Origin of the sequence: Mesonia phycicola (assembly GCF_900141885.1) — a bacterium.
Classification (GTDB): domain Bacteria; phylum Bacteroidota; class Bacteroidia; order Flavobacteriales; family Flavobacteriaceae; genus Mesonia; species Mesonia phycicola.
In genome coordinates, this window is the sequence record NZ_FQYY01000005.1 from 1 (window position 1) to 57,671 (window position 57,671).

General features: G+C 32.7%; 52 protein-coding genes and 1 riboswitch. Of the genes, 30 read left to right on the forward strand and 22 right to left on the reverse strand.

Features of this window, described 5'->3' with window-relative positions:
* A partial coding sequence (locus BUC03_RS15105; protein ID WP_143159162.1) for a hypothetical protein occupies positions 1-206 on the reverse strand: 206 nt, incomplete at its 3' end.
* Positions 207-694: 488 nt separating this feature from the next.
* On the opposite strand from BUC03_RS15105, the gene BUC03_RS07955 reads away from it, so the two are divergent.
* Positions 695-1,033, forward strand: coding sequence for a DUF6686 family protein (locus BUC03_RS07955; RefSeq protein WP_073150104.1), 339 nt, complete (start codon positions 695-697; stop codon positions 1,031-1,033).
* Between the two features lie 95 nt (positions 1,034-1,128).
* On the opposite strand, the gene BUC03_RS07960 is transcribed toward BUC03_RS07955, so the two are convergent.
* Entirely contained in the window at positions 1,129-1,893 is a 765-nt protein-coding gene (locus tag BUC03_RS07960; RefSeq protein WP_073150107.1) for a UDP-2,3-diacylglucosamine diphosphatase, read from the reverse strand.
* A gap of 138 nt (positions 1,894-2,031) precedes the next feature.
* Entirely contained in the window at positions 2,032-2,481 is a 450-nt protein-coding gene (locus BUC03_RS07965) for a 6-pyruvoyl trahydropterin synthase family protein (protein WP_073150109.1), read from the reverse strand.
* A gap of 202 nt (positions 2,482-2,683) precedes the next feature.
* A riboswitch (TPP riboswitch) is annotated at positions 2,684-2,778 on the forward strand.
* A 97-nt stretch (positions 2,779-2,875) separates the two neighbouring features.
* Here BUC03_RS07965 and thiS point away from each other — a divergent pair.
* Genes thiS through BUC03_RS08005 form a run of 8 tightly spaced genes read left to right on the forward strand, consistent with a single transcriptional unit; the run spans position 2,876 to position 9,874 of the window.
* Complete coding sequence (gene thiS / locus BUC03_RS07970; protein WP_200799131.1) at positions 2,876-3,079, forward strand: sulfur carrier protein ThiS; 204 nt, start codon at positions 2,876-2,878, stop codon at positions 3,077-3,079.
* Positions 3,080-3,103: 24 nt separating this feature from the next.
* Positions 3,104-4,960 (forward strand): phosphomethylpyrimidine synthase ThiC, encoded by a 1,857-nt coding sequence (thiC, locus tag BUC03_RS07975; protein ID WP_073150112.1) that lies wholly within the window; start codon positions 3,104-3,106, stop codon positions 4,958-4,960.
* 18 nt (positions 4,961-4,978) lie between these two features.
* Positions 4,979-5,575, forward strand: coding sequence for a thiamine phosphate synthase (locus tag BUC03_RS07980; protein WP_073150115.1), 597 nt, complete (start codon positions 4,979-4,981; stop codon positions 5,573-5,575).
* 10 nt (positions 5,576-5,585) lie between these two features.
* Positions 5,586-6,203 carry a thiamine phosphate synthase gene (locus tag BUC03_RS07985; protein WP_234971614.1) on the forward strand — a complete coding sequence of 206 codons (618 nt, stop codon included), beginning with the start codon at positions 5,586-5,588 and terminating at the stop codon, positions 6,201-6,203.
* A 10-nt stretch (positions 6,204-6,213) separates the two neighbouring features.
* Positions 6,214-6,993 carry a thiazole synthase gene (locus tag BUC03_RS07990; RefSeq protein ID WP_073150117.1) on the forward strand — a complete coding sequence of 260 codons (780 nt, stop codon included), beginning with the start codon at positions 6,214-6,216 and terminating at the stop codon, positions 6,991-6,993.
* Between the two features lie 24 nt (positions 6,994-7,017).
* Entirely contained in the window at positions 7,018-8,130 is a 1,113-nt protein-coding gene (gene thiH / locus BUC03_RS07995) for a 2-iminoacetate synthase ThiH (RefSeq protein ID WP_084112862.1), read from the forward strand.
* Between the two features lie 6 nt (positions 8,131-8,136).
* A complete protein-coding gene (locus tag BUC03_RS08000) occupies positions 8,137-9,171 on the forward strand; it encodes a HesA/MoeB/ThiF family protein (protein WP_073150123.1) in 1,035 nt (344 codons plus the stop codon).
* Between the two features lie 58 nt (positions 9,172-9,229).
* The gene (locus tag BUC03_RS08005; RefSeq protein ID WP_073150126.1) at positions 9,230-9,874 is read left to right on the forward strand and encodes a 2OG-Fe(II) oxygenase; all 645 of its coding nucleotides are present in this window, start codon (positions 9,230-9,232) and stop codon (positions 9,872-9,874) included.
* A gap of 37 nt (positions 9,875-9,911) precedes the next feature.
* Here the strand turns inward: BUC03_RS08005 and BUC03_RS08010 are convergent, their stop codons facing one another.
* From BUC03_RS08010 to BUC03_RS08030, 5 genes are all read right to left on the reverse strand, one after another.
* Positions 9,912-11,375, reverse strand: coding sequence for a sigma 54-interacting transcriptional regulator (locus tag BUC03_RS08010; protein WP_073150998.1), 1,464 nt, complete (start codon positions 11,373-11,375; stop codon positions 9,912-9,914).
* 70 nt (positions 11,376-11,445) lie between these two features.
* Positions 11,446-12,567, reverse strand: coding sequence for a vWA domain-containing protein (locus BUC03_RS08015; protein ID WP_073150129.1), 1,122 nt, complete (start codon positions 12,565-12,567; stop codon positions 11,446-11,448).
* 77 nt (positions 12,568-12,644) lie between these two features.
* A complete protein-coding gene (locus BUC03_RS08020) occupies positions 12,645-13,979 on the reverse strand; it encodes an MATE family efflux transporter (protein WP_073150131.1) in 1,335 nt (444 codons plus the stop codon).
* 14 nt (positions 13,980-13,993) lie between these two features.
* The gene (locus BUC03_RS08025) at positions 13,994-14,506 is read right to left on the reverse strand and encodes an acyl-CoA thioesterase (RefSeq protein ID WP_073150134.1); all 513 of its coding nucleotides are present in this window, start codon (positions 14,504-14,506) and stop codon (positions 13,994-13,996) included.
* 93 nt (positions 14,507-14,599) lie between these two features.
* Positions 14,600-15,592: an HU domain-containing protein gene (locus tag BUC03_RS08030; protein WP_073150136.1), complete on the reverse strand. Its 993-nt coding sequence runs from the start codon at positions 15,590-15,592 to the stop codon at positions 14,600-14,602.
* A 99-nt stretch (positions 15,593-15,691) separates the two neighbouring features.
* Here BUC03_RS08030 and dprA point away from each other — a divergent pair, with 99 nt between their 5' ends.
* Together dprA and BUC03_RS08040 are read left to right on the forward strand one after the other, a co-directional pair.
* On the forward strand, positions 15,692-16,789 hold the full coding sequence (gene dprA / locus BUC03_RS08035; protein ID WP_073150139.1) for a DNA-processing protein DprA: 1,098 nt from the start codon (positions 15,692-15,694) through the stop codon (positions 16,787-16,789).
* A gap of 62 nt (positions 16,790-16,851) precedes the next feature.
* Positions 16,852-17,442 (forward strand): hypothetical protein, encoded by a 591-nt coding sequence (locus tag BUC03_RS08040; RefSeq protein WP_073150141.1) that lies wholly within the window; start codon positions 16,852-16,854, stop codon positions 17,440-17,442.
* A gap of 77 nt (positions 17,443-17,519) precedes the next feature.
* Here BUC03_RS08040 and trpS read toward each other — a convergent pair whose 3' ends face one another.
* Positions 17,520-18,491: a tryptophan--tRNA ligase gene (gene trpS, locus BUC03_RS08045; protein ID WP_073150144.1), complete on the reverse strand. Its 972-nt coding sequence runs from the start codon at positions 18,489-18,491 to the stop codon at positions 17,520-17,522.
* Positions 18,492-18,564: 73 nt separating this feature from the next.
* Between trpS and BUC03_RS08050 the strand changes: the two genes are divergently transcribed.
* Entirely contained in the window at positions 18,565-19,305 is a 741-nt protein-coding gene (locus BUC03_RS08050) for a lysophospholipid acyltransferase family protein (RefSeq protein WP_073150147.1), read from the forward strand.
* Between the two features lie 20 nt (positions 19,306-19,325).
* Here the strand turns inward: BUC03_RS08050 and BUC03_RS08055 are convergent, their stop codons facing one another.
* From BUC03_RS08055 to recA, 4 genes are all read right to left on the reverse strand, one after another.
* Positions 19,326-20,954 (reverse strand): hypothetical protein, encoded by a 1,629-nt coding sequence (locus BUC03_RS08055; protein WP_073150149.1) that lies wholly within the window; start codon positions 20,952-20,954, stop codon positions 19,326-19,328.
* Entirely contained in the window at positions 20,951-21,496 is a 546-nt protein-coding gene (locus BUC03_RS08060) for an RNA polymerase sigma factor (protein WP_073150152.1), read from the reverse strand. Before BUC03_RS08060 ends, BUC03_RS08055 begins: the two co-directional genes overlap by 4 nt.
* A 13-nt stretch (positions 21,497-21,509) precedes the next feature.
* The gene (locus BUC03_RS08065) at positions 21,510-21,932 is read right to left on the reverse strand and encodes a hypothetical protein (protein ID WP_073150155.1); all 423 of its coding nucleotides are present in this window, start codon (positions 21,930-21,932) and stop codon (positions 21,510-21,512) included.
* A gap of 131 nt (positions 21,933-22,063) precedes the next feature.
* On the reverse strand, positions 22,064-23,077 hold the full coding sequence (gene recA, locus BUC03_RS08070; protein WP_073150158.1) for a recombinase RecA: 1,014 nt from the start codon (positions 23,075-23,077) through the stop codon (positions 22,064-22,066).
* A gap of 367 nt (positions 23,078-23,444) precedes the next feature.
* Here recA and trhO point away from each other — a divergent pair, with 367 nt between their 5' ends.
* The 7 genes from trhO to BUC03_RS08105 all read left to right on the forward strand — a co-directional run bounded on the left by trhO (position 23,445) and on the right by BUC03_RS08105 (position 30,556).
* Positions 23,445-24,476 carry an oxygen-dependent tRNA uridine(34) hydroxylase TrhO gene (gene trhO, locus BUC03_RS08075; protein WP_073150161.1) on the forward strand — a complete coding sequence of 344 codons (1,032 nt, stop codon included), beginning with the start codon at positions 23,445-23,447 and terminating at the stop codon, positions 24,474-24,476.
* A 116-nt stretch (positions 24,477-24,592) separates the two neighbouring features.
* On the forward strand, positions 24,593-24,832 hold the full coding sequence (locus BUC03_RS08080) for a hypothetical protein (protein ID WP_159432708.1): 240 nt from the start codon (positions 24,593-24,595) through the stop codon (positions 24,830-24,832).
* A gap of 181 nt (positions 24,833-25,013) precedes the next feature.
* Positions 25,014-26,192 carry a PSP1 domain-containing protein gene (locus tag BUC03_RS08085; RefSeq protein ID WP_073150166.1) on the forward strand — a complete coding sequence of 393 codons (1,179 nt, stop codon included), beginning with the start codon at positions 25,014-25,016 and terminating at the stop codon, positions 26,190-26,192.
* Positions 26,185-26,676, forward strand: a complete 492-nt coding sequence (locus tag BUC03_RS08090; RefSeq protein WP_073150170.1) for a gliding motility lipoprotein GldH — start codon at positions 26,185-26,187, stop codon at positions 26,674-26,676. The genes BUC03_RS08085 and BUC03_RS08090 overlap by 8 nt, the downstream gene beginning before the upstream one ends.
* Positions 26,677-26,688: 12 nt before the next feature.
* Positions 26,689-29,007, forward strand: a complete 2,319-nt coding sequence (locus tag BUC03_RS08095; protein WP_073150173.1) for a penicillin-binding protein 1A — start codon at positions 26,689-26,691, stop codon at positions 29,005-29,007.
* A 120-nt stretch (positions 29,008-29,127) separates the two neighbouring features.
* The gene (locus BUC03_RS08100) at positions 29,128-29,829 is read left to right on the forward strand and encodes a CoA transferase subunit A (protein ID WP_073150176.1); all 702 of its coding nucleotides are present in this window, start codon (positions 29,128-29,130) and stop codon (positions 29,827-29,829) included.
* Between the two features lie 73 nt (positions 29,830-29,902).
* A complete protein-coding gene (locus BUC03_RS08105; RefSeq protein WP_073150179.1) occupies positions 29,903-30,556 on the forward strand; it encodes a CoA transferase subunit B in 654 nt (217 codons plus the stop codon).
* Between the two features lie 204 nt (positions 30,557-30,760).
* Here BUC03_RS08105 and BUC03_RS08110 read toward each other — a convergent pair whose 3' ends face one another.
* From BUC03_RS08110 to BUC03_RS08120, 3 genes are all read right to left on the reverse strand, one after another.
* Entirely contained in the window at positions 30,761-31,663 is a 903-nt protein-coding gene (locus BUC03_RS08110; protein WP_073150182.1) for a sterol desaturase family protein, read from the reverse strand.
* 236 nt (positions 31,664-31,899) lie between these two features.
* Complete coding sequence (locus tag BUC03_RS08115; RefSeq protein ID WP_073150185.1) at positions 31,900-32,421, reverse strand: hypothetical protein; 522 nt, start codon at positions 32,419-32,421, stop codon at positions 31,900-31,902.
* Positions 32,422-32,431: 10 nt separating this feature from the next.
* Positions 32,432-34,117 (reverse strand): ABC transporter ATP-binding protein, encoded by a 1,686-nt coding sequence (locus BUC03_RS08120; protein ID WP_073150188.1) that lies wholly within the window; start codon positions 34,115-34,117, stop codon positions 32,432-32,434.
* A 285-nt stretch (positions 34,118-34,402) separates the two neighbouring features.
* Here BUC03_RS08120 and treA point away from each other — a divergent pair, with 285 nt between their 5' ends.
* Positions 34,403-36,031, forward strand: coding sequence for an alpha,alpha-trehalase TreA (treA, locus tag BUC03_RS08125; RefSeq protein WP_073150191.1), 1,629 nt, complete (start codon positions 34,403-34,405; stop codon positions 36,029-36,031).
* On the opposite strand, the gene BUC03_RS08130 is transcribed toward treA, so the two are convergent.
* Positions 36,018-36,770 (reverse strand): DeoR/GlpR family DNA-binding transcription regulator, encoded by a 753-nt coding sequence (locus BUC03_RS08130; protein WP_073150194.1) that lies wholly within the window; start codon positions 36,768-36,770, stop codon positions 36,018-36,020. The two genes, treA and BUC03_RS08130, sit on opposite strands and share 14 nt — an antisense overlap.
* Before the next feature lie 230 nt (positions 36,771-37,000).
* Between BUC03_RS08130 and BUC03_RS08135 the strand changes: the two genes are divergently transcribed.
* From BUC03_RS08135 to BUC03_RS08150, 4 genes are all read left to right on the forward strand, one after another.
* Complete coding sequence (locus BUC03_RS08135; RefSeq protein WP_073150197.1) at positions 37,001-38,578, forward strand: glycerol-3-phosphate dehydrogenase/oxidase; 1,578 nt, start codon at positions 37,001-37,003, stop codon at positions 38,576-38,578.
* An 89-nt stretch (positions 38,579-38,667) separates the two neighbouring features.
* A complete protein-coding gene (gene glpK, locus BUC03_RS08140) occupies positions 38,668-40,173 on the forward strand; it encodes a glycerol kinase GlpK (RefSeq protein WP_073150199.1) in 1,506 nt (501 codons plus the stop codon).
* Between the two features lie 8 nt (positions 40,174-40,181).
* Positions 40,182-40,922 carry an MIP/aquaporin family protein gene (locus BUC03_RS08145; RefSeq protein ID WP_073150202.1) on the forward strand — a complete coding sequence of 247 codons (741 nt, stop codon included), beginning with the start codon at positions 40,182-40,184 and terminating at the stop codon, positions 40,920-40,922.
* Positions 40,923-40,924: 2 nt separating this feature from the next.
* Entirely contained in the window at positions 40,925-41,716 is a 792-nt protein-coding gene (locus BUC03_RS08150) for a hypothetical protein (RefSeq protein WP_073150205.1), read from the forward strand.
* A 68-nt stretch (positions 41,717-41,784) separates the two neighbouring features.
* Here BUC03_RS08150 and BUC03_RS08155 read toward each other — a convergent pair whose 3' ends face one another.
* Positions 41,785-42,672, reverse strand: coding sequence for an oxidoreductase (locus BUC03_RS08155; RefSeq protein WP_073150208.1), 888 nt, complete (start codon positions 42,670-42,672; stop codon positions 41,785-41,787).
* 127 nt (positions 42,673-42,799) lie between these two features.
* Between BUC03_RS08155 and BUC03_RS08160 the strand changes: the two genes are divergently transcribed.
* From BUC03_RS08160 to hflX, 5 genes are all read left to right on the forward strand, one after another.
* Positions 42,800-44,539 carry a thiamine pyrophosphate-dependent enzyme gene (locus BUC03_RS08160; protein WP_073150211.1) on the forward strand — a complete coding sequence of 580 codons (1,740 nt, stop codon included), beginning with the start codon at positions 42,800-42,802 and terminating at the stop codon, positions 44,537-44,539.
* A 101-nt stretch (positions 44,540-44,640) separates the two neighbouring features.
* Positions 44,641-45,696 (forward strand): NAD(P)-dependent alcohol dehydrogenase, encoded by a 1,056-nt coding sequence (locus BUC03_RS08165; protein ID WP_073150214.1) that lies wholly within the window; start codon positions 44,641-44,643, stop codon positions 45,694-45,696.
* Between the two features lie 225 nt (positions 45,697-45,921).
* Positions 45,922-46,302 carry a PH domain-containing protein gene (locus BUC03_RS08170; protein WP_073150217.1) on the forward strand — a complete coding sequence of 127 codons (381 nt, stop codon included), beginning with the start codon at positions 45,922-45,924 and terminating at the stop codon, positions 46,300-46,302.
* A gap of 4 nt (positions 46,303-46,306) precedes the next feature.
* Positions 46,307-46,762 carry a GNAT family N-acetyltransferase gene (locus BUC03_RS08175; protein WP_073150219.1) on the forward strand — a complete coding sequence of 152 codons (456 nt, stop codon included), beginning with the start codon at positions 46,307-46,309 and terminating at the stop codon, positions 46,760-46,762.
* Positions 46,763-46,850: 88 nt separating this feature from the next.
* Positions 46,851-48,083 carry a GTPase HflX gene (gene hflX, locus BUC03_RS08180; RefSeq protein WP_073150222.1) on the forward strand — a complete coding sequence of 411 codons (1,233 nt, stop codon included), beginning with the start codon at positions 46,851-46,853 and terminating at the stop codon, positions 48,081-48,083.
* Between the two features lie 74 nt (positions 48,084-48,157).
* Here the strand turns inward: hflX and BUC03_RS08185 are convergent, their stop codons facing one another.
* Both BUC03_RS08185 and BUC03_RS08190 read right to left on the reverse strand, forming a co-directional pair.
* Positions 48,158-49,537 (reverse strand): DUF5689 domain-containing protein, encoded by a 1,380-nt coding sequence (locus BUC03_RS08185; protein ID WP_073150225.1) that lies wholly within the window; start codon positions 49,535-49,537, stop codon positions 48,158-48,160.
* A 21-nt stretch (positions 49,538-49,558) separates the two neighbouring features.
* The gene (locus BUC03_RS08190; protein ID WP_073150228.1) at positions 49,559-52,432 is read right to left on the reverse strand and encodes a carboxypeptidase-like regulatory domain-containing protein; all 2,874 of its coding nucleotides are present in this window, start codon (positions 52,430-52,432) and stop codon (positions 49,559-49,561) included.
* A 137-nt stretch (positions 52,433-52,569) separates the two neighbouring features.
* Here BUC03_RS08190 and BUC03_RS08195 point away from each other — a divergent pair, with 137 nt between their 5' ends.
* A complete protein-coding gene (locus tag BUC03_RS08195; RefSeq protein WP_073150231.1) occupies positions 52,570-53,631 on the forward strand; it encodes an endonuclease/exonuclease/phosphatase family protein in 1,062 nt (353 codons plus the stop codon).
* Between the two features lie 54 nt (positions 53,632-53,685).
* Here the strand turns inward: BUC03_RS08195 and BUC03_RS08200 are convergent, their stop codons facing one another.
* Together BUC03_RS08200 and BUC03_RS08205 are read right to left on the reverse strand one after the other, a co-directional pair.
* Positions 53,686-54,162 carry a hypothetical protein gene (locus BUC03_RS08200; protein WP_073150234.1) on the reverse strand — a complete coding sequence of 159 codons (477 nt, stop codon included), beginning with the start codon at positions 54,160-54,162 and terminating at the stop codon, positions 53,686-53,688.
* Positions 54,163-54,219: 57 nt separating this feature from the next.
* Positions 54,220-57,582, reverse strand: coding sequence for a hypothetical protein (locus BUC03_RS08205; protein WP_234971615.1), 3,363 nt, complete (start codon positions 57,580-57,582; stop codon positions 54,220-54,222).
* Between the last annotated feature and the right edge of the window lie 89 nt (positions 57,583-57,671).

A 57,671-nucleotide genomic window follows, 5' to 3' on the forward strand; every position in this document is an offset into this window, starting at 1 on the left:
TCTCTAGGTGCTAACCAACTAACACCTGTAACCGGAACTCCTAAAGCATCGTTAATTTGCATAGCTACATCCACAGTAGGGTCAACAATATAAACATTATTAGTGGGGTCTCCACACAACACGGGAGTTACCGAAACATCACATTGACTATGCATAGAAACATAGCTACCCAAAAACATGACTATTACTAGTAAAATTCTTTTCATAAGTTAGGATTAAGGTTCTTTTATACAATTATAACAACTGACTATTAAAAATCCCCCTAAATATTAAATTTTTATTAAAAAAATGTAGTTAAAGTTAATATTGTAAAAGTTTCTTAGGGAGGGATAGATTATGTTGCTGATTACGATATTTTTTAATTTTAGCCTTAAGTAAAGTGGTTTATACTAAAGAAAAAGAAGTCGAGTTCATTATCTGTGAATACAATAGACAGGAGATTGGTTTTCAGCTTCTATGGCAGTTTTATATATCCAACAAGAAGATTGGTATGAAAGAGTAATAGGTATCGTTACTTCTCGCTTCATAGAAACGTATTACCGTCTTACGTTAATATTTACTAAAAGTGGAGATAAACTAGAAGTATTTGCAAGCTCAGTAAAAGGATTTTCACTGCTATCCTTTTTGCAATAAACCTTAATTTAATTTAGATTAATTCTAAACAATTAATATATTTGTTATAGATTTAAAATTTATGGACGATATTAGAATTATATTTAGAAATGAATTTGGTATTGCTTTTTATTGGAAAAGTAAAAAAGACAAAATCCAAATTGTATTTAGAGACACAGGCTTTATTTTGAATTTAGAAGAAATAAAAAGCTTTCAAAAAAATGTTTTAAACGTACAGGCAGAAAAATGCTGTAGTAAATGTAATTACACCAGAAGCTGTAAAAATTTATTACTAAAAACACCTTCTTCAAAAATAGATTTAGCTGTAAGTTTAGATGAGTTAGGAGAGATTAATGAGTTATTAGGCGCTACAATTTTTAAATTAGAGATGAAAAACTACGTAAATAATAGCTTTAATTAACATCATCACAAATAATATGCATTAAATAGTGTAAGTCTATCACAAAGCTAAATAATGTGCAGTTTTAAATGCAGTCACATGAAAAATGTAAATTTTTAGATTTTATTTTTAAACTCTTTTAGTTCAAAAGTAGTACCGTTAAAAACACCGTAGGTATAAAAATTTATCCAATCACCTAGATTATGGTACATCGAGTTTTCACCAACTTTTATATGCATTGGTAAGTGACGGTGTCCAAAAATAAAATAATCGTAATGCTTGGTTTCTAATTTACGTTTAGCATATTGTGCTAGCCATTCGTTTTCTTCACCTAAAAATTTAGCATCATCATCACCAGAAATAAGCTTATTTTTTACAGATAAATGTTGTGCTAATGGCATACCAACATCTGGATGAAGCCAGCGGTATAACCATTTAGAAAACGGATTGGTAAATACCTTTTTCATTCGTTTGTAACCTTTATCACCAGGGCCTAAACCATCGCCGTGGCCAATTAAAAACGTTTTATTATTAAAGGTAAATTCTTTTGGTTTATGGTAAACAGGGATGCCAAGTTCTTTCTCAAAATAATCATCCATCCATAAATCGTGGTTGCCTACAAAAAAATAAATAGGAATACCGCTATCTTTAATTTCTGCTAGTTTGCCTAAAACTCTTACAAAACCTTTGGGTACAACGTGTTTATATTCAAACCAAAAATCAAATAAATCTCCAAGTAAAAAAATAGCAGCAGCATCTTTTTTTACCTCATCTAACCACTTTACAAATTTAAGTTCTCGTGGTTTACTAAGTTCTTGATTGGGAGCGCCTAAATGATTATCACTAGAGAAATATATTTTTTTTCCTTCAAGAATTTGCATAAAGTCTATAGTATATAGCAAACAACTTGGTTTTTAAAGTCTTTGCGTTAAGGATTGAACGTTGTGTTTGAGCTCTTTTTATAATTGCTAAATTTTAAAAAAGCGAGTAGTGAAAGCCTGACCCGTAGGGAAACGCCCTTAATTATCACTAGCATACCACTCTGCAAAACTAGTTTCTGTTTCTTGTAATTTTAAAGAATGTAGTTGTATATTTTCTGGTAATCGGCTTTTAATTTTTTCGGCAAAATCTATCACCATCATTTCTGATGTTGGCTGGTAATCTACCAAAATTACGCTATGGTCACGCTTTTGTAGCTCTTTAGCAAGTTCTAGATGTGGCGTATTTTTGTTAAAGACGGTTGCGTGATCAAATTTATCTACAATTTCTTCTTTCACAATTTTTTTAAGGTCACCAAAATCTATTACCATACCAAATTTTACGTGGTTAGCATCATTTATTGGCTGGCCAATTACGGTAACATTTAGCTTATAGCTATGCCCATGAACGTTTTTACATTTACCATCGTAGCCGTAAAGAGCGTGGCCGGTCTCAAAATTAAATTGCTTGGTTATACGAATATTGCTCATCTGTTTCTAAATTTATTTATCAAAAACACTACTACCAACACGATGGCAAGTAAGAGAAAAAGTCCGTTACCGCTTAAAAATTGTAAAATATCCACTTTCTTGTAATTTAAGATTGATGCAAAGTTACGTATTTATGCTGTTGCTGAAATAAAAAATAAAGAGCAGTCTCTATATTTATTGCAAAATTATTTTACATTTGAAATGTAAACTTTAGGGGTGCTAATTAATTTTGGCTGAGAAAAACCCTTAGAACCTGATCTGGTTAATACCAGCGAAGGGAAAAGTTAGAACTTGCATATTGATAAAAAACACCTGCCTAGCTAGGTTCGTTTTTTTATCATGATTCTTTTTTCTTAGGGCTTCTCCCTAAAGTTTACAGCTATAAAATTTAATTATGATAACTGTAAACATTAATAACCAACCTCATTCTGTAAAAGAGCATAGCTCGATTAATCAACTGGTTAAACAATTAGAAATTAGTACCCAAGGTGTTGCTATTGCGGTAAACAACCAAGTAATTTCACGTGCTACTTGGGACACTTTTCAAATTTCTGAAGGAGATAACCTTTTAATTATTCAGGCCACACAAGGAGGTTAATGTTTTAATTCTAAAACTTGAAAGATGAAAAAAGAATCTAAACCAAAAGCTCACAATATTAGTAGAGCTCCTTTTCCTAATTCAGAAAAAATTTATGTTCCGGGAGCTATTTATCTAGACATTAAAGTTCCTATGAGAAAAATTAACCTAAGCGATACGGTTGATAAATTTAACGGAACACGAGAACCTAACCAACCTGTTTTGGTGTATGATACTAGTGGTGCTTACACAGACCCGTCGGTAAATATAGATGTAAAAAAGGGGTTAAAACCAATTAGACAAAAATGGATAGCTGCTAGAGAAGACGTACAAATGCTAAATGGTCTATCTTCTGAGTATGGCAATAAGCGAGAGCAAGATAAAAAATTAGAAAGTTTACGTTTTCATAGAATTAGCCAACCTCTTAAGGCAAAACCAGGTAAAAACGTTACCCAAATGCATTATGCAAAAAAGGGAATTATTACTCCAGAGATGGAGTATATTGCAATTCGTGAAAACCAAAAGCTAGAAAGTATACAAGAAATTTCTAAACAACACCCCGGTAATAGTTTTGGTGCCAATATTCCAAAAGTAATTACTCCAGAGTTTGTTAGAGACGAAGTAGCAAGAGGAAGAGCAATTATACCTAATAACATAAATCACCCAGAAAGTGAGCCGATGATTATTGGGCGTAATTTTCTAGTGAAAATCAATGCTAATATTGGTAATTCTGCCGTAAGCTCTTCTATTGAAGAAGAAGTAGAAAAAGCAGTTTGGGCTTGCCGCTGGGGAGCAGATACCATTATGGATCTTTCTACAGGTAAAAATATTCACGAAACGAGAGAGTGGATTTTAAGAAACTCCCCCGTGCCAATTGGTACGGTACCAATTTATCAAGCTTTAGAAAAAGTGAATGGAAAGGCAGAAAATTTAACTTGGGAAATTTTTAGAGATACTCTTATAGAGCAAGCAGAACAAGGGGTAGATTACTTTACAATTCACGCGGGGGTTCGTTTAAAATATATACCACATACAGCAAAACGTCTTACAGGTATTGTATCTCGTGGGGGTTCTATTATGGCAAAATGGTGTTTAGCACACCATAAAGAGAGCTTTTTATATACGCATTTTGAAGAGATATGTGAAATAATGAAGGCTTACGATGTTGCTTTTTCGTTAGGTGATGGTTTGCGTCCAGGAAGCATTGCAGATGCTAATGACTATGCACAATTTGCAGAATTAGAAACCTTGGGAGAGCTAACCAAAATTGCTTGGAAACACGAAGTACAGTGTATTATAGAAGGTCCGGGGCATATCCCAATGCACATGATTAAAGAAAATATGGATAAGCAATTGGAAGAGTGTGGAGAAGCACCTTTTTACACTTTAGGGCCGCTAACTACAGATATTGCTCCTGGTTACGATCATATAACAAGTGGTATTGGTGCCGCGCAAATTGGTTGGTACGGTTGTGCAATGCTTTGTTATGTAACGCCAAAAGAGCATTTAGGTTTACCTAATAGAGATGATGTAAAAGAAGGCGTTATTACGTATAAAATTGCAGCACACGCAGCAGATTTGGCAAAAGGTCACCCTGGCGCTCAACACCGTGATAATGCAATGAGTAAAGCAAGGTTTGAGTTTAGGTGGGAAGATCAATTTAATTTAGCGTTAGATCCAGATACCGCAAGAAGTTATCATGATGAAACTTTGCCATCAGACAACGCAAAAGTTGCTCATTTCTGTTCTATGTGCGGACCCAATTTTTGCTCCATGAAAATTACTCAAGACGTGCGTAATTATGCTAAAGAAAATGGCTTAGAAACTCAAGAAGCTATTGAGCAAGGCATGCAAGACAAATCTAAAGAGTTTAAAGAAAAAGGTAGCGAAGTTTATTTATAACACTTTAAAAATTTACAAATGCTAATTGTAATTACTTCGGAAGAATTTGTTGAAGATGAAATCAATATCATCAAAAGGTTGTTGAAAGAAGGGTTAACCACACTCCACGTGAGAAAACCCTTTTTTTCTTCGGAGGAAATGAAACGATGGTTATTTAATTTTCATGCCGAAGAACATCAACAAATGATGCTTCATCAACATCATTTTTTAGCGGAAGATTTTCAGTTGAAGGGCATTCATTTAAAAGAAGAACATCGTAAATCTATAAAAGGTAAAGAGCAAGATTTTCTAGAAAAAATAAAATCACAAGGTTGGGTGCTAAGTACTTCTTTTCATGAACTTCAAGAGGTAGAAAATCAAACATTGTTTGATTATGCTTTTTTAAGTCCGGTGTTTACTTCCATTTCAAAACACAATTATGAAGGCAAAAAATTTTCTGTACAGCAAAATAAGAGACCTGTTATTGCCTTAGGCGGAATTAAAACTGAAAATATAGAAAAAGCCTATCAATTAGGTTATCAGGGAGTAGCTGTTTTGGGTTGTGTTTGGCATCAAGAAAATGTTATAACTAGCTTTAAAAATATAAAAAAAGAATACAAACGTGTTTACCAATAACAAAATGAAAATGCCAAAGCTTTATTATATATCTCAAGGAGAAACCAAAGAAGAACATTTAAAATATATTAAAAAAATGGTTTTGGCGGGAGTAGATTGGGTACAACTTCGGTTAAAAAATTATTCGGAAGCAGAGGTTGTACAAATTGCTTTACAGGCACAAGAATTTTGTACAAAACACCACACAAAATTTATTATTAACGATTATTTAGAAGTAGCTAAAAAGATAAATGCAGACGGAGTTCATTTAGGAAAAGAAGATATTTCTCCTAAAAAAGCAAGAACTATTCTAGGAGAAAATAAAATAATAGGTGGTACTGCAAATACCTTAGAAGATTGTAAAAATTTGATAGATAGTGGAGTAAATTATATAGGATTAGGTCCTTTTAAATTTACTAAAACCAAAAAGAAATTAAGTCCAGTTTTAGAAGTTGAAGGATATCAATCAATTATTGAAAGCCTAAAGAAAGAAAATATTGACACTCCAATTATTGCTATTGGCGGTATTACTCTAGAAGATCTCCCTAATTTAAAAAATGCTGGAGTTAGCGGAGTTGCTATTTCTGGTTTTTTGCATCGTCAAGAAAACTTAGCACAATGTATAATCACCTTAAAAGAACATTTTTAGTCAAAAAAATATGAATACAAAATCTAATTTAAGCATTGCAGGCAAAACATTTTCTTCTAGATTATTCACAGGCACAGGAAAATTTTCTTCTTCCCAACTTATGGAAGAAGCACTTTTGGCAAGCGAAAGTGAGTTGGTAACTGTAGCTTTAAAAAGAGTAGATGTCGCTAGCAAAGAAGATGATATGTTGCAACATTTAAAGCAACCACACATTAATTTACTGCCTAATACTTCTGGTGTTAGAGATGCTAAAGAAGCAGTTTTTGCTGCAGAAATGGCGAGAGAAGCTTTAGAAACTAATTGGGTAAAGGTAGAAATACATCCAGATCCTAAATATTTACTCCCAGATGCAATAGAAACTTTAAAAGCTTGTGAAACCTTGGTAAAAAAAGGTTTTGTGGTTATGCCATACATACACGCAGATCCTGTTTTATGTAAGCGTTTAGAAGATGTAGGCGCTCAATGTGTAATGCCTTTGGGGGCGCCAATTGGTACTAACAAAGGCTTAAAAACAATCGATTTTCTAAAAATTATTATAGAGCAAAGTACCGTTCCAGTGATAGTAGATGCTGGTTTAGGAGCTCCTTCTCATGCAAGTTATGCTATGGAAATTGGTGCAGATGCTGTTTTAGTAAACACTGCTATTGCTGTTTCTCCAAACCCAATACAAATGGCAACCGCCTTTAAAATGTCAGTAGAAGCTGGAAGAATGGCTTATGAAGCAAAACTAGCAAACAGCAATTTAACAGCTTCGGCTAGTAGTCCGTTAACTCAATTTTTATATGAATAAGCTTTACCTAAACTGTGCACAGATATGAATAATAGCTTTAAAGAAGAATTAGATCAATATAACTGGGACAAAACATTAGAGAGTATTTTTTCTAAAACAGATAAAGATGTTCAGTATGCATTAACAAGTGCTCACGTAAATTTAGAAGATTTTAAAGCACTAATCTCACCTGCGGCAAAACCTTACCTAGAGGTTATGGCACAAAAAAGTCAGTTACTTACCAGAAAGCGTTTTGGTAATACTATGCAAATGTATGCGCCAATGTATTTAAGTAATGAGTGTCATAATATTTGTACTTACTGCGGATTTAGTTTTACCAATAAAATACCTAGAAGAACTTTAACAGATGCCGAAATTTTAAAAGAAGCAGAATTTTTAAGAAGTAAAGGCTACCAACATATTCTATTGGTAACAGGAGAAGCAAATAGAACTGTAGGTGTAAATTATTTATGCAACGCCATAAAGTTGTTACAGCCATATTTTGCTAATATTTCTATAGAAGTACAGCCATTAGAGCGAGAAGAATATGAACTTTTAAAAGAAGCAGGCCTTTATGCTACGCTAGTTTATCAAGAAACTTATCATAGAGAAACGTATAAAATACATCACCCAAAAGGGAAAAAATCTAATTTTGATTACCGTTTAGAAACTCCAGATAGATTAGGAAAAGCAGGAATACATAAAATTGGGATAGGAGCACTCTTTGGCTTAGAAGATTGGCGTGCAGATAGTTTTTTTACCGCACTGCACTTAAAATACCTTCAAAAGCAATATTGGAAAACTAAGTATTCTATCTCTTTTCCTCGTTTACGCCCATTTAGTGGTGGTTTAGAGCCAAAAGTAGAAATGACAGATATAGATTTGGTACAGCTAATTTGTGCCTACCGTTTGTTAGATGAAGACGTAGAATTATCTATTTCTACCAGAGAAAGTGAAATTTTTAGAAACCACATTGTAGATTTAGGTATTACCTCTATGAGTGCAGAATCTAAAACAAACCCTGGTGGTTACGTGGTAGAGCCACAATCTTTAGAGCAGTTTGAAATTTCTGATGAACGTTCTACAGAAGTTATAGCGCAAATGCTTCAAGAAAATAATATTGAACCCCTTTGGAAAGATTGGGATAAAAACTGGTAAAAAGCAATGTTAACTTCAGAAGAAAAAAAACGCTACTCTAGACATCTTATTTTAGAAGAATTTGGAGAAGAAAAGCAGCAGAAATTAAAAAAAGCGAGAGTTTTAGTTATAGGCGCTGGTGGTTTAAGTTGTCCAGCTCTGCAATATTTAGCAGCAGCAGGAGTAGGTACTTTAGCAATTATAGATAATGATAAGGTAGACCAAAGCAATTTACAACGCCAAATACTTTATACCCAAAAAGATATTGGTAGTTACAAAGTAGTGGCAGCAAAAAAAAGATTGCAAGCCATGAATCCGTTAATTGATGTAGTGATCTATAAAGAAAACTTAACGGTAAATAATGCAATAGAAATTTTTGAAAATTATGATTTAATAATTGAAGGAAGCGATAGTTTTGCCGCTAAATACCTAACCAATGATGCTGCGGTTTTAACTAAAAAACCTTTTGTATTAGCTTCTATTTCTAAATTTGAAGGGCAACTTTCTGTTTTTAATTACCAAGACGGGCCAACTTACCGCTGTCTTTTTCCAGAACCTGCTTCGTTGGAAATGCCTACTTGTAGTCAAATTGGAGTTTTGGGAGTTTTACCAGGAGTTTTAGGTACACTTATGGCAAATGAAGCAATTAAAATGCTTACTGGTTTAGAAGAAGTACTCTCTGGTAAATTACTTACACTGAATTTATTAAGCTTAGAGCAGCAAATTTTTCCGTTTCAAAAAGATGTTAGTATACAAATTACTCAGTTAGAAGAATTGGTAGATAGTTGCTCTACACAAATTGCAGAAATTTCATATCAAGAATATGTACAGCAATTAGAAAATTATGCTTTACTAGACGTAAGAACTTTAGAAGAACGTAAAAAACACCACATAGGAGGTAAACATATTCCGTTAGATCAGTTAGAAAAATCTTCAGAAAAAATATCTGCAGAAAAAACTATTGTGTATTGTGCATCTGGAGTTAGAAGCAAAAAAGCAATAGAAATACTTCAAAGAAAATTCTCTAATCAACAATTTTTAAATTTAAAGGGAGGCTTGTAAAATTTTAGTATTTCATATCTAATTAGAATATATATTTGCTCGCATTTTAATTGGATAAATGAATAAACTTTTTGAACAAGTAGTATTTGCTGAAAACCCTTTATACGAGAGTATAATAGAAGATTTATTGCAAAATAAATACAGCATTATTGATGGTTTTTTTACACCAGAAGAAGTAGAAATTTTAAGAAATGTTTTAGTAAGAAAGTATGAAGAAGATCAATTTAAAAAATCTGCTATAGGAAACCGCGTAAATGAAACGGTTGAAAAGGAGATTAGAGGAGATTTTATTTTATGGATTAATGAGGCTGAAACAGGAGCTGCAGAAAAAGTATTTTTTAATAAAATTAACCACTTAATAGAATATTTAAACAGAACTTGTTTTATGGGAATTTTGCATAAAGAATTTCATTATGCAGTTTACCCAGAAGGTACCTTTTATAAAAGGCATTTAGATACATTTCAAAATGATGGCAGAAGAAAACTTTCTGTAGTTTGTTATTTAAATGATGAAACTTGGCTAGAAGAAAATGGAGGTGAGTTAACCATTTATGTAAATAAAAATGGTGTAGAAAAACCTATAGATTTATACCCGTTTCCCGGGCGTGTAGTAATTTTTGAAAGCCAAGAGCTAGAGCACGAGGTGCAACGCGTAAAACATTCTCAACGTTTGAGTATAACTGGCTGGTTAAAAACAAGATAATAAAAAGCCTGAAAATTATTTTTCAGGCTTTTTATTTTTATAGATTTTTGATGTAATTTCCATATAAATCTTGAAATTGAACACCTTTTGAAAAACGATGCTTGCTTAGTTTGTTGTATGCGGTTAATCCCCACAATACAAATTCAGCTACAAAATAGCGGTCTTCTTCGCTAATTTCTGGTTGATATTTTGCAATTAGGTTTTGTAGTGGTTTTATGGTTTTTAATGTTTCTTGATATTCTTTTTCAGTTAAATCATCTGGTAATTCTACTCCGCTAGATTCAAAAAACCATTGAGTTACCTCGTCATACGGATTGGCTTCATTTTGTTTTTCTAGCTTTTCTATCTTCGGAAAAAGTTTTGGGAAAATCGTTTTAATCGAATTTTCAATGAGGTGTTGAGCCACAAATGCAGCACCTTCTTGTTCACCTTCATAAACCAACTCTACTTTACCGGTAATTGCAGGAATAACTCCCATAAAATCTCCTAGTCTCAGTGTAGTTTCTTTATCACTATTTTTAAGAGCGCGACGTTCTGCTGTACTTAATAAATTTTGAAATGCGGTGATACTCATTCTAGCACTAATCCCACTTTTTTCATCTACATATTCACTTTCTCTTGCTTCAAAGCTTATTTGTTCTAAAATTTCACGAGCCAAATCTGGCACTTTTACGTGTTCTTTTTGGTTGCTTTCTAAATTTGCTTCTTGCTCGGTAATGGTTTTGGCAATTTCTACAGTTTTTGGGTAATGTGTTAATATCTGCGAACCAATTCTATCTTTTAACGGCGTCACAATACTACCACGGTTGGTATAATCTTCTGGATTAGCAGTAAATATAAATTGAAGGTCTAAAGGCATCCTTAACTTAAATCCTCTAATTTGAATATCACCTTCCTGCAAAATATTGAATAATGCTACCTGAATTCTAGCTTGTAAATCTGGTAACTCATTAATTACAAAAATACTTCTGTTAGCACGCGGAATCATCCCAAAATGAATCACACGATCATCGGCATAACTCAGTTTTAAATTTGCTGCCTTAATAGGGTCTACATCCCCAATTAAATCGGCTACAGTTACATCTGGTGTCGCCAATTTTTCTGAAAAACGCTCGTCACGATGCAACCAAGTAATAGGTGTAGCTTCTCCTTTTTCTTTTAAAATTTCTTGCGCATATCTAGAAATAGGATGAAAAGGATCGTCATTAATTTCTGAACCTTCTACCACCGGAATATATTCATCTAAAAGCTTTACCATTAATCGGGCAAGACGTGTTTTTGCTTGTCCGCGCAAACCAAGTAAATTGATATTGTGTTTAGAAAGAATTGCACGCTCTAACTCTGGTATAACAGAATCTTCATAACCGTGAACGCCTTCAAAAACAGTTTCGTTATTTTTTATTTTCTCAATTAAATTTTGGCGTAATTCTTCTTTTATACTTTTGCTTTGGTAACCTGCTTTTTTAAGCTCACCAAAGGTTTTTATTTCTGTTAAGTTCATAGCTTTTTTGTTTATTCTATATTCTTCTTTATTTCGCAATGTCAGGTCGAGCGGAGTCGAGATCTATATATCAACGTATTCTCTTTTTTCTATTCAATTCATAATCTTCAAAAATCATTTCACCCAAACCACCAAGGCCAGTGTAATAAGCTTTTCCTTGGTTAGATTCGGTAAACTTATCTACAAATTGCTGTAAATACGGATCTGAGGTTATCATAAACGTCGTGATAGGAATATTTAACTTTCGGGCTTGAGCAGCCATATTATAGCATTTATTAGTAATGTACGGGTCAAGTCCCATAGAGTTTTTATAATATGTACCGTCTGGCATATTTAAACAACTAGGTTTACCATCGGTAATCATAAATATTTGTTTGTTGGCGTTGCGCTTTCTACGTAAAATATCCATAGCCAATTGCATTCCGGCAACAGTGTTGGTATGAAACGGACCAACTTGTAAATACGGTAAATCTTTAATTTGAATAGGCCAGGCATCGTTACCAAAAACAATAATATCAAGTGTATCTTTTGGGTAACGTGTTAATATTAATTCTGAAAGAGCCATGGCTACTTTTTTGGCAGGAGTAATTCGGTCTTCGCCATACAAAATCATACTGTGACTAATATCAATCATTAGTACGGTACTCATTTGCGATTTAAACTGACTGTCTTCTACTACCAAATCATTTTCAGTAAGATTAAAATCTCCTACTCCGTGGTTAATCTGAGCGTTTTTTAAGCTTTCTGTCATAGAGATTCGGTCTAAACCATCTCCGTACTGATAATTTCTAAACTCTCCAGTGTTATCGTCGCTATTACCACTATGTTTGGTCTTGTGATTACCCGAATTGCCTTTACGCATCTTACCAAAAATTTGATTGAGCGCTCGTTGACGTATGGCTTTTTCGGTTTTAGAAGTAATTTCCATACCGCCTTTACCGTCGGGTTTTACACGTTCTTGAATGTAACCTTTGTTTTTAAGATCTTCAATAAAATCGTCTATGGTGTAATCTGGCGTAGTAAGTTCGTACTCTTTATCAAGTTGACGCAACCAATCTATAGCCTCATCAAAATCTCCTGAAGTATAGGTAATAAGCTCTTTAAAAATATCAAAAAGCTTATCAAAAGGAGTTTGGTGGGGTGCTTTGTAGGTTTTAAAAATAAATCCTTTACTAACTTCTTTTCTGTTCATATTCTAAAATTACAACTTTTTAAAAGTAATTGTAACTCTACAGATGTTAAACTGGTGTGAATAGAATATAATTAGAATTAAAGAGATTCTTTTAAATATTTTCTTCGGAATTTAATAACTAAAGCAGAGCTTCTAATGAGCATCCAAACAAAAAAGCTAATCCAAATAGCATAAAGTTTTAGATTAAAATAATCTGCAATAAGAAGTGTGGGCGTAAAACCTAAAAAAGTAGCAATAAGTAAAACATTACGTAGGTATTTAGCTTCACCTAAACCTTTAAAAATCCCATCAAACATAAAAGCGATAGCGTTTATGGGTTGCATAAGAAGTACAATCCAAAAAACAGAAGAAAACAAAGTTAAAACCGTTGCTTCTTTATTAAAAACAAGTCCTATTTCATTATAAAATAATGCGCAAATACCCATTAATATGAATGCGATAAATACGGCATATTTACAAATGTCTTTACTTAAACTCCATAAGCGTACATAATCTTTAGCACCAAGTAAACGTCCACTAATAGCATTACCTGCATTGGCATATCCATCAATAAAAAAAGAGAAAAACAGCCAAATATTCATGAGAATACTTTGTGCTGCGATATAATTTTTACCATAATCTGTAGCGTAGGCATTAGCTAAATAAATAGCAAAATTAAGTGCTGTTGTTCGTACAAATAAATTGGCAGCCATTAATAGCAAAGGTTTCATCTGCGGATTAATATTGAAACTTAGTTTTAAGTGAAAAGGTGTTTTTTTAAAGAAATAATAAAAAGCCATGATTAACATGGTAGCTTGCGCGGCTAGACTAGCATAAGCTGCACCTTTTAAATGAAGCGGTTCTATAAAACCTTCAATACCATAAACAAGCGCGTAATCTAAACCAATATTTACTGCGGCACCGGCTAAACTGCATTTCATAGCCCAAAGGGTGTTTTGCAATCCACGGAAAACTCCAAAAATGGCAAAAGTTACTAGCGTTAATGGGTAACCAATAGCTCGAATGGTATAATACTCTTCTGTGTATTTTAAAATTAAACCTTCTGCATTATAAGCACTAAAAATACTTTCAGCAAAAAAAGCGGTTAACGCAAAAATGAATAGACTCAATATAAAATTGAATAAAATAGCCTGCGGAATTAAGGTTTTTACTGCGTGAATACGATTTGCCCCTAAGTGTTGAGAAACGATTGCAGAAATAGCAGTTTTGGTTTGAGCAACAATCCAAATAATAGCAGATAGAAAAGAACCAACAATACCCGCTGCAGCCAAAGCCTCGATAGAATTATTTTCTACATTACCAATAACTGCAATATCGGTTAAAGAAATTAGTGGTTCGGCAATGCCCGCAATTATAGCTGGGATTGCAATTTTATTAATTTCTTGAAAAGAAACTTTAGAAGTTTGTGCCATAGGTAATGGCTTTATTAATCTTCAAATAAAGCTTTAAGCTCCGTTGCTTCGCTTGGTTTCATTTTACCAGCAAGAACTAAACTTAATTGTTTTCTACGTAGAGCAGCATCAAAACGTTCTTTCTCATCTGCAGATTCTGGTTCTATTGGTGGTACAGGAACCGGGTTACCAGAATCATCTACCGCTACAAAAGTATAAATAGCATCGTTTGCTTTAGAGCGTAGTCCGCTTTCTCTATCTTCTACCCAAACATCTATTACCACTTCCATAGAACTTTTAAAAGCACGAGAAAGATTAGCTTCTACAGTAACAACACTACCTAACGGAATCATTTTTTTAAATGCGACATGGTTTACAGAAGCAGTAACCACAATTCTTCGGCTGTGCCTTCTGGCAGCAATACTAGCGGCACGATCCATACGTGCTAACAATTCGCCTCCAAATAAATTGTTTAGCGGATTAGTTTCACTAGGTAAAACTAAATCGGTTAAAATGGTGCGAGATTCTTTAGGATGTTTTGGCTGCATTTTTTTTTCTGCAAAGGTAATCTTTTGAGTTAAAACAAAAATAGATGCTTAGTAAAAGCATCTATTTTAAATAAATTTTATGAGTAAAAAACCTTATAATTCTTGTACTAATAACCAAGCTTCTTGGTTTTCGGTAGATTTGATAGTTCTTAAAGTTTCTAAAGCTTGTAAACGATCTTCGTGGCTGCTATAAATTACTTGGTGTAAACCATATTTGTTAGTGCCAATTTCGCGAGCATTAAACCCTTTTTGTATTAATTGCTCAACTTTTTTTGCAGCATTTTCTTTCTCTCTAAATGCTCCTGCTACAATATGGTAATTACCGTTTTCTCTAGCCACTTTAAAAGTAACTTCTGGTAACGGATTGCTAATCATAAAAGTAGCTTCTTGTATTTGAGACTCTATTTGCTGTTCTGCTTTTTGTTGCTCTGCAATATTATGCTCTTCAATAGTATTTACATAATAGTTAGAACCTAATAAACCTGCAATACCTAAAGCAATAACACCTACTGCAGCATATCGCCATATTGGAGTTTTGTTTTGCTCTTTCTCTTCTTCTACTGCTGAAATTTCTTCAGAAATAGTAGAGGTGTCATTTTCTTTTTCTGAAGCGATAGTTTCTTCAACTTTAGCTAAAACATGAGCCACTTCTTCTACAATCTCTTCTTCTCTTTCTATAACTGGTGAAGTAAAAGTAGATAGCCCAAACGATTCTGCTAAATAGTTATTATGGTAAAAAGGTTGAAATAAAACCTTACCTTCTTCTAAAGAAAAAGTTCCTATTTCTTTTAAAACAATTTCTTGATAAGCGTTAAGGGTAGATTGTAGTTCTTGTACAAATAAAACTACTTTTTCACTTGCTTCGCTGTAAGAAATATTTTCTGCCTTAGCAATATAGTTAGTAAGCACACCATCATTTTCTGATAGTTGCTTATTAAAAGAAATTACTTTTTTTGGCGGATAAAAAGCGTGGGTAGTTTCATGAATTTCTGCTGATTTACGTTGTGCTAAAAAAGCACCAAAACCAGGCATTACTACGCACTCGTAACGATATAATAATTCTTGTAAGTATTGTTCTACTCTCATAAATTCAAAGTTAATTTTTTTTGAGATTTTATGAAATTCAAACTTCAGATTTTATTAACAAATCTTTTTCTCTATTTTTAAAGATATATATTCTTTATAATGAGTGAGTCAGAGTTAATTTATTTGTTAGCATTACAACGAATACCTAATGTAGGTGATATAACTGCAAAGAAATTATTGCTTCATTTTGGCTCTGCAGAAGAAATTTTTTGTGCAAAAAAGTCTACAATTTTAAACGTAGATGGTATTGGAGAAAGAACTGCCAAGCTATTAGATTTTTCTACCTATGAGCGAGAAGTTTTACAAGAATTAAGTTTTATAAAAGACAATAATATACAGGTTACCTATTTTCAAGAAAACAATTACCCAGAAAATTTGAAGCATTGCATAGATGCTCCCGTTTTACTTTTTCAGAAAGGAAATATAGATTTACAGCAAAAAAAATTACTAAGTATTGTTGGTACTAGAAAAGTAACTAATCACGGTATTGCATTTTGTGAGCAATTAATAGAAGAATTGGCGCCGCTTAACCCTGTTATTATTTCTGGTTTTGCTTACGGTGTAGATATTTGTGCCCATAAAAGTGCATTAGCAAATAATTTGCAAACCATAGGTTGTTTAGCGCACGGTTTAAATCAGATCTATCCTAAAGTGCACAAGAAATATGAAGCTGAGGTAATGAAAAATGGAGGTTTTTTAACCGATTTTTGGAGTGATGCAAAATTTGATAGAAAGAATTTTTTAAAAAGAAATAGAGTAATAGCAGGTCTTAGTCAAGCTACTTTAGTGATAGAAAGTGCAGAGAAAGGAGGCTCTTTAGTAACTGCAGATATTGCAAATTCTTATAACCGAGAAGTTTTTGCAGTGCCAGGAAGATCTACAGATTTATTGAGTAAAGGTTGTAACAATTTAATAAAGCAACAACAAGCACAAATGATTACTTCTGCAGCAGATCTTATTTATTATTTAGGTTGGGAAGTAGAAGAAAAGAAACCACAACAAACACAATTATTTGTCAACCTTTCTATAGAAGAAGAAAAAATATTATCCAAATTGAAAGAGCTTGGTAAGGTAGAGCTAGATATTTTAGCTTTAGCATGCCAAATGCCAACTTTTGAAATAACAAGCCACTTATTAAGTCTTGAATTAAATGGTCTGGTAAGACCGTTACCAGGAAAACAGTTTGAAGCTATATAATTTTATATACAACTGTTGTTTTTAAGTTTTTAAAAACTATTTTTGATTTTAAACAATTCAAGATGAAAAAAATATTCTTTTTACTCAGCTTAATTTTATTTAATTCAAGTTTAATAGCTCAAAACGAAATAGAAACTTTAGAAAGTGTAGAGTCTTCTATTTTTGGTGTTCAAGCGGGTTTTTTAGGAGTTTGGGTAAATAATGAAGCTAAAATATCTAATACTATTGCACTAAAAACAGAGGTTGGTTTAGACGCAGCTCTTTTTGGTGGTAGTATTTATTATGAAGAAGATGAGGTAAATTATGCATTTGCACCCGTAATTACTGCAGAACCTCGATGGTATTATAATATAAGTAAAAGAGCAAATAAAGGTAAGAGAACAGCTAAAAATACTGCAAACTTTGTAGGGCTTGAGGTAAGTTATAATCCTAATTTATTTGTAATTTCTAATGTAGATGTAGATGTGTATAACCAAATAAGAATAATACCTAAATGGGCAATTAGAAGAACCATTGGTAATCATTTTACTTATGAAACAGGATTAGGTTTGGGTTATCGTAGAGCTTTTTTCGATGAGTCTGATTATCTTTTTCCTCCAGATAAAGGCGAAGTGATTTTAGATTTACATATTAGGTTAGGTTATACATTTTAGCAGTAAATTACCGCCTGCAGATAGGTAACAAAAATGGCAGCTTTTTTAAGCTGCCTTTTTTGTTATAGAAATAAAGATTAGTAACCTAATTTTGTTCGAACACGGTCTAAAACATCGTTAGCTACTTTTCTAGCTTTTTCAGCTCCCTTTTCTAAAGCAGCATCTACTTCTTGAAGGTTATTCATATAATAATGGTAAAGCTCTCTTTCTTTCGCATATTTTTCAACTAAAAGCTCGTATAAAGCTTGTTTAGCATGACCATAACCATAATTTCCGCCTAAGTAATTTTTGCGCATTTCTGCGGTTTGTTCTTCCGAAGCAATAATTTTATAAAGATTAAATACATTACAAGCATCTGGATCTTTAGGTTCTTCTAGCGGGGTGCTATCGGTTTGAATACCCATCACTTGTTTTCTTAATTTTTTATCTGGTAAAAATAAATTGATAAAGTTATCACGAGATTTACTCATTTTCTCTCCGTCGGTTCCTGGAATGTATTTTGAGTTTTCTTCAATTTTAGCTTCTGGCAATACAAAAACATCTTCACCCATTTGTGCGTGAAAACGAGAAGCAACATCACGTGTCATCTCAATGTGTTGTAATTGATCTTTGCCTACCGGAACAAATTCTGCATCATAAGCCAAAATATCTGCCGCCATTAACATGGGGTATGTAAAAAGCCCAGAGTTTACATCGGCTAAACGATCTGCTTTATCTTTAAATGAATGCGCAAGCGTTAATCGTTGATACGGGAAAAAGCAACTTAAATACCAAGAAAGTTCGGTTACCTGTGGTACATCACTCTGTCTATAAAAAACTGTTTTTTCGATATCTAAACCAAAGGCCAGCCAGGTTGCCGCCACAGAATAGGTGTTTTCTCTTAAAGTGGGAGCGTCTTTTATTTGCGTAAGCGTATGCAAGTTTGCAATAAATAAAAAAGATTCGTTATTAGAATCGTTTGCCATGTTGATGGCAGGAATAATGGCTCCTAGTAAGTTTCCTAAGTGTGGAGTTCCTGTACTTTGTACTCCTGTTAGTATTCTAGACATTTTAAATAATTTTTTTGTAAAGGTAAATGTTTTATCATTTTCAAAGCATACATTTTATTACTTTTGAATTCTTATGAGCTTTTTTAGAAAAATTTTAATCACATTATGGCGAGTATGGTTTTACATACTTATGGCTGTGCCTATAATTATTATGTTTCCGTTATTGCTATTGTTTACGGCAAAAGAGAAATATTATCCGCAGTTTTTCTATTTAGCTAGATTTTGGGCAAAAATTATTTTATACGGAATGGGCTTTTACCCTAAGGTGAAAAAGCTACAAATACCTGATAGAAATAAAAGCTATATGTTTATAGCAAACCATACTTCTATGACGGATATTATGTTGATGCTACTTATTATTAAAAATCCGTTTGTTTTTGTGGGAAAAAAAGAGCTTTCTAAAATTCCTATTTTCGGATTTTTCTATAAACGTACTTGCATTTTGGTAGATAGAGCAAATGTAAAAAGCAGAAAAGAAGTTTTTGAACAAGCGCAAAGAAGATTAAACCAAGGAGTGAGTATTTGTATTTTTCCGGAAGGAGGAGTGCCAGACGATGAGTCTGTTTTATTAGATAATTTTAAAGATGGAGCTTTTAGATTAGCTATAACTCATCAAATACCTATTGTACCATTGGTTTTTTACGATAATAAACAACGATTTTCTTATACTTTTATGAGTGGTAGCTTAGGAATAATGCGAGCTAAAATTTTACCTTTTGTATCTACCAAAAATTTAGAACAACAAGATAAACGAAAACTAAAAGAAGAAATTAGGCAATCTCTATTAAAAGAGTTATTAGAAAATAAACTTTAAATTTTCACAGCGTTTTTATTCTAAAATTTAAAACTAAACCCAGTATACACACCAAAGAAATAAGGCTTAAAATTGTTAATGTTATTATTATAGGTGTTAAGTTGATATTTAAAAGTAGGCTCTAAATTTAAATCGAAACTTTTACTTAAACTATAATCAAAACCTAGCCCAACGTTAGTGGTAAAACTTACCTTATTAAGGTTGTTAGCTTCACCTAAAGATAAATGACTGTCTTGAGAATTTATATAAACATCGTTATCGTTTAAAAACAGGGTACTTGCTCCTCCAATTATATTCACGCCAAAACGTTTGTCTATTAAAGCGTACTCAATTTCAACAGGTACTTCTAAATATCCTAATTGTTGGTTTAAAGCTCCTTCAGTAAAAGATGAATTTGTACTTCTGTCAAACTCACCACTGCTTATAGTTGTTGGTTTTGGTGAGCTATTATCAAGACTAATTATTTCAATTGTCTCGTTAGAAGGTGTAGTAGTAATACCCTCTAATTGTATAGAGTTAACTCCTGCAGAATAAGCAATATTGTTTACATTATAGCTCATGTTAACTTTACTAACACCAGATCTTACTTTAAATTTTTCTGAAATTGCATAAGCAAAATTCACCCCGTAAGCCATAGTGATATTACTCTCACTAGAGTTGCTAGCAAGGCTTTTATCTATATTGTTACCTCCGTTTAAGCTACTGTAATAGATAGGAGAAACATTTGGTTTTATTAACCATTTAGATAAGTTTGTTTCCTCATTATCATCATCATTTTTATTGAGCTTTTCTTCTTCAATTTTTTTAGCTTCTTCTACCAGAGATTTTTTTTGATTTAATTCTTCTTCTAAAATTTCTTCACTATTGAGCTTTTCTTCTGAATTATTTTTTTCTACAGAAACAATTGCAGAGTTGTCTTTACTTGAAGTTGAATTATTTTTATTTTCTTCTGTTGAAATCTGATTGTTTTTACCAAAAATTTTCTCTTTTTTATTTACAGATTCTGCAACTAACGATTTATTTGTGTTGCTTGTATTTATTTCTTCATTTTGTTTTTTGTTTACAGCAAGCTTCGTTGCAGAAGAAGATTTTTTATTGGTGTGATTTAAACTTTCTGAAGTAGATATGCTTGAGTTTTTAGGCGAAGAAACAAGTTTGCCTGTAGAGGTTGAGTTCGCTTTTAGTGCAGGTTTTTTATCACTACTAACTAAAGATTTTGCATTGTTGTTAGTGATAGAAGGCGTATTTTTTTCTGAATTTAAAGTATTGTTTTTTATAATAGGCGTTGTTGTGTTTTCTTCATTTACATAAGATTTATTAGTATTTATACCATCTATGGGGTTATTTTCTGTATTGGTAAATGGTTTATCTGCTTTTTTTATGTTTTTAGGAGAAATGGTAGTATTCTCTTTTGTATTTACCACCTTGGTATTATTGTTTGTAGGCAAAATAAAATTTGCCGCTAAAAATATAATAGCCAATACAGCTGCAACTCCAGCAGCTTTATACCACCAAAAAGGAATGACTTTTTTGTCTTTCTTTTTTTGTAATTCTTGCTCTATATTTTTCCAGACATGGTTTTTGGGAGCAGCTTCAAAATCTTTGAAACTTTCCTGAAAGAGTCTGTCTATTTTTTTCTTTTCTTTCATTGCGCTGTACTTGCGTTATTTTTATTAGAATGTTCTTCTACTTTTACTTTCAAGATTTGCCTAGCTCTTGCTAAATTAGATTTTGAAGTACCCACAGTAATTTTCATCATCTCTGCAATTTCTTTGTGAGAAAATCCATCTAAAGCATATAAATTAAACACCATTCTGTATCTATCTGGTAAATCTTGAATAATTTGTAGTAAAAAAGGAAGAGGTATTTGTTCTTCATCTATTTCGATGTCAGGCTCTTCTAAAGCTTGTTCGTCTATTATTTGAAATACATTTTGTTTTCTATAGCGTTGTAAAGAAGTATTAATAACAATACGTTTCATCCAACCTTCAAAAGATCCTGTATTTTTGTATTGTTCTATTTTTTTAAAAATAGTTAAAAAAGCATCTTGTAAGTTATCTTCTGCTTCTTGGTAATTTCGAGAATATTTTAGGCTAACCGCAAAGAGTTTATTAGCGTATAGCTTATAAAGTTGCTCTTGCGATTTTAAATCTTGCTTTTTGCACTTTTGTATAAGTTGCTCAATACTCAATTTATACGTCTAATTAGTTTACCCTAACAGGTATTTCTTTAATTAAATAAATATACTCCCCTACATCATCTATTCCTTGCCAAAATTTAAAAATATAATTGTCTTCTCTTAAAACTTCAAAAGGTAAAGTTTCAGACTCTATTTCTTCTTCTAGAGTTGTACAGTCGGTGTTTTCGTCGAAATAAACACTATTTACAACTGCTATTACTCTAGTGTTTCCCTCTTGATTGTAATCAAAACCACTAAAAGTATGGCAAGTGGAAGGTTTTATATAAGAGATTTCAAAATCATATTGTTCTCCGTAATCTAATGTATCAGGGATATTTACATTATTTACAGGAACCAATTCATAAGACAGATATTCTGTATCATTATCATCTAAATTACAACTTACTGCAATAATTGTTATTAAGATATATAATAAATATTTTTTCATTTTTAATAATTAATTTAAAACTAAACTTAGTGGGGATGTGTTAATTAGATACAATTAAATGTAAATGGTTGCGTCTTAAACAAAAAAAAACCTGCGAAAGCAGGTTTTTTTATTAAAAATTTATTTTACGTTTAAGATTTTGCTAATTTAATAGCATCTGTAATCTTAGTTTCTAGTTCTTCCATTAATTCTGGATTGTCTTTTAGTAGAGTTTTTACAGCATCTCTACCTTGCCCTAATTTAGTGTCTTCATAACTAAACCAAGATCCGCTCTTCTTTACAATCTCATAGTCTACACCTATGTCTATAATTTCACCTACTTTAGAAACCCCTTCACCATACATAATATCAAATTCTGCAGTTTTAAAAGGCGGAGCAACTTTGTTTTTTACAACTTTTACACGGGTTTTGTTACCCATAACATCGCTGTTACTATTTTTAATTTGCGTAGATCTTCTAATATCTAATCTAACAGAAGCGTAAAATTTAAGTGCGTTACCACCAGTAGTGGTTTCTGGATTTCCAAACATTACTCCAATTTTTTCTCTTAATTGGTTAATAAAAATCACAGTACAATTAGTCTTGCTAATAGAAGCGGTAAGTTTTCTTAATGCTTGAGACATTAATCTAGCGTGAAGTCCCATTTTAGAGTCTCCCATTTCTCCCTCAATTTCACTTTTAGGAGTTAATGCAGCAACAGAATCTACTACTATAATATCTATTGCCCCAGAACGTATAAGGTTATCTGCAATTTCTAAAGCTTGCTCTCCGTGATCTGGTTGAGAGATTATTAAATTTTCAATATCTACTCCTAGCTTTTCAGCATAAAAACGATCAAAAGCATGCTCTGCATCAATAAATGCAGCAATACCTCCAGCTTTTTGTGCTTCTGCAATAGCATGAAGTGTTAATGTAGTTTTACCAGAAGATTCTGGACCGTAAATTTCTATTACTCTACCTCTTGGGTAACCGCCTACACCTAACGCTAAATCTAAACCAAGTGATCCAGATGATATTGCATCTACATCTTGCACTGCTTGATCACTCATTTTCATCACAGTACCCTTACCGTAAGTCTTGTCTAATTTATCTAGCGTTAATTTTAACGCCTTTAATTTAGCTTCTTTCTCGTTGTCTTTACTCATATCTTTAAAAGGCTTTCTTATTTCATTTGAAGAAATGCTAAAATACTACAAGTTTTTGTGATTTTGATTGGTCACGCAACCTTTTTTGTTTTTTTACATCTTCTTTATAGAAAGGATAATTTCATGAAATATCTTAAGCAAAATATTATTTTAAATTCTATGAGCTCTACAATTACAGTAACTTACACTTGTAATTGTAAGCTTGACGGCGGTTAGCGTTATTGTTTTTTGAAGTAAAATTTAAAAAAATTAATAACGAATTAGCCGTTCGAAAAAATGCCTGAAAAAACTATTTTTCAGGCATTTTTTGTAGATAATGCTTTATATTTGCAGCTTAACTTTTGTTTAACTTATAAATTAGTATAGCATGCAACTGTACAACAAATTAAGTGCAAAAGAAAGAGAAGCACTCTTAGAAGAAGCCGGGGAAGATAGGCTTACCATCTCTTTCTATCAATATGCCAAAATAGGAAATCCAGAACTTTTTAGAAATCATTTATTTGTTGCTTGGGATCAACTAGATGTTTTAGGAAGAATTTATGTTGCCCACGAGGGGATTAATGCACAACTCTCTGTGCCAGCAAAAAAGTTTAATGATTTTAAAGAGTTTTTAGACGGCATATACTTTTTAAAAGATATAAGACTAAATATTGCAATAGAGCAAGATTTAAAATCTTTTTTAAAGCTGAAAGTGAAAGTAAGATCTAAAATTTTAGCAGACGGTTTAAACGATAAGAGTTTTGATGTTACTAAAAAAGGAGAGCACGTTAATGCAGAGAAATTTAATGAGCTTATTAGTGACCCAAATACCATATTGGTAGATATGCGTAACCATTATGAAAGTGAAATAGGTCATTTTCAAGGTGCAATTACTCCAGATGTAGATACTTTTAGAGATTCTTTAGATATTATAGAAGAAGATTTACAAGAACATAAAGAAGATAAAAACCTAGTAATGTACTGTACAGGTGGTATTAGATGTGAAAAAGCTAGTGCTTATTACAAACATAAAGGGTTTAAAAATGTTTTTCAGCTTGAAGGGGGTATTATAGAATATACACGACAAGTAAAAGAAAAAGAGCTAGAGAATAAATTTATTGGTAAAAATTTTGTTTTTGATCATCGTAGAGCAGAGCGTATCTCAGATGATGTAATTGCCCAATGTCACCAATGCGGTAAGTCCTGTGATGTACACGTAAATTGTGCTAATGAAGCTTGTCATTTATTATTTATTCAGTGTAAAGAATGTGCCGCTAAGATGGATAATTGTTGTTCAGATAATTGTAAAGAAATAAATGCTTTACCATACGAAGAACAAAAAGCACTTAGAAAAGGAAAAAAGAATAGCAATAAGATTTTTAAAAAAGGAAGATCTGAAGTTTTAAAATTTAAACAATAACTAGCAAGTTGATAAGCTCAGAAAACATATCAAGTAGACAAAAAAGTCAAATAAGACTACTCGCCTTTATGGTGGGTAGTTTTATTTTGCTACTTGCTTTTTTAAATCTAGCAGTTTTGTTTTATAAGTTTGATAACTTAGGCTCTTTTTATGAAACTAAACAAAGCTATTTAAATCACTTCCCTTTTTTTTTAAGAAACCCTTATATTATAAATGCAATAGCGTTAACAGGTTTAGTATTTGCTATGTTTTTCTTCAGACTTTCTGCAAAGCAAGATGAACTTAGATTTTTAAGTATTATAGGTATTATGGGTAATATTATTTTTATAGGAGCCAGTGTTTGGGTGATGTTATAATTTTTGTAGCTAACTTTTCTAGAAAAAAAAGCATCTAAATTAGATAAATTTAGTTTTCTATCTCCCATACATTTTCCTTTCTCCTCACAATAAATTGGTATATTTACCCTTTAAATAAAGAATATTAATTTTTCAACACAGTAGTTTTTTTAACCTCTTGTGTTTCAATATATATAATTTTATGGCGTGTGGAAGTTGCTCGACCGGTAAAGACGGTCAGCCAAAAGGATGTAAGAGTAATGGTAATTGCGGTACAGATAGCTGCAATAAATTAAGTGTTTTTGATTGGTTATCCAATATGTCACTTCCTGGTGGGGTAGAACCTTTTAATTACGTAGAAATTCGTTTTAAAAACGGAAGAAAACACTTTTTTAAGAATACAGAAAATTTAACGTTAAACATTGGTGATGTAGTGGCTACAGAGGCTTCTCCAGGTCATGATGTTGGAGTAATTACGTTAACAGGAGAACTTGTAAAAGTTCAAATGAAAAAAAAGAAAGTAAAAAAAGATAGTGAAGAGGTAAAGAAAATTTACCGTAAGGCTAGCCAAAAAGATATAGATATTTGGCAAGAATGTAGAGAGAGAGAAGAAACCATGAAGGTTACTGCTCGTGAAATTGCAATTAAGCTAAAATTAAAAATGAAAATTAGCGATATTGAATTTCAAGGAGACGGTTCTAAAGCTACTTTTTACTACACAGCAGAAGATCGAGTAGATTTTAGACAATTAATTAAAGAATTTGCAAGAGAGTTTAAAACAAGAATAGAAATGCGCCAAATAGGCTTTCGTCAAGAAGCCGCTAGATTAGGTGGTATTGGTTCTTGTGGTAGAGAATTATGTTGTTCTACTTGGCTTACAGATTTTAGATCTGTAACTACTTCTGCAGCAAGATACCAACAGTTATCTTTAAACCCGCAAAAGCTTGCAGGGCAATGTGGTAAACTAAAGTGTTGCTTAAATTATGAGTTAGACGCATATTTAGACGCTTTAAAAGCCTTCCCAAGGCAAGATGTAAAACTACAAACTCAAAAAGGAAGAGCTGTTTGCCAAAAAATAGATATTTTTAAAGGTAGTTTATGGTATGCTTACGAAGGTGAGTGGATGAACTGGCACGAGCTTACAACAGATCAAGTACAGCAAATTATAAAAGCATCTAAAGCAAAAAAACCAGTTGCTAGTTTAGAAGAGTTTGCAGTACAGCATCAAGCAGAAGAAAGTGCAGATTTTGGAGATGTAGTTGGGCAAGATAGTTTAACTAGATTTGATAAGCCTAAAAACTCAACTCAGGCCAATAAAAAACGAAGAAGAAAGAAAAGAAATCATAAACCAAGAAGTAAAAAACCTAATAATAATGCATAAGTATTTAGCATTTTTTTTAGTGATAATGGTTTGTATTATCTCGTGTGACTCTAACCGCATCTATGATCAATACCAATCTATTCCTGAAAAAGGGTGGAATAAAGATTCTATTGTCAAGTTTCAAGTTAGTGGTTTAGACACAATACAACCTTATCATTTATATATTAATTTAAGAAATAATAGTCAGTATAATTACAGTAATATATTTTTAATAACAGAAATGAACTTCCCTAACGGTAAAGTAATTTCAGATACCTTAGAGTATGAAATGGCTTACCCTAACGGAGATTGGATGGGCACTGGATTTGGAGAAATAAAAGAAAGTAAACTCTGGTATAAAGCGGGAGTAAAATTTCCAGAAAAAGGCACTTACCAAATTAATATAAGACAAGCGATGCGTAAAAACGGAAAAGTAGATGGTATCGCTAATTTAAAAGGAATAACAGATATAGGTTTCAGAATAGAAAAACCTTTATCTAACTAATTAGCATAACAAGTGGCAACAAAAAAAGCAACAAACAAACCAGCCCAAAAAACTTCATTTAAAAAGTATATTTTTTGGTTTTGGGCATTATTTATAGGCGGAATTTCAATAATAGTTTTACTGTTTTGTATGGCAAGTTGGGGATTTTTTGGAGAAATGCCAGAATTTGATCAATTAGAAAACCCAGAAACTAATTTAGCTACAGAAGTATTCTCTTCAGATGGAGAAACGCTCGGTAAATATTATAATGAAAATAGAACCCCTATAAAGTATGAAGATCTTCCTGAAAATTTAATAAATGCTTTAGTAGCTACAGAAGATGTTAGGTATTACGATCATTCTGGGATAGATGCTTTTGGTACACTTAGGGCTTTTGTTTATTTAGGGTCTAAGGGTGGAGCAAGTACATTATCTCAACAATTGGCAAAGCAATTATTTCATGGAGAAGGTTCTCAAAATATAATAGCTAGGGTAAGCCAAAAAATGAAAGAATGGATCATAGCTGTTAGATTAGAAGAAAATTATACCAAACAAGAAATACTAGCAATGTATTTTAACGTGTATGATTTTAACAATAACGCAGTAGGAGTAAGATCTGCTTCTAGAATTTATTTTGGAAAAGAACCTAACGAGTTAGAAATAGAAGAAGCAGCAGTTTTAGCAGGAATGTTTAAAAACTCATCACTTTACAACCCTAGAAGAAACCCAGAAGGGGTAACCAACAGAAGAAATGTGGTTTTAAGTCAAATGGCTAAAGCAAATTACATTACAGAAGAAGAAAAGGTAGAGTTACAAGCTAAACCTTTAAAAATAGATTACCACCCCGAGAGTCACCAATCAGGTATTGCTACTTATTTTAGAATGTATTTGAGAGACTTTTTAAAAGATTGGGCAAAAGAAAACCCAACTCCAGATGGTGGAACTTATAATATTTATAGAGACGGACTAAAAGTATATACTAGTATAGATTCTAGAATGCAAAAATATGCAGAAGATGCTGTTTCTAAACACATGAAAAATCTTCAAGCAAAATTTGACGAGCAAAACAAAAAAAATAAAGGAGTAGCTTTTAGAGGTATTAGTCAAGATGCTATTGATAAAATAGTAACTAGAGCGATGAAAAATAGTGACCGTTGGTACCAAATGAAAGAAAAAAATATCGATGAAGAAAAAATTATTGCATCATTTGATAAAAAAACTGAAATGCGTGTTTTCTCTTGGAAAAATGAGAAGGGAATAGATACTTTAATGACGCCAAGAGACTCGATAATATATTACAAATCATTTTTAAATGCAGGAATGATGTCTATGACTCCACAAACAGGTGAAGTAAAAGCTTGGGTTGGAGGTATTAATTTTAAACACTTTAAATACGAGCACGTAAAACAAGCCAAAAGGCAAGTTGGTTCTACTTTTAAGCCATTTTTGTATGCAACTGCAATAGATCAGTTACACCTATCTCCTTGTTATGAGTTACCAAATACTATCCATACAATTCCGGCAGGAAAGCATGGAGTAACCAAAGACTGGTCTCCAAAAAATTCTGGAGGAGAATATGGAGGTATGGTTAGTTTAAAAGATGCATTGGCAAACTCATTAAACACTATTAGCGCAAGATTAATGGATAAAGTAGGTCCAGAGCCAGTAATAGATTTAATAGGTAAATTAGGTGTAGATACAGAAAATATACCACCAGTAGCAGCAATAGCACTAGGTTCTGTAGATTTAAGTGTTTTTGAAATGGTTTCGGCATACAGTACGTTTGCCAATAAAGGTGTTTATGTAAAACCTGTCATTGTAACTCGTATAGAAGATAAAAATGGTACCATTCTTTACCAGCACGTGCCTGAAAGTCGTGATGTTATGAGTGAAGAAGCCGCCTATGTAACAATCAATTTAATGGAAGGTGTAACTCACGGAGGTTCTGGTACACGTTTAAGAACAACTTGGTCTCCACCTTACTATAAAGATGTAGTAACAGGTCACCCGTATGGATTTAAGAATGCAATTGCCGGTAAAACAGGAACTACGCAAAACCAAAGTGATGGTTGGTTTATGGGCATAGTACCAAATTTAACCACAGGAGTTTGGGTTGGTGCAGAAGATAGATCTGTGCACTTCCCAACTATAACTTACGGGCAAGGGGCAACTATGGCATTACCAATTTGGGGATTATACATGAAAGAGGTGTATGAAGATAAAGATTTAGATATTTCTAAATCTGAGTTTGAAAAACCAAAAGACCTTAGTATAGAGGTAGATTGTGACGAAGTAAAAGAAAATCAAGATAATGAAAACCAAGATAATACAGGAGAAAATTTAGATTTCTAAAAATCACTTCATATTATAAAAAAGAAACCCTTTTTTTGCTAATTATTAAATTAGTGATAAAGGGTTCTTTTATTGTTATAATCTTGTAAATTCCTTATTTTTAGAGAAAATTTTTAACAAATGATTAAAAAAACGGTTAATAATGTTCAAGAAGCATTAAAAGGGGTTCAAAACGGAATGACCTTTATGCTAGGAGGTTTTGGCCTTTGTGGTATTCCAGAAAATGCCATTACAGAACTTGTACAAAAAAACATAAAAGATATTACTTGTATTTCTAACAATGCAGGAGTAGATGATTTTGGTTTAGGTTTATTACTTCAAAAAAAGCAAATCAAAAAAATGATTTCTTCTTACGTAGGAGAAAATGCAGAGTTTGAACGTCAAATGCTTAGCGGAGAGTTAGAGGTAGAGCTAACCCCACAAGGTACTTTAGCAGCCAAATGCCAAGCTGCGCAACAAGGTTTTCCTGCTATTTATACACCTGCTGGTTACGGTACAGAAGTAGCTATGGGTAAAGAAACGCGTGAGTTTGATGGTAAAATGTATGTGTTAGAAGAAGCTTTTAAAGCAGATTTTGCTTTTGTAAAAGCTTGGAAAGGTGATGAAGCGGGTAATCTTATTTTTAAAGGAACTGCCAGAAACTTTAATCCCTGTATGTGTGGCGCTGCAAAAGTGACCGTAGTTGAGGTTGAAGAATTAGTTCCTGCTGGTGAGTTAGATCCTAATCAAATTCATATTCCAGGGATTTTTGTACAACGCATTTTTCAAGGAAAAGATTACGAAAAACGAATTGAACAACGAACCGTTAGACCAAAAAGTTAGTAGTTATCAGTTAAAAGTAAACCGTAATTTTTCTGAATAACAAATAACTCATCATCAAACCAACACATTAATTATGTTAGATAAAAACGGAATAGCACAACGCATCGCCAAAGAAGTAAAAGACGGCTTTTACGTAAATCTCGGTATCGGGATTCCTACCTTGGTGGCCAACTTTGTGCGCGACGATATAGAAGTAGAATTTCAAAGTGAAAACGGAATTTTAGGAATGGGACCTTTCCCTTTTGAAGGCGAAGAAGATGCAGACCTAATTAATGCCGGTAAACAAACCATCACCGCTTTGCCAGGCGCAAGTTTCTTCGATTCTGCCACCAGTTTCGGGATGATTCGCGGTCAACACGTAGACCTTACTATTCTTGGCGCGATGGAAGTTGCCGAAAACGGAGACATTGCCAACTGGAAAATACCAGGAAAAATGGTAAAAGGTATGGGCGGCGCTATGGATTTGGTAGCCTCTGCAGAAAATATTATTGTCGCGATGATGCACACCAATAAAGCAGGAGAATCTAAACTACTTAAAAAATGCAGCTTACCATTAACCGGAGTAGGTTGTGTAACTAAAATAGTAACCAATCTTGCTGTTATAGAAGTAACCACAGAAGGTTTTAAACTCTTAGAACGCGCACCAGGAGTAAGCGTAGAAGAGATAGAAAAAGCCACCGAAGGCAAATTAATTATAGAAGGTGAAATACCAGAAATGGTTTTGTAAGGCGTTACCCTCACGGGTCAGGCTATTCGTTACAATTCCTCACAAGTTTTGCTGCCGCTACAACTTGCTGCGGGATTTTCACTACTATCCTTAACGCAAAAACAAAAGATAAGAATTAAAAAGGCTGTTTAGAAAGTATAGAAAAGCGTCATTCTAAATTTATTTCAGAACCTCATCCGGTTCAGGTTGACGAAAATATACTATCTAAACAGCTTCTTGTTTCTTTTGATGAGGATTGTTTAATTTACTTTTTTTATCTTCATACAAAGCATCAGGAGGTAAAAATAATAGCTTAACCGCCTTAATTGGGTTTTTTGATTTTGCCATTTTTTTAAAAATATCTCCCCAAACGTGAAAAACCAATTTCACCGGATTGTAATGCTTCGGTTGGTCTAAAATACCGTAGATAGCTTGTTCATCCTCTGGCTGAAAAGTACCAAACATTCTGTCCCAAATAATAAAAGTAGAACCGTAATTTTTGTCTAAATAATGTTCGTTTGTTCCGTGATGCACTCGGTGATGAGAAGGCGTTACAAAAATATAGCTAAACCATTTAGGCATTTTTCTAATGTATTCAGTATGAATCCAAAATTGGTATAAAACAGCAATTTGGTGACATATAAAAAATATTACTGGGTGAAAACCCAATAGGCTTATAGGTAAAAAGAAAACTACCTTAATTTGTTGCGTCCAAGAAAGTCTAAAAGAGGTAGATAGGTTATACTTCTCAGAGTTATGGTGTGTTACGTGCGTAGCCCAAAATATACTAGTTTCGTGGCCAAATCTGTGTGCCCAATACCTACAAAAATCTAAAGTAATAAAGCATAAAATAGTTGTCCACCAAGTGACAGGGATACCCCAAGGCACAATGTTGTAAAACCAAATTACAGAACCAAATAGTAGTGATTTAATAAGTAAGTTTTGAAAAACAGATACTAAACCAATACTAAGAGAGGCTATAAAATCTTTTTTCTCGTAGTATTCTTTCTTCTGTCTCCAGCTAAAATAGAACTCAAAGAGAGCTAAACCAATCATAATTGGTGCTGCATACAGAATTAAATCTGGCGCATTAGATACAACGTCGTCTAAGCTTATTTTTTGTTTCATAAGAATTAATATAACAGAATAAATTTAGAATGAAAATCTAAGGCGAGTTAATTTTTAATTATTAAACTACAAACGTATTCAAAATTAAAAAATTGCCTCAAATTTATTGAAAGACAATTGTTAAAGAATATGTTGAAAAGTAATTAAAAACGCTTTCTTGTTCTGTATGAGATTCAGACTTTAAGTGTACGTCAAAATTTAAATGAAGTTATTTAACAGAGAAATAGTATTACTACCTAGAAAGCAACAAGCTCTTTTTCTATAATTTTTAATAGTTGAAGAAAATGTTCAAATTGGTTAACGTTTTCAATTCCTTTTTTCGGAGTTAAAACAAGTTGATTTTTCTCTGGGTAAAGCCGAATATAAACTTCATCTTGTTCTAAAATTTTACAGAAGTTTTTATGTTTAATAAATTTTAAAAACAGCTTTTCGTCAGTTTTAAAACAATAATTAATTGCTAATTTTTTAGTGATATACTTATTATTTTTATACAAAAACCGATTCCAAAAACTTGCAGGATAGATTTCTAATCTAGGTTTTACAGAGCTTTTTAAATGAAGCGTTATACGATAAGGTTCACCTACCAAATGAGCTCCTGTTGTTACATTTATAGAGATTGTAATTTTGGTATCGTCAATAAATAAGACGCTGTTTTGTGGTTGAAAGTTTAACTTACCCAGCGGAGAATTGATGCTTTTTAGGTTTTCTTCCGCATATTTTCCTTGATATTTTTGAGTAAGTTCTCTAAGAATATTCATCTTTAAACACTTAAATCCCTTTCGGGATGGCATCAATTAATTTTTGTGTGTATTCTTGTTCTGGGTGAGCATAAATCTTATCTGCGTCACCTTGTTCCACAATTTTACCTTTATTCATTACTAAAAGTTGATCGGCCATATATTTTACGACCGCCAAATCGTGCGATATAAAAATATAGGTAAAGCCAAATTTCTCTTTTAACTCGTTTAATAAATTCAATACTTGTGCTTGTACAGAAATATCTAAGGCAGAAACCGACTCGTCACACACAATTAATTTGGGTTCTACGGCAATCGTTCTCGCAATCCCGATACGTTGGCGTTGCCCGCCACTAAACTCGTGTGGGTAACGATTAAAATGGGTTTCATCTAAACCTACGCGCTTCAATAATTCTATTGTTTTTTGTTTACGCTCTTTGTTGTTTTTGTAAAGTTTGTGCACTTCCATCGGTTCCATAATCGCTTTGCCTACAGGAATACGCGGATTTAAAGAAGAAAACGGATCTTGAAAAATAAGTTGAATTTCTTTGCGTAGTTTTCTTAATTCGGTTTTAGAAATTTTTGTAATGTCATTTCCCCGATATAAAACCTTTCCAGCAGTGGCTTTATCAAGTTGAAGAATAACGTTACCTAAAGTAGATTTTCCGCAGCCTGATTCACCCACCAAGCCTAAAGTTTCTCCTTCGTAAATTTTAAAACTTACATCGTTTACCGCTTTTACAGAGGTTTTTGGTTGAAATAATCCGGGATTGCTCACAAATTCTTTTTCAACATTTACCACTTCCAGTAAAGGAGATTGTGCATAAATTTCTTGGTGACGTTTTTCTCGCTCGCTTTTTATTTCAATTGCTGCAGAAATGGTATTTTCTAAGAAATTTTTAACCGTAGGCAGTTTTTTTAAACGTTCTGTTGTAGATGGTTTAGATGCTAAAAGTGCTTTGGTGTAGGTTTCTTTAGGTTGAAGAAATAATGCTGAAGCTGAGTTTTGTTCCACTATCTTCCCTTGATACATCACCACCACCCGATCGGATATTTCTGAAACTAGCGCCAAATCGTGAGAAATAAAAATAATACTCATTTCTGTTTCTTGCTGAAGAGATTTTAGTAATAATAAAATCTCTTTTTGCACGGTAACATCTAACGCAGTAGTAGGTTCATCTGCAATTAAAATTTTAGGTTTACAAGCAATTGCCATTGCTATCATGACGCGCTGTTTTTGCCCGCCACTAATTTGGTGCGGATATACGTCGTAAATACTTTCTGGTCTAGGGAGTTTTACTTTCTCGAACAACCGAAGCGTTTCTGCTTTAGCTTCTTTTGTTGAAAGTTTGGTGTGTTCTAATAAAATTTCGGTGACTTGCGGTCCGCATTTCATAGAAGGATTTAAAGAACTCATTGGTTCTTGAAAAATCATAGAAATTTCATTTCCTCTAATTTTTCTTAATTCCTTATTAGAGAAAAGAGAAAGGTTTTTATTTTCATACAAAATTTCTCCCTCTGTAATTTTTGCAGAAGTAGGTAATAAGCCTAAAATAGCCAAAGAGGTAAGAGATTTACCAGAACCCGACTCACCAACAATACCTAATATTTCATTTTTATTTAAATGAAAGTCAATATTTTTTAAGGTGTCCCTAAAACCATTTTCTGTTTGAAAACCTAGAGATAATTTTTTAATATTTAGAATGTATGGAGACATGAAAAAGGTTAGCTTTTTTCTACTTATTTCAAATCTAAACAATTTAAGTTGTTTTGGTTTATTTTCATTTTTTTAAAAGGTAGGAAATCAGAAAATAAACTAGAATGTTTTTAAAATTTCAAGAAGGTGACGCTAAATTATTTCTTCAAAAAAAGATCAAAATAAGTTTCAGTTTTCAAACTAATTAACTGTTATGGCTTCTTACTTAACTTAATTTTATATGTTTTTTTTAGAAGATTAGTTATCTTAATCAAAACAATTGTGTTGAATATCAATAAATTAACTATGATAAAAAAAACTACTTTGTTTTTAATGCTTATTTGTGTAACATTAAGTATGATTGAATGCAGACAAACTACAAGTGTTAATAACAAAGATGCAGTTAATATTTCTTCACCGGAGAAACTTTACGGAGAGCTGTTTTATGAAGTACAAAAAAACCATCTTATTTTTGAGGATAGTAAAACTTTTGTAGACGCAATCCCTAAATTTGAAGTAAGTGCGATTAATGCTAAATTTAAAGAGCTAGTTAATCCAACAGATGAAGAGTTAACTACTTTTATACAGCAAAATTTTGTGCTGCCTCAAGAAAATCCATCTTACAAAGCAGATTCGTCTTCTATCAATCAGCATATAACCAAACTTTGGGAGGTATTAAAAAAGCCGGCAGATGAGGTGAAATCTGGTACATTAATTCCGTTGCCGTATTCTTATATAATTCCTGGTGGGCGATTTAGAGAAGTGTATTATTGGGATAGTTATTTTACTATTTTGGGTTTACAAGAAGATGGTAAAATTCAGCAAATAGAAAATATTGTAAATAATTTTTCTTATTTAATAGATGAATATGGTTTTATTCCTAATGGAAATAGAACTTATTATTTAAGCAGATCACAACCGCCATTTTATGCATTAATGATTTCTGTTTTAGCTGAAGAAAAAGGCGATGAGGTTTATAAAAAATATTTACCACAATTAGTGAAAGAATATAATTTTTGGATGAAAGGAGAAGATAAACTTTCTGCTAGTAATTCAGAAAATTTGAGAGTAGTGAGAATGGCCAATGGTGAGATTTTAAATAGATATTGGGATAATGAAAACACACCAAGACCAGAGAGTTATATAGAAGATATTGAAACAGCAGAGAAAGCAATTAAGCTTTATCCTAACAAAACAAAAGAAGAGGTTTATAGAGATATTAGAGCAGCTGCAGAGTCTGGTTGGGATTTTTCTAGTAGGTGGTTTTATAATGATGGCAATAAAGAGGCAGGTTTGTCTAACATACATACTACCAATATAATTCCTGTAGATTTAAATTGTTTGCTTTATAATTTAGAACAAACAATTTCTAAGGCTTATCAAATTACGGGTAATGCAGATAAAGCAACTTATTTTACTTCTCTTGCAGAAAAAAGAAAAAATGCAATTCAGAAATATTTTTGGAATGATAAGTTAGGCTTTTATTTTGATTATAACTTTCAAGAAAAAGAGCATACTAATATTTGGTCATTGGCAGCAGTTTACCCTTTGTTTTTTAACATTAGTAGCTCACCTCAGGCAGTAAATTTAAAAAATAACTTAGAAGAAAAATTTTTGGTACCAGGTGGTTTATTAGCCTCAACTAATTTTACCAATCAGCAATGGGATGCGCCTAACGGTTGGGCTCCATTACACTTTTTAGCTATAAAAGGTTTACAAAATTATAAGCAATTTGCTTTTGCAAATGAAGTTAAAAAGCGTTGGTTGGGTTTAAATAAAAAAGTATACCAGAGAGAATATAAAATTTTAGAAAAATACCACGTTATCAATATCAACAAAGAAGGTGGCGGTGGTGAGTACCCTAACCAAGACGGATTTGGGTGGACAAACGGTGTCTACAAGAAATTATCTTCAGAAAAAATTAAACAACCGTAATTTTTATACCTCTTGCTTTTATACGATTTACTACAGTGTTAGATATACCTTTGTCTGTAATAATATGATGTACTGCGTCTAAGCTACAAATTTTGCCAAAACTCTTTTTTCCGAATTTAGAAGAATCTGCCAAAACAATAGTTTTTTGCGCAGATTGAATCATTTTTTTATTTAAGGCAGCTTCTTCTAAACTGGTAGTGGTACAACCAAAATCTAAATCTATACCGTCTACACCAATAAATAGTTGGTTGCAAGAAATGTCATTTAGTATAAAATTAGCATAATGCCCAGTAACAGAAGAAGAACTATGTCTTACATTGCCACCAAGTTGAATCACGTCATAATCTTTATTTTTAAGAAGCTCAACAGCTACATTTAAAGACGAAGTGATAATATTTAGCTTTCCTTGTATATTAATTGCTTTGGCTAAGGCTTGTACGGTGGTGCCAGAAGCAATCATAAAAGAGTCATTTTCAGAAATTAAGGCAGCAGCAGCATTTGCAATTCCGTTTTTCTCTTCAATAAAAATCTTTTCTTTTTCATTAATGGGTCTATCTTTCATATACGGATTTTCAGAAGAAGCTCCTCCGTGGGTCCTGTAAAGTAAACCTTTGTCTTCTAAACGTTTCAAGTCTTTTCGTATAGTTACGGCAGAAACATTCAATTTATTACATAAATAAGATACATCAACATATTTATCTTTATTCAAAATGTCTAGTATTTCTTGATGCCTTTTCATGAAAGATATTTTTTTTGATTCGCAAATATAGAAATTACACATTCAAATTACCTATTTGCACTAAATATTAGAAAATCACTGATGAATATTTATTAATTGAAACTAAATGAAAGTAATTATTGCGTAATTTTTTCTGAATTTTATCAATATCACATTTTTAAGCTTTCTTTTTGTTTCGTTTTGTAATATTTTTATTATTTTTGCTTTGCATTCGTAATTTAATAAAAGAAATGAAGAATCAAAATTTATATTCAAGAGAAGCTATTTTAAATAACCTTGACCAAACACAAGAGTGGGATGTTATTGTTATTGGTGGTGGAGCATCAGGATTAGGAACCGCGTTAGATAGTGTAACTCGTGGTTACAAGACTTTGTTGTTAGAGATGGTAGATTATGCAAAAGGAACTTCAAGTAGAAGTACAAAACTAGTTCATGGTGGGGTAAGGTACTTAGCTCAGGGAGATGTAGATTTGGTTAGAGAAGCATTACATGAAAGAGGTCTTTTAGCAAAAAACGCTCCGCATTTGGTTAAAAATCAAACATTTATAATACCTAATTATAAATGGTGGGATGGTATTTTTTATACAGTAGGTCTTAAGGTATACGATTTCTTATCTGGGAAATTAAGTTTAGGTAAATCTACCCATATCAAGAAAAAAGAAACTCTTCAAAGATTAGAAACTTTAAAGAAAGAAAACTTGAGAGGTGGTGTGGTTTATAGAGATGGTCAGTTTGATGATTCTAGGTTAGCAATTAATGTTGCTCAATCTTGTATTGAAGAAGGTGCCACGCTACTTAATTATGTAAAAGTAAATGGTCTTTTAAAAGATAAAAGCGGAAATATTAATGGTGTAAAGGCGGTAGATACAGAAACTAATAAAGAATATTCATTTAAATGTAAAGCAGTAGTTAATGCTACAGGAGTATTTACAGATGAAATATTAAAATTAGATAATCCTGAAGGAAGAAAAATGGTAAGACCAAGCCAAGGGGTACATTTGGTGTTTGATAAATCTTTCTTACCAGGTAATGACGCTATCATGATACCTAAAACAGATGATGGTCGTGTATTATTTGCAGTGCCGTGGCATGATAAAGTAATTGTGGGTACTACAGACACAATGTTAGATGATCATAGTTTAGAGCCGCAAGCACAAGAACAAGAAATTGAGTTTATACTTAAAACCTTTAACAAGTATATTGCTAAACAAGCTTCAAGAAAAGATGTTCTAAGTATTTATGCTGGACTTAGACCATTAGCAGCTCCAAAAGACGATTCAGAAAAAACAAAAGAAATTTCTAGAAGCCATAAAATTATAGTTTCTAAAACAGGGCTAATCACCATTACTGGTGGTAAGTGGACTACCTTTAGAAGAATGGCGCAAGACACCGTAGATAAAGCAATAAGTTTAGGTAAAGTGCCTAAAAAAGCTTGTAAAACAGAAAATTATGCATATCACGGTGCAAAAGAAACTACCAATAGAGAAAACCATTTATATATCTATGGTAGCGATATAGAAAACATAGAAAAGATAAGCCAAGAAAACCCTGAGTACGCTAAGAAATTACATGCAAGACTTCCATTTATTCTTGCAGAAGTAGTTTGGGCAGCAAGAAGTGAAATGGCGAGAACTGTTGAAGATGTTTTAGCAAGAAGAGTAAGAGCATTGTTTTTAGATGCTCACGCAGCAATAGAAAGTGCTCCGGTAGTGGCTCAAATTTTAGCGAAAGAACTAAACAAATCAGAAGAGTGGCAAAAAGAACAAATAGCTGCTTTTACAAGTGTAGCAAAAAATTATACAATTTAACAACAACCTAATAATAGTAATTAACTTGAGATTTCTCTCTAAATAAACTCGAGTATTTAGAGAGAAAAATCACCTAAACCTTTAATTTTATGGATAAATATATTTTAGCGATAGATCAAGGAACAACAAGTTCTAGAGCTATCCTGTTCAACAAAAAAGGAGAAATCTATTCTGTTGCACAAAAAGAGTTTACACAATATTTCCCTAAGCCAGGATGGGTAGAGCATGATCCTGCAGAAATTTGGGCAACCCAAGCAGGGGTAGCGGCAGAAGCTACTACCAAGAAGGGACTTAATGGTACAAACATAGAAGCAATTGGTATTACGAATCAACGCGAAACCGTTGTAGTTTGGGATAAGAATACTGGTAAAGCTATTTACAACGCTATTGTTTGGCAAGATAAGAGAACTGCAAAATACTGTACACAGCTAAAAGCAGACGGTAAAGCCAAAATGATTCAAGAAAAAACAGGATTAGTTATAGATTCTTATTTTTCTGGTACTAAAGTAAAATGGATCTTAGATAATGTAGAAGGAGCTAGAGAAAAAGCAGAAGCAGGAGATTTAATTTTAGGTACTATTGATACTTGGTTAATCTGGAATTTTACTAAAGGAGAACTTCACGTAACCGATGTAACTAACGCATCTAGAACTTTACTTTTCAATATTAACACGATGGACTGGGATGATGAGCTTTTAGAGCTTTTTGATATTCCAAGAAGTATGTTACCAGAAGTAAGAGATTCTAGTGAAGTTTATGGGCATACAAAAACTACCATTTTTGCATCTAAAGTGCCAATTGCAGGTATTGCTGGAGACCAAATGGCTGCGTTATTTGGGCAAATGTGTACCAAAAAAGGGATGGTAAAAAGCACCTATGGTACAGGTTGTTTTATGTTAATGAATATTGGTGAAAAACCAATTATTTCTAAAAATAACCTACTTACCTCTGTAGCGTGGAGAATTAACGGAAAAACAGAGTACTGTTTAGAAGGAAGCATATTTATAGGTGGTGCCGTTGTTCAATGGTTAAGAGACGGATTAGGAATTATCAATAAATCGTCTCAAGTAGAAGATTTAGCTAGTTCTGTAGAAGATACAGAAGGAGTTTATTTTATTCCTGCATTTGCTGGTTTGGGAGCTCCTTACTGGAACCAAGATGCAAGAGGTACTATTTTTGGAATGACAAGAGGTACTACAGATGCACACATAGCAAGAGCATCTCTAGAAGCAATTGCTTACCAAACGATGGATATTTTAACTTCAATGAAGGCAGACTCTAAAATAGAAATAAAAGAACTTCGTGTAGATGGTGGTGCATCTGTAAATAATATGTTGATGCAATTTCAATCAAATGTGTTAAATACTACTACCGTTAGACCAAAAGTAACAGAAACTACTGCTCTTGGAGCGGCTTATTTAGCAGGTTTAGCTGTTGGTTATTGGAAAGATACAGATGAAATTCAAGAGACTTGGCAAGAAGACCTTAAATTTCAACCAACAGAAAATCAAGATGACGTAAAAGACGGAATCAAAGGATGGTATAGAGCTATTGAAGCCTTACAACACTGGAGCAATACTAACGAAGAAAAATAATATTTAATATGACACCATTTATTGCAGAAATTTTAGGAACTGCTATTTTAATTTTACTCGGAGGCGGAGTAGTAGCCAATGTGAGTTTAAACAAAACCATTGGTCAAGGCAGTGACTGGATAGTAGTAACTACTGGTTGGGCTCTTGCTGTATTTGCAGGAGTTGTAGTGGCAGGTCCATATAGTGGAGCTCACCTTAACCCTGCTGTGACTATAGGTTTAGCAATTGCTGGACTTTTCCCTTGGGAAGATGCTCCAACCTATATTGCAGGAGAGTTTTTAGGGGCTATGTTAGGTGCCACATTGGTTTACGTAATGTATAAAAATCATTTTGACGAAACAGAAGATGGTGGAGCAAAAAGAGCTGTGTTTTGTACAGCTCCAGCAATACCTGATACGTTTAGAAACGTAATTAGTGAGGTTATAGGTACGTTTGTTTTGCTTATTACTGTATTTTATTTTGCAGATGCAAGTTTTGAAACAGAAACTGGCACTACTACAAAAGTTGGTTTGGGAGCGCTTGGCGCTATACCTGTAGCTTTTATTGTATGGGCTATTGGTCTTTCTTTAGGTGGTACTACTGGGTATGCAATTAATCCAGCCAGAGATTTGGGTCCAAGAATAATGCACGCAATTCTACCAATTAAAGGTAAAATAGATAGTAACTGGGGATATGCCTGGGTACCAGTAGTAGCTCCACTTATAGGTGCAGCTTTGGCAGCATTAGTATTTTTAACTTTAGGTAAATAAAAATGAAAAAAATTAAATATATATTCTTTTTCTTCGGAATTATTTCTTGTCAAATGACATTTGCACAAGATCAAGACAATGTTATTGAAGAAAGAAATGAAGAGAAATTAGAAGAAAATGACGAGGAAGAAGAAAAGTTGTTTGACTTTAATCTTTCTTTAAAAAATATGCACTTGTGGAGAGGTTTACACGTAACTAATTCTCCAGTTACTACTGCAGATATTAATTATACTTCTAAAAACGGATTTTTCAAGGCTGGTCTTTGGGGAGGTAGATCTTTTACAGGAGAGTACACCGAGTATGATTATTACGTAAGTTTTATGCATAAAGGTTTTACCCTTGCTATTTGGGATATTAACAATACAAGTGATTTTCCAGATGTTGGATTTTTTAATTATGATAGAACAGAAACTTCACATTTTATAGATGTAAGTCTTGCGTATAGTTTTAAGAAAATACCTTTAAATCTTTCTTGGGCAACCGTAGTACAAGGTAGAGATTATTACTATGATGATAATGGAGACTCAAAAAATGCATTTACCAACTACGTAGAAGCTAGTTATATCTTTTTAGATAAAAAAGATTGGTCTCTTGCTGGTTTTGTAGGAGGTTCATTCTCTTTTTTAAATGAAGCTCATTTCTATGGAGATCATCCTAACGTAAGTAACGTGGGAGTTATCTATAACAAAGAAGTAAAAATTTTAAAAGAATATACATTACCTGTATCGGCAACCGCTTCATGGAATCCGTTACAAGAATATGGTGCAATTCAAGTTGCTGTTAACCTTTTTTAATTGTGTGAGTAAGGAGGTTATTTTTTAAATTTGAACGTAAAAGTCGGCTAATTGCCGACTTTTTACTTTTATAAATAATTTATACCAACTAATTTCTCAGAAATTTTCCAAAGACGTTTTGCTTTCACTTCATCTTTTGAAATGTAATTTGAAGAAACAATAGTTGGATCGCCAGAAAATTCTTGAAAACCAGAAGGTCCAATATATTCTCCTCCGATCAAACTTTTGTCTAAAGCTGCTTTAATTTGAGATTGGGCGCCACAAGCAGCAGATTGGGTAAAAGGATATACAAACGGAATGAATATTTTGTAAAAGCCAGATAAATACTGAAATAATCCAGTTCTAGAAAGTCCTGGATGAGCCACAACAGATAGTATAGAGCTATTAGTTTTCTTTAATCTTCGGTCTAACTCATAAGCAAACATTAAACAAGCCAATTTACTTTGTCCGTAAGCTTTTTGTTTATCGTACTCTTTTTCAAATTGCAAATCTTCAAAATAGATATCTCCCCATTTATGTGCTAAACTACTTAGGTTAACCACTCTTCCTCCAAAGGCAGATTTTTCTAAAAGTTCAATTAGTAAACCAGTTAGTAAAAAATGCCCTAAATAGTTAATACCAAATTGCAACTCAAATCCGTCTTCGGTTTTTTCATAAGGAGGAAACATCAATCCGGCATTATTCACCAATATATCTAAATGGCTAAAATTTTGTTTCACTTCTTCAGCAAATTCATTTACAGAGCTTAAACTTGCTAAATCTAATGGTAGAATTACCAAATTTGCTTTTGGGTATACATTTACAATTTTTTGCTTCGCTTCTTTAGCTTTATCAATATTTCTACAAGCCATTATTACTTGTATTCCTTTTTCGGCTAAAAATTTAGTGGTTTCAAATCCTAAACCTGTATTAGCACCAGTTACTAATGCTATTTTATTTCCAGTTGTATTTGTCATAGTTATCTCTCTACACTTGGAAGTTAAGATTTATTTATCATTTACGGCTATAAAGTTTACCATGGCCTTAACACCAATTGTTACGGTCAGGTAGTAAATTTAGGTACTAATTAAAAATGAGCTAGTTATGAAAAAAAATGTTGCAGATGTTTTAGTAGAAATGTTGGTGAATGCGGGCGTTAAAAGAGTGTATGCAGTAACGGGAGATAGTTTAAACCCAGTAAATGATGCTGTAAGAAGAGACGGACGCCTAAAATGGATTCATGTAAGACATGAAGAAGCTGGAGCTTATGCAGCATCTATGGATGCAGAACTAGATGGTATTGGTTGTTGTATGGGAAGTAGCGGTCCTGGGCACGTACATTTAGTGAATGGTTTGTATGATGCCAACCGTGCAGGAAATCCCGTAATTGCAATTGCATCTACGGTAGAAACAGATAAATTAGGAACAGAAAATTTTCAAGAAACCAATGTAACTAAGCTTTTTGACGATTGCAGCAAATATTGTTTTATGGCAAATACACCAGTACAAGCAGTACACGGTTTTCAAGCAGCTATTCAACATGCAATTCAAGATAAAGGAGTTGGTGTAGTAGGTCTGCCAGGAGATATTGCCTCTGCAGAAGCTCAAGAATCTACTACCTCATTGCAAAACTACTTTACTACTTCTAGTATAATACCTACTCAAGATAAAATTAAAGAATTAGCAGAAGTGCTTAACTCTAATAAAAAAGTAATGCTTTTTGCGGGTCACGGCTGTAGAGAAGCAGAGGTAGAAGTAATGCAACTAGCTAAAAAATTAAAAGCACCAATAGGTTTTAGTTTCCGCGGAAAAATTTTCTTTGATAAAACTTCTAATCCTTATGCGGTAGGTTTAAATGGCTTATTAGGTAGTAAATCAGGTTTTAAAGCCATGCACGAGGCAGATGCAGTAGTGTTGTTGGGTACAGATTTTCCTTACACAGATTTTCTTCCAGAGAAAAATACATTAATTCAAATAGATATAAAGCCAGAACGTATAGGTAGAAGAGCTAAAGTAGATTATGGTTACCACGGTACTATAAAAGATACGCTTCAGGCAGTACTACCTCATGTTGAGGTAAATGAAGATGATGAATTTTTAAAAGAAATGCGAGAAGTACATCAAGATTTAGAAGAAAAATACCAAAGTTACGTAACGCAAAAAGCCGAAGAAGAAAAAATACATCCAGAGTATGTAGCTTCAGTAATTGATAAAATTGCTACAGACGATGCAATTTTCACGGTAGACACCGGTATGTCTGCAGTTTGGGCAGCTCGCTACCTAAAAGGTAAAACAAATAGATATTTAACAGGCTCTTTTAATCATGGTTCTATGGCAAATGCTATGCCTATGGCTATGGGAGCGGGTTTAGGTCATCCAAATAGACAAGTAATAGCACTTTGCGGTGATGGCGGACTCACCATGTTATTAGGAGATTTAATGACGATAAGTCAATACAACATACCTGTAAAAATAGTGGTTTTCAATAATCGTAGTTTAGGGATGGTAAAGTTAGAGATGGAAGTAGAAGGTTACCCAGACTGGCAAACAGATTTAGAAAACCCAGATTTTGTAAAGGTTGCAGAAGCTATGAATATAAAAGCTTGGGAGGCTAAATGTGGTAAAGATGTAAAAACGGCATTACAAGAAGCATTTTTTCACGATGGACCTGCATTAATTAATATTTATACAGATCCGTCTGCGCTGGCTATGCCGCCAGAAATTAAATTTAATCAAATTAAAGGCTTTGCAAAAAGCATGAGTAAATTAATGATTAATGGCAGAAGTGCAGAGGTAATAGATAGTGCAAAATCTAATTTTAAATACCTTAAAGAATTATTTTAAGCTCAGTTAGTTAACTTAGGTTAATATTGTGCGTTAAATATGGTTAAACGGTACAATTATCTAATTATGAATTTTAAAATTGCACTAAAAAAGAATAGATAATGAGTAAAACAGAAGTTAAAGCATATGCTGCACACGCCAATGATGCAGATTTAGAACCTTTCACGCTATCAAGAAGAGAAGTTTTAGAAAATGATGTAAAAATAGATATATTATATTGTGGTGTTTGCCATAGCGATATTCACCAAGTAAGAAACGATTGGAAAAATTCTAGATATCCTGTAGTTCCTGGACATGAAATTATTGGTCGTGTTTTACAAACAGGAAGTAAAGTAAACAAATTTAAAGAAGGAGACCTAGTTGGGGTAGGTTGTATGGTAGATTCTTGTCAAGAGTGTAGCTCCTGCCAAGAAGGTTTAGAGCAGTATTGTGAAAATGGATTTGTAGGTACTTACAATGGTAAAGATAAACACCTTGGAGGTCATACTTTTGGTGGGTATTCAGAAAATATTGTAGTTAGAGAAGAGTTTGTACTCAAAGTACCAGAAAATATAGACGCCAAAGCAGCAGCACCACTTTTATGTGCAGGAATCACAACTTGGTCGCCACTAACCCATTGGAAAGTAAAAAAAGGAGATAAAGTTGGTGTAATTGGCTTAGGTGGTCTTGGGCATATGGGCGTAAAATTTGCGCACGCAATGGGAGCTCACGTAGTAATGATAACCACTTCTCCTGGCAAGAGTGAAGACGCAAAAAACTTAGGAGCAGACGAAGTTTTAATTTCTAAAGATGCAGTCCAAATGAAAGAACATGCCAATTCTTTCGATTTTTTATTAAACACCGTACCCGTAGGTCACGACGTTAACCCTTATGTAAGTCTACTAAAAAGAGATGCAACTATGGTATTGGTTGGCGCTATAGAGCCATTAGACCCAATTCACGGAGGCGGACTAATTATTAAAAGAAAAAATATAGCAGGTTCTGTAATTGGCGGAATAAAAGAAACACAAGAAATGTTAGATTTCTGCGGAGAGCATAATATAGTTTCAGATGTAGAAATGATTGATATACAAAATATCAATCAAGCCTTTGAGCGTGTTACAAAATCTGATGTAAAATATCGTTTTGTAATAGATATGAAATCGCTTAAAAATTAAAGTAGTTAAGTTAGGTTAAGTTGAAAAAGCCTGAACTCTTAGTAGAGATCAGGCTTTTTTTATGGCGCAACCCCAAAGGGTCGGGCTATCGGCAGTCGCTTTTTTATTTTTTACATTTATTAACGTTAAAAAAAATAAAAAGAGCTTCAACAAATGCCTCTATCCCTTGCGCAAAACACATGCAAAACCTTACCTTACACTTTATAACATTCATCAATACAAATTATGGGTATACTATCGTCATTATTAGGTAACGCAGGAGCAATAGATAAAGAAACAATTCAGCAAAAATATGGTAAACTTCTACTAGATACAGAAACTATAGAGGTAGGGTTTACTGTTTTTAGAGACACCTTTATTTTTACAAATAAAAGATTAATTTTAGTAGACGTACAAGGTCTTACCGGTAGCAAAACTTCTTATTTTTCTGTAAATTATAAAAGTATTACTCGTTTTAGCATAGAAACAGCTGGTAGTTTTGATTTAGATGCAGAACTAAAAATATGGATCTCTAGTGAGCAGCACCCTAGTATTTCTAAGAAATTCAACAAGAAAGTAGATATTTATGAAGTACAAAAAATTTTAGCAGCACACACTTTAAACTAATTACATGGTTAAAGTTTTATATACAGACTCTAAAAATAAAGATTTTCAAAAACTAGTTGAGTTATTAGATAATGAGTTAGCCAAGATAGACGGAGAAGAGCACGCATTTTATCATCAATTTAATGCGATAGATCACTTAAACCATGTAGTTGTTTTTTATCAAAATAATATAGCCGTAAGTTGCGGAGCTATAAAAGCTTTAGATCATGAAACGGTAGAGGTAAAACGCATGTACACTCTACAAGAATATAGAGGTAAAGGTATTGCAACTCAAGTTTTATTGGCTTTAGAAAAATGGGCAAAAAAACTTAATTACCACAAATGCAGATTAGAAACAGGAGTTAGACAACCAGACGCTATTAGACTTTACCAAAAAAATGGCTATCAAATAATAGAAAACTACGGGCAATATATGGGCGTAGAAAACAGTAAATGTTTTGAGAAAACTTTAACCAAATAAGGCTATAAAAGTTAACTTATAATCTTAATACACCTGTAAATCATCGTTAGTTTTTATTAACTTTGAAAGATTACATGGAAATAAAAATATGATAGAGAAAGAAGAGATTGAATATGAAAAATCTGTGTTAATAGGTATTATTACACAACATCAGGATGAAGAAAAATCAAATGAATATTTAGATGAATTAGAATTTCTTACCTACACAGCAGGAGGAGAAGTTTTAAAAAGATTCACCCAAAAATTAGACACGCCAAATCCTAAAACCTTTATAGGTACTGGGAAGATGGAAGATGTAAGACAATTTGTAGAAGAAAATGATATTGGTTCTGCCATTTTTGATGATGAACTAAGCCCTGCGCAACAAAAAAATATTGAAAAAATATTAAAATGTAAAGTTGTAGATAGAACCTATTTAATTCTAGATATTTTTGCACAACGCGCTCAAACAAGTTACGCTAGAACACAAGTAGAGCTTGCACAGTACGAATATTTATTACCAAGACTTACCGGTTTATGGACGCACCTTGAGCGCCAAAGAGGGGGTATTGGTATGCGCGGACCTGGAGAAACAGAAATAGAAACAGATAGACGTATTGTAAGAGATAAAATTAAGTTGCTTAAAGATAAACTTAAGATTATAGACAAGCAGATGTCTGTACAACGAGGTAACCGTGGGCAACTAGTAAGAGTATCTTTAGTGGGTTATACCAATGTGGGTAAATCTACTTTAATGAATGTGATTAGCAAAAGTGATGTTTTTGCAGAAAATAAACTGTTTGCAACATTAGACACTACAGTTAGAAAGGTGGTAATTAAAAACCTTCCGTTTTTATTAACAGATACGGTTGGTTTTATAAGAAAGTTACCTACACAGTTGGTAGAGTCTTTTAAATCTACCTTAGATGAGGTAAGAGAATCAGATTTAGTGTTGCACATTGTAGATATTTCTCACCCTAATTTTGAAGAACACATAGCCTCTGTAAATCAAATTTTAGATGAAATAGGAGCATCAGATAAACCAACAGTAATGGTTTTTAATAAGATTGATGCTTATGAGCCAGAAGAAATTGAAGAAGATGATTTAATGACAGAAAGAACACCTGCGCATTATACCTTAGAAGAGTGGGAACGCACTTGGATGAATAGAATTGGAGATAATGCTTTATTTATTTCAGCAATTAATAAAGAGAATATTGAAGATTTTAGAAAGAAGGTTTACGAAGAAGTAAGGCAAATACATATTACCAGATTCCCTTACAATAACTTTCTTTACCCAGAATATGATGAGTTTACGGGAGAAATTAAAGATGATGAATAGTTAAAATGTTTTATAATAAAAAAAGCCACTTCAATTGAAGTGGCTTTTTTTATGAAAATTTATTTTAAATTTAATTAATTCGCAGTTAGAGATACATTATCTATTTGATAAGTAGTAGTTGTATTTGGATCACCTCCTAAGTATTTAAATGCAATGTATACAGTTTGCCCTGCATAAGCAGATAAATCTATATCTCCTGAAGGAACAAAGTTGTCTGCGTAACCACTTGAGTTACCTGATGAATAATTAATACCTGTTAATTCTGTCCAAATAGAATTATTGATATCGCCATCAAAACTAGTTGTTATATAAGTGGTTAATGCAGCCCCGTTATTATAGCCATCTTTAGTGTCGAAAGATAAGGTTGCAGTAGTTGAACTTGTTAAATCAACACCAGGAGTAATTAACCAAGCTTCATAAGGGTTTTCATCTGAATTATAGGCAGAAGTTTGTGCATATTTATTTCCTCCAAATTCAGCTACTGTATATACACGCTCACCATAATTGGCATTAACGTTTACCCAACCATCAATTGCTAGATCACTGCTAGAGTTTTGGCTTTCAAAGTCTTCATTAAATGGAGGTTGAACTAGTCCTGGTTCAGCAGGTTCAGGGTCACATCTTTCTCCTTCCATATTTATAGTGCTACTATCTACAGTATTTACAGAGATAATATAAGCATCGTCTTCAAAAGTTCTAGATAAAATTCCAGAAATACTACCACTACCTTGAGGTACGCTTATAGATGCAAAATCTGCAAAAGTACTTGTGCTAAAAATAGTTGTGTTGTCTGTGGTACAGCTCTCTAAAGTTCTTTCTCCGTCATATTCATCTGTAGCTTCAGAAGCAAAAGAAAGTTTTAATTCGCTTTTTGCAAACTGAACATTATTTAACTGAATAAATAGATTTTCGTAAGCGTCAGTAAATTCGCTAATTTCCAATTCTAATGGTACAATTTCTGCAACTTCAGCGCTTCTAAAAATTTTATTTTCAAATTGTGCTGGAGCAGGATCAATATAGATTCTGTCAGGTATACCTAATGTTACTACTCCGTTAGAAGTACCTACGGTGAAGCCTTCTAAAGCAATGTATATTTTTCTTCCTATTTCATATTTAGTATACAAATCGTTTACGGTAATAGACACTTTTAAACCAGCAGTAGGGTTTTCTGGGTTATCTTGTATGATTAGTTCTCTATAAAAGTTACCAGCTTCATCAGAAGAAATTACATAACCTTCTACATAAAGGTCTGTTTCTTCATACGTATAAAGATCTCCTTCATTTTGAGCAGCGGTTCCTAAAACAGAAGAGATAGATATAACTTCACCTTCAAGTTCTGGTTCGGTAACTGTAGTGTTAGGAGTTTCAAAATCGTCATCTTGCACACAAGAAGCTAAAAAGCTTACCGCAAGAACCATTAGAATAAATCTTCTGTACATTGTAGTTGTTTTCATATCAGTAATAATTTCTTTTTTTTAAAATCTAATGTATAAGTTTAAGTAATAAGTGGTTCCGTACCCGTAGAAATATCTATTCCCGAATAAAGATCCGTTTTCACGAGATTGATCTTCGTTTAGGTTCGTGTAGTTAGAGTTTCTTGACTGCTCAAAACCACCCGTTTTATATTCTTGGTTAAAAACATTGTTTATGGTAGCAAAGAAACCAATATAGTAATCATCTATTCTCCAAGACTTACCTCCTACGATGTTGAATAACATATAGTCATCAAATTGTTCTTGTTCTAATAAGTTTCTAGCGTTATCTGCATCATAATCGTTAATTAACAATCCGTCATAATCTCTAGCAAAGTTGCTAGATCTATTTAAAGCAGAAATATCTATATACGCATTAGAGAAGTAATTAGATGTTGCTCCAACCCACCAGTAGTTAGGGTCTCTATATTCAAAACCAAACTGTAAAGCTCTTTCTGGTCCTCCAGCAACGTGATAGTCTTTTAAATTAGTTTTTCCGTCTCCAAACCTAACTTCTCCGTTTGCATTTACTTGATTAGTATTTGGAATAAAATCATCACTAGTTAAGTAAATATCAGGATTATTAGTATAAACATACTGGCCTATAGAACCCGCAGCTTTTAATTTGATAGTAGGTGTAACTTGAGCCTCAATTCCAAATTCTGCACCCATATTTCTTCTATCAATACCATTTACAATTTCTTGTACAAATGCATCTCCCTCATCTATACCAAAACCAGAAAGGTCTTGTGTAAAGTAAAAACCGATGTCTGTACCATCTTGAAACTGTGTATAAAAACCAGTAAGTCTAGCTTTTATGGTAGGCGTTCTAAAAATATAACTTAAATCTACAGATTGTACTTTTTCTGACTCTAAGCCAGCAACTGTATTGTGGTTTTGTCTAGCATTGCTATAAGAGTTTCTAATGCTAGGTGCTGTAGTGTAATAACCTGTATTTAAATCTAAAAGGTGTCTACCTGTAATTTTGTATGTTGCTCCTGCTTTAGCTCCATAGTTGGTAAAATCTAATTTTTCTCCTTTACCAAAACTATTACCCATAAAGTAACCATTTTCATAAAGACCTGTTCTTTGGTAGGTGGTGTTAGATAGGTTACCTGCTACATAAAAATCTACTTTATTGTATTTAAATTGAGCCTGTGCAAATGCTGTAGCTACGTTAGCTTCAATTTCATAATTGTATTTGTAACGTTCTCCTTCTTGTACTATTCGGTTTGGATTGTTAACATCACTCTGCGCAATGTTATCTATATCTGTATCTTCTTGTGTTTCTTCTGCAAAGAAATCTACATCTAAATAACCTGTGCCGCCTAATAAGTCATTCAATTCCGCAAAATACTCACTCTTTAAATGTCTGTAGTTTAGAGAACTATTAAAAGTGATATTTTCATTAATATCTGAAGTTAAAATGGTATTTGCAGTAAATTGAGTATCGTCTTGGCGATCTTCTTGAATAGCATAAATAGAATTACCACCATTTCTTACAGCTATAGTATTAGCCTCATAAAGAGCATTCCAATCTAACTGTCCGTCATTTTGAAATTCTTCTCTTGCTAAATATGCTGCTTGATAGTTAGCAGCGGTTAAATCTGTATATCTTAAATGATAACTAGGAAGATTTTGGTAGTAAATTGGGCTAGGGTTGCTGGCACCCCCTGCATAATAGGTTTGTCCATCTGTAGTTTCAACTAATTTTGTACCCCCATTATCTATTCTGGTGTTTCCTATTTTACCAAATTGGTAAGCAACGTTGGTATTTAATTTTGTTTTATTAGAAATATCCCAATAATGGTTTAACATTAAAACAGGTTCTGCTATTTCTTTATGTCTAGCGTTTCTTTTATCGCCATCTAAATAACCCCAATTAGGGTTGTAGTCTATACCTTTTAATTCTTTTACCTCTTCTGTTATTGCAGTAGACTTACCTCTTCTGTTAGGAGTAAAGAAACCTGTAAAGTTTAAACTATGTTTTTCTGATAATTGTTTTTCAACAGAAGCAAAAAATGAGTTGGCATCGTAAGAAGTACCTTCAGTAAAACCTTCTTCTCCAAATCTTCTAGAAGCTAAAAAGCTAAAAGCCCATCCACCTTGCATTAAGCCAGTATTGTAAGAAGCCATCACTCTACCCGTGTAACTTCTGTTGGCTGCCGCATAAGAAACTCTACCACCTTCTCTGTATTGAGAGGCTCTCATTACAATATTATTAGTACCAGATAGGCCACCAAATGTGTACTCATTTGCTTTAAGCCCCATCGTAAATTCTTGATTTCTTTGCGCATCATTTAAACCTCCCCAGCTACTCCATTGTGGGCGACCGTCATATTGCTTATTCATTTCAATACCATTAATCAAAACTTTTCCGTTTTCATTATCGTATCCTCTAGGTCTAAAAAAAGTAGCGCTAAAATCAAAAGATGCTGCATTTAAAAACACATCTTTAGAAGCTTGTAGAAGTCCAGACATATTATCTGCAGTACTTTCGTCACTACTTAATTCATTATCAGACAAGCTAATGGTACCTATCTGAAAATTTTCTTCATTAATATCTGCCTCCATTTCTAGAACATCTAGATCTAGAGCTTCACCTTCATTAATAATTACTGGGTAACGTCTTTTTATGTATCCCTGTTTTTCTAGTGTAATAATTTGCTCTCCAAGAGGAACACTAAAAGTATTGAAGTTGAAATTACCTTCTGCATCGGTGTCTACTGAAAAGATAGTATTTTCAATAGAGACTTGAGTATTAGGTAATGCTTCATTGTTGCTAGCATCTACCACCTTACCTTTTATGGTAGTTTGCTGTGCAAAAGCAACAATAGAACAACATAAAAATGTTAAAAAGAAGTAAACTTTTTTCATTCTAAAATCCTTAATTAATAATTGTTTGAGTTAAGAAAATATTATTTTCGGGCAGCAAATGTACATTATTTATCTACATTACCTACTTTTGGCATCCCAATTGCATAATTGTTTACATTAACATAATATTAATATACATGCATAAGCTAAGATACTCAATTTTAATTGTTTGTTTTTTATTTTTAAATTTTTCTAATGCGCAAGAAGAGAAAATATACAAGGTAAATACAGTTGCTTTTTATAATTTAGAAAATCTTTTTGATCCAGTAGATGACCCAGAGAAATTTGATGAAGCCAGCCCAATAATGGAAATGGCAGAAAGTCTTAGAGCCGATGTTTATGTTAATAAACTTAAAAATATGGCTAAAGTTATTGCAGAAATTGGAACAGATGTTACAGGCAATGCACCAGCAGTTATTGGAGTTTGTGAAATAGAAAATATAAAGGTGCTAGAAGATTTGGTTAACGAGCCAGCATTAATTAATGAAAATTATGGTATTGTGCATTATGACTCTCCAGATGCAAGAGGAATAGATGTAGCATTACTTTATAAAAAATCTTTATTTAAGCCCACTCATACTTCTTCTCACGAGTTATTAATTTATGATAAATCTAATCCAGATAAAAGAGTTTATACTCGTGATCAATTATTAGTTACAGGCTTATTAGACGGAGATAAAATGCATTTTATAGTAAACCACTGGCCATCTAGAAGTGGTGGTGAAGCAAGAAGCCGTTTTAAAAGAGAAAAAGCAGCAGCTTTAAACAAAAAGATTATAGACTCTTTACAAGCAGAAGATCCTTATGCAAAGATAATTACTATGGGAGATTTAAACGATGGACCTTATAATACAAGTGTAAAAAAAGTGTTAGGTGCTAAAGCAGAAAAAGAGCAAGTAAAGTTAAAAGGCTTATACAACCCTATGGAAAGTATGCATAAAAAAGGTATTGGTACTATTGCTTACCGTGATAGTTGGGATCTTTTTGATCAAATGATTCTTTCTAAAGCATTTTTAGATAACGATTATAGCTCTTATAGATATTACAAAGCAGGTGTTTTTAATCCGCATTACTTAGCTAACCCTAGAGGAAAGTATAAAGGTTATCCTTTTAGAAGTTTTTCTGATGGTAGTTTTTCTGGAGGTTATAGTGATCACTTTCCTGTTTATGTTCTTTTAGTAAAAGAAGTAGAAAAATAAAAAAATATTAACTTATTATAAAAAAGGCTTCCGTATTTGCGGAAGCCTTTTTTATTATTCTTCATTTAAAGAGTAGATGTATTTTACAATTTCACTTAGCTCTTCAGGAGGAGTTTTTTTGTCAAAAACAGAAGAAGTATAAGTTTTTTCATCAGAAATAAAAGAAATTGTGGTAGCCAAATCACCATCAAACATTCTATTTTCTGTAGGAGATTTAAGAGAATTGATTTGGTTTAAGTCAATTTTAGAAATCATTTCTGTGATGATAGCCCATTCTTTAGCAGTAAGGGTCATCGTGTTTCTAACCTTATTTGTGTTGTTCATAGAGTTACTATGAAATGTGTATAACGCAGAGTTTACCGTAACTTCTTCTTTATGGCCACGAGTAATTGCATTAATTTTTACTTCAGAAATAATAATATTTTCTTTTATCAATTCAATTTCTGGTTCAACTTCAGAAGGTTTTTCTACGCTTTTGCATCCAACTTGAACGAGAAATATTAGAATTATAAATTTTAAAGAATTGGCCATTGTGTTGTTTTTTGACGAAAATTACTACTTTTTAAATAAGAAAGTGAAAAAAGCTATTTAAAAATATGCTCTTAATTGCACTGTACCTGTATGTATGGTAGTAGAACCTTCACTTTTTCTGCCAAAATAAGAGAGGTTTAAATCTAAATAATCGGTCAGTTTCTTTTGTGCTAATAGTGACCAAGTGTAGTTTTTACCTGCTTGTAAGCCTTGAAGCATTTGGTAACCTACGGTAGAAAAAGAGTCTCCTTCAAAGTTATTGTAAATATAATTAAGCTCTCCGTTAAAAGAATATTTTTGAGTGTTATTAAATGTAAACGAAGTACCTAATTTGTTTTGTTGAAGTTTTTCTAAATCTCCTATTTTGTTGTCTTGAGATTGAAATTGATAAAAGACATTGAACCGAGTATTTTGTGAAAGCAAATAAGACAACTCTGGATTAATAGTAAATCCATTAATCTTGTAATTTTGACTCTCATAATTTTCTGAAGTATTTTTAGTCTCGGTTAATTTATCTGTAAATGATACTAGCCAACTATTATTAAACTTGTGATTAAAGTTAACTTGATGGCTTTTTATTTCACTTTCCTGTAAACCTGTAGATAATAAATTTTTATTTCTAGTAGAAATGTAAGAATAAGAGGTGGTGTAATTTTGCTTACCTCTATTAAAATAAATAGTGTTTTTAAAGTTAAAATTAACGGCTAGTTCATCTTCTGTATCATTAAAAGGGTTTAAATCAAAATTATCTTCTTCGCGTTCAATTTTTCTGTCAATTAAATAAGAGGTTTGGTTATAAAATTTAGATAAAAATTTCTTGAAATTTTTATCGCCACTCCACTGCTGAAAGTTTAAAGTAACAATTTGACTAAATTTATTTTGGTGAGTGTTTAAGTAAATTTGATTAGGAAGTAATACCCTAGTATATTTTGCTTCATCTGAATAAGAAGCTATTTCAAACTCATTAAGTTCTTGTACTCCGTTGCCATTATAATCTAACCAAGTGTAGGTTCCCTCTCCAGCATTAACTTCTACATAAGTAAATTCTTGTTGAGCGAGCGTTCCGCTACTTGTTTCGTAAGTAGTGTTGAGGTTTACAATTTTGTTAAATAAAAATTGATTGTAAAGTATTCTAGAGTTTAAAGATTGCTCGTCTTCTGTGTCTTCATCTTCATTGCTTAACTTTCTATAATTAGCATAGAGGGATAATTTGGTATCGTTAGAGTTAATTAGTGTAGATTTTATATAATAGGTATTAGAGCTATTTACTCGCTTTAAAGAAACGTCTCTTAAACTATCATTCACACGGTGTGTGTAACCTATTTCTGCATACAAATTAGTGCTGTCTCCTACACCGGTATACACCTCGTAACTTTTATATTTTTGACTTGTGTTGGTTATTTCACCTGTCTCGCTATCTTCTTGTAAATTATCTTCTAATTCAAATTTTAAGCCACTCCAAGCTTTTTTAAAGCTGTAAACAGTATTGGTATAAATTCTTAAAAACTCAGAGTTATAATTATTAGCTTCACTTTTTAAATAACTACTATTGGTTTGTATTTGTAGTTTCCCAAATCTAGATTTAGATTGAAGTAGTTGCCGGTTACCATTGTAGCTGTCTGTATATTTTAAATTCTGAAAACTATATTGTATTGTACCATAATCTTTGCTTGAGTATTGCAAGCCAGTATTTAAGTAGTTTTGATCTCCATTAGTAGTTGTGGGTAAATTCCAATCTCTATCAAACTCAATATTGTATAAAAGTTCTATGCTATTAAAATTTTCTTGTAGGTAATTAAAATTTGCAAAAGCATTAAGTTGGCTTTTTTCTGAAGCTAATACTGTTTGCTTAACATTTATTCGCGTAGCAACACCATCATTATCATCATCATCTAAATCAGAATATAAATTCTCATCATTTTTACTTCCGGCCAATTCAAAATCTATACTTGTTTTTTTAGAAGGTAGGTAAGAACCATTAATTACACCAATTTGTAATTTTGTAGGAGCAAATAATTGCGTTAATGGTGCATAATTTCCTTGTTTAACGCCATCTATTGGCGCTACATACTCGTAAATATTACTTATTGCAGAAGAGCTGGTAAGCACATAATCGCCAAGATTATTACCTACTAGTGTAAAGCTTACATTATAAAGATCATCTTCCGGATTAATAGAGTATATATAAATAGTTTCTCCGTTAATTATTTCTTTTTTGTAAAGCACTTTGCCTTCGTCAAAAGTATCTTCGATAGCACTTTCAGCATACATAGCTGTAGCATCGTCTCCTGCATCAGATAAAATTTGCTTTTGCTCATCACTTAAACTTTGTTGAAGTTCTTGGTTTTTTAAATCATTTTCAGAATATAAAAAACCACCAATTTGTAATTTTTCTGAATTATGTTTTGCTCCAGCCATAGCTATAATACGAGAGTAATTTTGATCTGAATATTGAAATTCTACCGTAATTCTCATTTCTGAAGTAATAGGAAAGGTAGAATTAAATATAATTTCCCCCGCATTGTAATCAATAATATAATCTTCATTTTCACCCCGTTGCAACTGTATACCATTTACAAATACAGATTCACTCCCAGATACAATTACTACATATAACTCACCATTAGCTCCATTTAATTTATAAGGCCCTTGGTTACCTTCTTGCCCGTCAAACTTATCTCTTGTAAATACCCCTTTTACCAAGGCCCCAGCAGCATAGACATTAGTACTATTACCTGTAGGGTTTAAAGTGGCGCCTACAGATAAACCTTGCACTTTTTTAGTAAAACTAGCAAAATAAGATTCACTTTGTACTAGATCTACATCTCCAGCTCTTACATTCCAGTTTTTACCATAAAGCTCAATAAATATTTGGTCAAATTCATCTAAATTTTGAGAATAACCACTTTCTTGAATAGGGATATTGGAGTCTTGAATAGATGCACGTAAATTTACTTGCGGGGCTATTTTACCAGAAATTTGTAAATCTAACTCAGAGTCTAATACCGTGTTTTGATTGGTGCCAGTAGTAATACCTCTAGAAATACTACCACTTGTATTTAAACCTTCAAACGGAGTGAACGTGGAAGCTTTATTTTTTTGTCCCATCGTATAAATCCGTTGATTTAAACTTCCATTTGTAATTACTTTTGGATCAAATTGATAATAACGACGAGTTAAAAAATCTGGATATTTTTTATATTCTATAATTAAAGAATCATTTTTTTGTTTTAGGCTATCTGTAATTATTAATATAGATTTTGCAAAATCTACTTTATAATTAGAAGAGGCTATTTCTTGATTTTTAAAGTTACTTAATTTAAAAAAAGATGGATTTATGCTTACCGTATCTATAACAATAGTGTCTTTTACTGAAACTCTCTTTTTTTGAAAGTCAGTAGAAATTTCTTGAGCTTTCATACACATAGAAAAGCCAAAGAGAAAAAACAAAAGAGTAAAGATTCTCATTAAGTTTAAAACTAAAGGTTTTCAAAAATATTTTATTTTAA

What these genes read in the sequence shown, in the direction of transcription:
- BUC03_RS08185 (WP_073150225.1), bottom strand. Translation starts at nt 49,537, where the DNA reads ATGAAAACAACTACAATGTACAGAAGATTTATTCTAATGGTTCTTGCG.
- BUC03_RS08000 (WP_073150123.1), top strand. Translation starts at nt 8,137, where the DNA reads ATGTTAACTTCAGAAGAAAAAAAACGCTACTCTAGACATCTTATTTTA.
- BUC03_RS08195 (WP_073150231.1), top strand. Translation starts at nt 52,570, where the DNA reads ATGCATAAGCTAAGATACTCAATTTTAATTGTTTGTTTTTTATTTTTA.
- BUC03_RS08160 (WP_073150211.1), top strand. Translation starts at nt 42,800, where the DNA reads ATGAAAAAAAATGTTGCAGATGTTTTAGTAGAAATGTTGGTGAATGCG.
- thiS (WP_200799131.1), top strand. Translation starts at nt 2,876, where the DNA reads ATGATAACTGTAAACATTAATAACCAACCTCATTCTGTAAAAGAGCAT.
- BUC03_RS08135 (WP_073150197.1), top strand. Translation starts at nt 37,001, where the DNA reads ATGAAGAATCAAAATTTATATTCAAGAGAAGCTATTTTAAATAACCTT.
- BUC03_RS08120 (WP_073150188.1), bottom strand. Translation starts at nt 34,117, where the DNA reads ATGTCTCCATACATTCTAAATATTAAAAAATTATCTCTAGGTTTTCAA.
- BUC03_RS08145 (WP_073150202.1), top strand. Translation starts at nt 40,182, where the DNA reads ATGACACCATTTATTGCAGAAATTTTAGGAACTGCTATTTTAATTTTA.
- BUC03_RS07960 (WP_073150107.1), bottom strand. Translation starts at nt 1,893, where the DNA reads ATGCAAATTCTTGAAGGAAAAAAAATATATTTCTCTAGTGATAATCAT.
- BUC03_RS08090 (WP_073150170.1), top strand. Translation starts at nt 26,185, where the DNA reads ATGCATAAGTATTTAGCATTTTTTTTAGTGATAATGGTTTGTATTATC.
- BUC03_RS08065 (WP_073150155.1), bottom strand. Translation starts at nt 21,932, where the DNA reads ATGAAAAAATATTTATTATATATCTTAATAACAATTATTGCAGTAAGT.
- BUC03_RS07985 (WP_234971614.1), top strand. Translation starts at nt 5,586, where the DNA reads ATGCCAAAGCTTTATTATATATCTCAAGGAGAAACCAAAGAAGAACAT.
- BUC03_RS08200 (WP_073150234.1), bottom strand. Translation starts at nt 54,162, where the DNA reads ATGGCCAATTCTTTAAAATTTATAATTCTAATATTTCTCGTTCAAGTT.
- treA (WP_073150191.1), top strand. Translation starts at nt 34,403, where the DNA reads ATGATAAAAAAAACTACTTTGTTTTTAATGCTTATTTGTGTAACATTA.
- BUC03_RS08020 (WP_073150131.1), bottom strand. Translation starts at nt 13,979, where the DNA reads ATGGCACAAACTTCTAAAGTTTCTTTTCAAGAAATTAATAAAATTGCA.
- BUC03_RS08030 (WP_073150136.1), bottom strand. Translation starts at nt 15,592, where the DNA reads ATGAGAGTAGAACAATACTTACAAGAATTATTATATCGTTACGAGTGC.
- BUC03_RS08110 (WP_073150182.1), bottom strand. Translation starts at nt 31,663, where the DNA reads ATGAAACAAAAAATAAGCTTAGACGACGTTGTATCTAATGCGCCAGAT.
- BUC03_RS07955 (WP_073150104.1), top strand. Translation starts at nt 695, where the DNA reads ATGGACGATATTAGAATTATATTTAGAAATGAATTTGGTATTGCTTTT.
- BUC03_RS07990 (WP_073150117.1), top strand. Translation starts at nt 6,214, where the DNA reads ATGAATACAAAATCTAATTTAAGCATTGCAGGCAAAACATTTTCTTCT.
- BUC03_RS08170 (WP_073150217.1), top strand. Translation starts at nt 45,922, where the DNA reads ATGGGTATACTATCGTCATTATTAGGTAACGCAGGAGCAATAGATAAA.
- BUC03_RS08155 (WP_073150208.1), bottom strand. Translation starts at nt 42,672, where the DNA reads ATGACAAATACAACTGGAAATAAAATAGCATTAGTAACTGGTGCTAAT.
- thiH (WP_084112862.1), top strand. Translation starts at nt 7,018, where the DNA reads ATGAATAATAGCTTTAAAGAAGAATTAGATCAATATAACTGGGACAAA.
- BUC03_RS08130 (WP_073150194.1), bottom strand. Translation starts at nt 36,770, where the DNA reads ATGAAAAGGCATCAAGAAATACTAGACATTTTGAATAAAGATAAATAT.
- trhO (WP_073150161.1), top strand. Translation starts at nt 23,445, where the DNA reads ATGCAACTGTACAACAAATTAAGTGCAAAAGAAAGAGAAGCACTCTTA.
- dprA (WP_073150139.1), top strand. Translation starts at nt 15,692, where the DNA reads ATGAGTGAGTCAGAGTTAATTTATTTGTTAGCATTACAACGAATACCT.
- BUC03_RS08025 (WP_073150134.1), bottom strand. Translation starts at nt 14,506, where the DNA reads ATGCAGCCAAAACATCCTAAAGAATCTCGCACCATTTTAACCGATTTA.
- BUC03_RS08100 (WP_073150176.1), top strand. Translation starts at nt 29,128, where the DNA reads ATGATTAAAAAAACGGTTAATAATGTTCAAGAAGCATTAAAAGGGGTT.
- BUC03_RS08005 (WP_073150126.1), top strand. Translation starts at nt 9,230, where the DNA reads ATGAATAAACTTTTTGAACAAGTAGTATTTGCTGAAAACCCTTTATAC.
- BUC03_RS08190 (WP_073150228.1), bottom strand. Translation starts at nt 52,432, where the DNA reads ATGAAAAAAGTTTACTTCTTTTTAACATTTTTATGTTGTTCTATTGTT.
- BUC03_RS08010 (WP_073150998.1), bottom strand. Translation starts at nt 11,375, where the DNA reads ATGAACTTAACAGAAATAAAAACCTTTGGTGAGCTTAAAAAAGCAGGT.
- BUC03_RS07965 (WP_073150109.1), bottom strand. Translation starts at nt 2,481, where the DNA reads ATGAGCAATATTCGTATAACCAAGCAATTTAATTTTGAGACCGGCCAC.
- BUC03_RS08050 (WP_073150147.1), top strand. Translation starts at nt 18,565, where the DNA reads ATGAGCTTTTTTAGAAAAATTTTAATCACATTATGGCGAGTATGGTTT.
- BUC03_RS08105 (WP_073150179.1), top strand. Translation starts at nt 29,903, where the DNA reads ATGTTAGATAAAAACGGAATAGCACAACGCATCGCCAAAGAAGTAAAA.
- BUC03_RS08205 (WP_234971615.1), bottom strand. Translation starts at nt 57,582, where the DNA reads ATGAAAGCTCAAGAAATTTCTACTGACTTTCAAAAAAAGAGAGTTTCA.
- BUC03_RS08115 (WP_073150185.1), bottom strand. Translation starts at nt 32,421, where the DNA reads ATGAATATTCTTAGAGAACTTACTCAAAAATATCAAGGAAAATATGCG.
- BUC03_RS08040 (WP_073150141.1), top strand. Translation starts at nt 16,852, where the DNA reads ATGAAAAAAATATTCTTTTTACTCAGCTTAATTTTATTTAATTCAAGT.
- hflX (WP_073150222.1), top strand. Translation starts at nt 46,851, where the DNA reads ATGATAGAGAAAGAAGAGATTGAATATGAAAAATCTGTGTTAATAGGT.
- thiC (WP_073150112.1), top strand. Translation starts at nt 3,104, where the DNA reads ATGAAAAAAGAATCTAAACCAAAAGCTCACAATATTAGTAGAGCTCCT.
- BUC03_RS08085 (WP_073150166.1), top strand. Translation starts at nt 25,014, where the DNA reads ATGGCGTGTGGAAGTTGCTCGACCGGTAAAGACGGTCAGCCAAAAGGA.
- BUC03_RS08150 (WP_073150205.1), top strand. Translation starts at nt 40,925, where the DNA reads ATGAAAAAAATTAAATATATATTCTTTTTCTTCGGAATTATTTCTTGT.
- BUC03_RS08015 (WP_073150129.1), bottom strand. Translation starts at nt 12,567, where the DNA reads ATGAACAGAAAAGAAGTTAGTAAAGGATTTATTTTTAAAACCTACAAA.
- BUC03_RS07980 (WP_073150115.1), top strand. Translation starts at nt 4,979, where the DNA reads ATGCTAATTGTAATTACTTCGGAAGAATTTGTTGAAGATGAAATCAAT.
- trpS (WP_073150144.1), bottom strand. Translation starts at nt 18,491, where the DNA reads ATGTCTAGAATACTAACAGGAGTACAAAGTACAGGAACTCCACACTTA.
- BUC03_RS08055 (WP_073150149.1), bottom strand. Translation starts at nt 20,954, where the DNA reads ATGAAAGAAAAGAAAAAAATAGACAGACTCTTTCAGGAAAGTTTCAAA.
- recA (WP_073150158.1), bottom strand. Translation starts at nt 23,077, where the DNA reads ATGAGTAAAGACAACGAGAAAGAAGCTAAATTAAAGGCGTTAAAATTA.
- BUC03_RS08165 (WP_073150214.1), top strand. Translation starts at nt 44,641, where the DNA reads ATGAGTAAAACAGAAGTTAAAGCATATGCTGCACACGCCAATGATGCA.
- glpK (WP_073150199.1), top strand. Translation starts at nt 38,668, where the DNA reads ATGGATAAATATATTTTAGCGATAGATCAAGGAACAACAAGTTCTAGA.
- BUC03_RS08175 (WP_073150219.1), top strand. Translation starts at nt 46,307, where the DNA reads ATGGTTAAAGTTTTATATACAGACTCTAAAAATAAAGATTTTCAAAAA.